General features: G+C 42.7%; 57 protein-coding genes, 1 tRNA gene, 1 other RNA gene and 1 pseudogene (2 of these 60 cut by a window edge). 19 read left to right on the top strand and 41 right to left on the bottom strand.

What is annotated here, in order from left to right; translation table 11 throughout:
- The 7 genes from HUU49_03705 to HUU49_03675 form a co-directional block, all read right to left on the bottom strand.
- On the bottom strand, positions 1 to 524 hold the 5' portion of the coding sequence (locus HUU49_03705; GenBank protein ID NUM25698.1) for a glycine--tRNA ligase. 862 nt of this gene lie to the left of the window's left edge; only the first 524 of its 1386 coding nucleotides appear in the window; its start codon is at positions 522 to 524; its stop codon lies off the left edge, out of view.
- Between the two features lie 51 nt (positions 525 to 575).
- Positions 576 to 1139 carry a hypothetical protein gene (locus HUU49_03700; protein NUM25697.1) on the bottom strand — a complete coding sequence of 188 codons (564 nt, stop codon included), beginning with the start codon at positions 1137 to 1139 and terminating at the stop codon, positions 576 to 578.
- Between the two features lie 2 nt (positions 1140 to 1141).
- Entirely contained in the window at positions 1142 to 4540 is a 3399-nt protein-coding gene (locus HUU49_03695; protein ID NUM25696.1) for a carboxypeptidase regulatory-like domain-containing protein, read from the bottom strand.
- Positions 4533 to 5504 (bottom strand): hypothetical protein, encoded by a 972-nt coding sequence (locus HUU49_03690; protein NUM25695.1) that lies wholly within the window; start codon positions 5502 to 5504, stop codon positions 4533 to 4535. Before HUU49_03690 ends, HUU49_03695 begins: the two co-directional genes overlap by 8 nt.
- A gap of 9 nt (positions 5505 to 5513) precedes the next feature.
- A complete protein-coding gene (locus tag HUU49_03685; GenBank protein ID NUM25694.1) occupies positions 5514 to 6248 on the bottom strand; it encodes a hypothetical protein in 735 nt (244 codons plus the stop codon).
- A 112-nt stretch (positions 6249 to 6360) separates the two neighbouring features.
- Positions 6361 to 6918, bottom strand: coding sequence for a hypothetical protein (locus HUU49_03680; protein ID NUM25693.1), 558 nt, complete (start codon positions 6916 to 6918; stop codon positions 6361 to 6363).
- Positions 6919 to 7004: 86 nt separating this feature from the next.
- Positions 7005 to 8087: an AI-2E family transporter gene (locus HUU49_03675; protein ID NUM25692.1), complete on the bottom strand. Its 1083-nt coding sequence runs from the start codon at positions 8085 to 8087 to the stop codon at positions 7005 to 7007.
- An 85-nt stretch (positions 8088 to 8172) separates the two neighbouring features.
- On the opposite strand from HUU49_03675, the gene smpB reads away from it, so the two are divergent.
- The 6 genes from smpB (at position 8173) to HUU49_03645 (ending at position 10314) form a co-directional block, all read left to right on the top strand.
- Positions 8173 to 8622, top strand: a complete 450-nt coding sequence (gene smpB / locus HUU49_03670) for an SsrA-binding protein SmpB (GenBank protein ID NUM25691.1) — start codon at positions 8173 to 8175, stop codon at positions 8620 to 8622.
- Positions 8623 to 9015: a transfer-messenger RNA gene (ssrA, locus tag HUU49_03665) on the top strand.
- A 22-nt stretch (positions 9016 to 9037) separates the two neighbouring features.
- Positions 9038 to 9589, top strand: a complete 552-nt coding sequence (locus HUU49_03660) for a translation initiation factor IF-3 (GenBank protein NUM25690.1) — start codon at positions 9038 to 9040, stop codon at positions 9587 to 9589.
- Positions 9590 to 9640: 51 nt separating this feature from the next.
- Positions 9641 to 9841 carry a 50S ribosomal protein L35 gene (locus tag HUU49_03655; GenBank protein ID NUM25689.1) on the top strand — a complete coding sequence of 67 codons (201 nt, stop codon included), beginning with the start codon at positions 9641 to 9643 and terminating at the stop codon, positions 9839 to 9841.
- Positions 9842 to 9858: 17 nt separating this feature from the next.
- A complete protein-coding gene (gene rplT, locus HUU49_03650; GenBank protein NUM25688.1) occupies positions 9859 to 10206 on the top strand; it encodes a 50S ribosomal protein L20 in 348 nt (115 codons plus the stop codon).
- Positions 10207 to 10237: 31 nt separating this feature from the next.
- Positions 10238 to 10314: transfer RNA gene (locus tag HUU49_03645), tRNA-Asp, on the top strand.
- Between the two features lie 1149 nt (positions 10315 to 11463).
- On the opposite strand, the pseudogene HUU49_03640 reads toward HUU49_03645, so the two are convergent.
- From HUU49_03640 to HUU49_03600, 9 genes and pseudogenes are all read right to left on the bottom strand, one after another.
- Positions 11464 to 11934: pseudogene (locus HUU49_03640) on the bottom strand (recombinase family protein).
- Between the two features lie 638 nt (positions 11935 to 12572).
- Complete coding sequence (locus HUU49_03635) at positions 12573 to 14462, bottom strand: ATP-binding protein (protein ID NUM25687.1); 1890 nt, start codon at positions 14460 to 14462, stop codon at positions 12573 to 12575.
- A 19-nt stretch (positions 14463 to 14481) separates the two neighbouring features.
- Complete coding sequence (locus HUU49_03630) at positions 14482 to 15687, bottom strand: DNA double-strand break repair nuclease NurA (protein ID NUM25686.1); 1206 nt, start codon at positions 15685 to 15687, stop codon at positions 14482 to 14484.
- A complete protein-coding gene (locus HUU49_03625; protein ID NUM25685.1) occupies positions 15680 to 16855 on the bottom strand; it encodes a DUF4338 domain-containing protein in 1176 nt (391 codons plus the stop codon). The genes HUU49_03630 and HUU49_03625 overlap by 8 nt, the downstream gene beginning before the upstream one ends.
- A 99-nt stretch (positions 16856 to 16954) precedes the next feature.
- Positions 16955 to 17863 (bottom strand): thermonuclease family protein, encoded by a 909-nt coding sequence (locus tag HUU49_03620; protein ID NUM25684.1) that lies wholly within the window; start codon positions 17861 to 17863, stop codon positions 16955 to 16957.
- Between the two features lie 187 nt (positions 17864 to 18050).
- Positions 18051 to 18398, bottom strand: coding sequence for a transposase (locus tag HUU49_03615; GenBank protein ID NUM25683.1), 348 nt, complete (start codon positions 18396 to 18398; stop codon positions 18051 to 18053).
- Positions 18399 to 18585: 187 nt separating this feature from the next.
- Positions 18586 to 18789, bottom strand: a complete 204-nt coding sequence (locus HUU49_03610; GenBank protein NUM25682.1) for a helix-turn-helix transcriptional regulator — start codon at positions 18787 to 18789, stop codon at positions 18586 to 18588.
- 10 nt (positions 18790 to 18799) lie between these two features.
- Positions 18800 to 19288, bottom strand: a complete 489-nt coding sequence (locus tag HUU49_03605) for a DUF2975 domain-containing protein (GenBank protein ID NUM25681.1) — start codon at positions 19286 to 19288, stop codon at positions 18800 to 18802.
- A 167-nt stretch (positions 19289 to 19455) separates the two neighbouring features.
- Positions 19456 to 19989: a hypothetical protein gene (locus tag HUU49_03600; protein NUM25680.1), complete on the bottom strand. Its 534-nt coding sequence runs from the start codon at positions 19987 to 19989 to the stop codon at positions 19456 to 19458.
- A 389-nt stretch (positions 19990 to 20378) separates the two neighbouring features.
- Between HUU49_03600 and HUU49_03595 the strand changes: the two genes are divergently transcribed.
- The 5 genes from HUU49_03595 (at position 20379) to HUU49_03575 (ending at position 23998) form a co-directional block, all read left to right on the top strand.
- A complete protein-coding gene (locus HUU49_03595; GenBank protein NUM25679.1) occupies positions 20379 to 21719 on the top strand; it encodes a sodium:proton antiporter in 1341 nt (446 codons plus the stop codon).
- Between the two features lie 171 nt (positions 21720 to 21890).
- Positions 21891 to 22394 (top strand): leucine-rich repeat domain-containing protein, encoded by a 504-nt coding sequence (locus tag HUU49_03590; protein NUM25678.1) that lies wholly within the window; start codon positions 21891 to 21893, stop codon positions 22392 to 22394.
- Between the two features lie 121 nt (positions 22395 to 22515).
- Complete coding sequence (locus HUU49_03585; GenBank protein NUM25677.1) at positions 22516 to 22809, top strand: winged helix-turn-helix transcriptional regulator; 294 nt, start codon at positions 22516 to 22518, stop codon at positions 22807 to 22809.
- Positions 22806 to 23042, top strand: a complete 237-nt coding sequence (locus HUU49_03580; protein NUM25676.1) for a TM0996/MTH895 family glutaredoxin-like protein — start codon at positions 22806 to 22808, stop codon at positions 23040 to 23042. Before HUU49_03585 ends, HUU49_03580 begins: the two co-directional genes overlap by 4 nt.
- Positions 23039 to 23998, top strand: a complete 960-nt coding sequence (locus HUU49_03575; GenBank protein NUM25675.1) for a permease — start codon at positions 23039 to 23041, stop codon at positions 23996 to 23998. Before HUU49_03580 ends, HUU49_03575 begins: the two co-directional genes overlap by 4 nt.
- A 72-nt stretch (positions 23999 to 24070) precedes the next feature.
- Here the strand turns inward: HUU49_03575 and HUU49_03570 are convergent, their stop codons facing one another.
- Positions 24071 to 24694: a DedA family protein gene (locus HUU49_03570; protein ID NUM25674.1), complete on the bottom strand. Its 624-nt coding sequence runs from the start codon at positions 24692 to 24694 to the stop codon at positions 24071 to 24073.
- A gap of 94 nt (positions 24695 to 24788) precedes the next feature.
- Entirely contained in the window at positions 24789 to 25382 is a 594-nt protein-coding gene (locus HUU49_03565; GenBank protein NUM25673.1) for an HD domain-containing protein, read from the bottom strand.
- A 129-nt stretch (positions 25383 to 25511) separates the two neighbouring features.
- On the opposite strand from HUU49_03565, the gene HUU49_03560 reads away from it, so the two are divergent.
- The 3 genes from HUU49_03560 to HUU49_03550 are packed head-to-tail and all read left to right on the top strand — an operon-like array spanning position 25512 to position 27841.
- Positions 25512 to 26171, top strand: coding sequence for a queuosine precursor transporter (locus tag HUU49_03560; GenBank protein ID NUM25672.1), 660 nt, complete (start codon positions 25512 to 25514; stop codon positions 26169 to 26171).
- 50 nt (positions 26172 to 26221) lie between these two features.
- Positions 26222 to 27151, top strand: coding sequence for a DUF475 domain-containing protein (locus HUU49_03555; protein NUM25671.1), 930 nt, complete (start codon positions 26222 to 26224; stop codon positions 27149 to 27151).
- A 12-nt stretch (positions 27152 to 27163) separates the two neighbouring features.
- Positions 27164 to 27841 carry a hypothetical protein gene (locus HUU49_03550; GenBank protein ID NUM25670.1) on the top strand — a complete coding sequence of 226 codons (678 nt, stop codon included), beginning with the start codon at positions 27164 to 27166 and terminating at the stop codon, positions 27839 to 27841.
- A gap of 53 nt (positions 27842 to 27894) precedes the next feature.
- Here the strand turns inward: HUU49_03550 and HUU49_03545 are convergent, their stop codons facing one another.
- Complete coding sequence (locus tag HUU49_03545; protein ID NUM25669.1) at positions 27895 to 28815, bottom strand: hypothetical protein; 921 nt, start codon at positions 28813 to 28815, stop codon at positions 27895 to 27897.
- A gap of 493 nt (positions 28816 to 29308) precedes the next feature.
- Between HUU49_03545 and HUU49_03540 the strand changes: the two genes are divergently transcribed.
- On the top strand, positions 29309 to 30148 hold the full coding sequence (locus tag HUU49_03540; protein NUM25668.1) for an alpha/beta fold hydrolase: 840 nt from the start codon (positions 29309 to 29311) through the stop codon (positions 30146 to 30148).
- Between the two features lie 49 nt (positions 30149 to 30197).
- On the opposite strand, the gene HUU49_03535 is transcribed toward HUU49_03540, so the two are convergent.
- A complete protein-coding gene (locus HUU49_03535; GenBank protein ID NUM25667.1) occupies positions 30198 to 30371 on the bottom strand; it encodes a hypothetical protein in 174 nt (57 codons plus the stop codon).
- Positions 30372 to 30553: 182 nt separating this feature from the next.
- On the opposite strand from HUU49_03535, the gene HUU49_03530 reads away from it, so the two are divergent.
- Positions 30554 to 31060 (top strand): hypothetical protein, encoded by a 507-nt coding sequence (locus HUU49_03530; protein NUM25666.1) that lies wholly within the window; start codon positions 30554 to 30556, stop codon positions 31058 to 31060.
- Positions 31061 to 31070: 10 nt separating this feature from the next.
- Positions 31071 to 32024, top strand: coding sequence for a bile acid:sodium symporter (locus HUU49_03525; protein ID NUM25665.1), 954 nt, complete (start codon positions 31071 to 31073; stop codon positions 32022 to 32024).
- On the opposite strand, the gene HUU49_03520 is transcribed toward HUU49_03525, so the two are convergent.
- From HUU49_03520 to HUU49_03500, 5 genes are all read right to left on the bottom strand, one after another.
- Positions 32021 to 33412, bottom strand: coding sequence for a putative Na+/H+ antiporter (locus tag HUU49_03520; GenBank protein ID NUM25664.1), 1392 nt, complete (start codon positions 33410 to 33412; stop codon positions 32021 to 32023). The two genes, HUU49_03525 and HUU49_03520, sit on opposite strands and share 4 nt — an antisense overlap.
- A gap of 173 nt (positions 33413 to 33585) precedes the next feature.
- Positions 33586 to 34596: a ribonucleotide-diphosphate reductase subunit beta gene (locus HUU49_03515; protein ID NUM25663.1), complete on the bottom strand. Its 1011-nt coding sequence runs from the start codon at positions 34594 to 34596 to the stop codon at positions 33586 to 33588.
- 33 nt (positions 34597 to 34629) lie between these two features.
- Positions 34630 to 37521 (bottom strand): ribonucleoside-diphosphate reductase subunit alpha, encoded by a 2892-nt coding sequence (locus tag HUU49_03510; protein NUM25662.1) that lies wholly within the window; start codon positions 37519 to 37521, stop codon positions 34630 to 34632.
- A 398-nt stretch (positions 37522 to 37919) separates the two neighbouring features.
- Positions 37920 to 38456 carry a cupredoxin domain-containing protein gene (locus HUU49_03505; protein NUM25661.1) on the bottom strand — a complete coding sequence of 179 codons (537 nt, stop codon included), beginning with the start codon at positions 38454 to 38456 and terminating at the stop codon, positions 37920 to 37922.
- A gap of 30 nt (positions 38457 to 38486) precedes the next feature.
- The gene (locus HUU49_03500) at positions 38487 to 38696 is read right to left on the bottom strand and encodes a helix-turn-helix transcriptional regulator (GenBank protein NUM25660.1); all 210 of its coding nucleotides are present in this window, start codon (positions 38694 to 38696) and stop codon (positions 38487 to 38489) included.
- Between the two features lie 119 nt (positions 38697 to 38815).
- On the opposite strand from HUU49_03500, the gene HUU49_03495 reads away from it, so the two are divergent.
- A complete protein-coding gene (locus HUU49_03495; protein NUM25659.1) occupies positions 38816 to 40852 on the top strand; it encodes a tetratricopeptide repeat protein in 2037 nt (678 codons plus the stop codon).
- Positions 40853 to 40910: 58 nt separating this feature from the next.
- Here the strand turns inward: HUU49_03495 and HUU49_03490 are convergent, their stop codons facing one another.
- From HUU49_03490 to HUU49_03415, 16 genes are all read right to left on the bottom strand, one after another.
- Positions 40911 to 41375 carry a hypothetical protein gene (locus HUU49_03490; GenBank protein ID NUM25658.1) on the bottom strand — a complete coding sequence of 155 codons (465 nt, stop codon included), beginning with the start codon at positions 41373 to 41375 and terminating at the stop codon, positions 40911 to 40913.
- Between the two features lie 215 nt (positions 41376 to 41590).
- Positions 41591 to 42058: a hypothetical protein gene (locus HUU49_03485; GenBank protein NUM25657.1), complete on the bottom strand. Its 468-nt coding sequence runs from the start codon at positions 42056 to 42058 to the stop codon at positions 41591 to 41593.
- 3 nt (positions 42059 to 42061) lie between these two features.
- Positions 42062 to 42985, bottom strand: a complete 924-nt coding sequence (locus tag HUU49_03480) for a hypothetical protein (GenBank protein NUM25656.1) — start codon at positions 42983 to 42985, stop codon at positions 42062 to 42064.
- Between the two features lie 627 nt (positions 42986 to 43612).
- Positions 43613 to 44128, bottom strand: a complete 516-nt coding sequence (locus tag HUU49_03475; protein ID NUM25655.1) for a hypothetical protein — start codon at positions 44126 to 44128, stop codon at positions 43613 to 43615.
- Between the two features lie 346 nt (positions 44129 to 44474).
- Positions 44475 to 44870: a hypothetical protein gene (locus tag HUU49_03470; protein ID NUM25654.1), complete on the bottom strand. Its 396-nt coding sequence runs from the start codon at positions 44868 to 44870 to the stop codon at positions 44475 to 44477.
- Positions 44871 to 44890: 20 nt separating this feature from the next.
- Complete coding sequence (lgt, locus tag HUU49_03465; GenBank protein ID NUM25653.1) at positions 44891 to 45700, bottom strand: prolipoprotein diacylglyceryl transferase; 810 nt, start codon at positions 45698 to 45700, stop codon at positions 44891 to 44893.
- 98 nt (positions 45701 to 45798) lie between these two features.
- A complete protein-coding gene (locus tag HUU49_03460; GenBank protein NUM25652.1) occupies positions 45799 to 46023 on the bottom strand; it encodes a hypothetical protein in 225 nt (74 codons plus the stop codon).
- Positions 46024 to 46222: 199 nt separating this feature from the next.
- Entirely contained in the window at positions 46223 to 48622 is a 2400-nt protein-coding gene (ppsA, locus tag HUU49_03455) for a phosphoenolpyruvate synthase (GenBank protein ID NUM25651.1), read from the bottom strand.
- A gap of 12 nt (positions 48623 to 48634) precedes the next feature.
- Positions 48635 to 50122 carry a pyruvate kinase gene (pyk, locus tag HUU49_03450; protein ID NUM25650.1) on the bottom strand — a complete coding sequence of 496 codons (1488 nt, stop codon included), beginning with the start codon at positions 50120 to 50122 and terminating at the stop codon, positions 48635 to 48637.
- A gap of 6 nt (positions 50123 to 50128) precedes the next feature.
- On the bottom strand, positions 50129 to 50461 hold the full coding sequence (locus HUU49_03445) for a hypothetical protein (GenBank protein NUM25649.1): 333 nt from the start codon (positions 50459 to 50461) through the stop codon (positions 50129 to 50131).
- 127 nt (positions 50462 to 50588) lie between these two features.
- Positions 50589 to 52244: a chaperonin GroEL gene (gene groL, locus HUU49_03440; GenBank protein NUM25648.1), complete on the bottom strand. Its 1656-nt coding sequence runs from the start codon at positions 52242 to 52244 to the stop codon at positions 50589 to 50591.
- A 27-nt stretch (positions 52245 to 52271) separates the two neighbouring features.
- Entirely contained in the window at positions 52272 to 52547 is a 276-nt protein-coding gene (locus HUU49_03435; protein NUM25647.1) for a co-chaperone GroES, read from the bottom strand.
- 100 nt (positions 52548 to 52647) lie between these two features.
- The gene (locus HUU49_03430; GenBank protein NUM25646.1) at positions 52648 to 53994 is read right to left on the bottom strand and encodes an O-antigen ligase family protein; all 1347 of its coding nucleotides are present in this window, start codon (positions 53992 to 53994) and stop codon (positions 52648 to 52650) included.
- A complete protein-coding gene (locus HUU49_03425) occupies positions 53978 to 54604 on the bottom strand; it encodes a hypothetical protein (protein NUM25645.1) in 627 nt (208 codons plus the stop codon). The genes HUU49_03430 and HUU49_03425 overlap by 17 nt, the downstream gene beginning before the upstream one ends.
- Positions 54601 to 55569: a hypothetical protein gene (locus tag HUU49_03420; GenBank protein ID NUM25644.1), complete on the bottom strand. Its 969-nt coding sequence runs from the start codon at positions 55567 to 55569 to the stop codon at positions 54601 to 54603. The genes HUU49_03425 and HUU49_03420 overlap by 4 nt, the downstream gene beginning before the upstream one ends.
- On the bottom strand, positions 55559 to 56614 hold the full coding sequence (locus HUU49_03415; GenBank protein ID NUM25643.1) for a DNA recombination protein RmuC: 1056 nt from the start codon (positions 56612 to 56614) through the stop codon (positions 55559 to 55561). Before HUU49_03415 ends, HUU49_03420 begins: the two co-directional genes overlap by 11 nt.
- A 233-nt stretch (positions 56615 to 56847) precedes the next feature.
- Here HUU49_03415 and HUU49_03410 point away from each other — a divergent pair, with 233 nt between their 5' ends.
- A protein-coding gene (locus HUU49_03410) for a peptidoglycan DD-metalloendopeptidase family protein (protein NUM25642.1) crosses the window boundary here: on the top strand, positions 56848 to 57671 show its 5' portion. The gene runs 418 nt beyond the window's last position; only the first 824 of its 1242 coding nucleotides appear in the window; it begins with the start codon at positions 56848 to 56850; its stop codon lies off the right edge, out of view.

Below are 57671 nucleotides of genomic sequence, written 5' to 3'. Positions count from 1 at the left end.
TCAACAAACATTGCCTGAGCGGTTTCCGGCCGCAAATATGCAACAGCACCGTCGTCTTCAACCGGACCAATATACGTTTTAAACATCAGGTTGAATTTTCGTACTTCGGTTAATTCTCCGCCACACTCCGGACAAATTTTTAACTCCTTAGGAACCTCTTTCATTGTTCCTAAATCAGGTTTAATGCCCTTAGCAGCCAGCAAATGATCGGCCCGGAAGCGTTTCTTACATTTTTTACAATCAACTAACGGATCGGTGAAATTTTTCAAGTGCCCGGAAGCTTCCCAAACCCGGGGATTCATAATCAATGAGGCGTCAATACCGACGACATCATCACGACCATGCACAAATCGGCGCCACCACTTTCGCTTGATGTTGTTTTTTAATTCAACCCCAAGCGGACCATAATCAAACGTATTGGCAAAGCCGCCGTAAATTTCTGAGGATGGGAAAATAAAGCCTCTTTGTTTGGTCAAAGAGACAATTTTATCCATCAATTCGTTTTTCATTTGCTTTTTTGACATAAAAATAGCTTAGCTGATTTTAGCATTTTTTTCAACCCCAAAACAGTCGAACTAAATAAGCCAGGACACAACGACAGCGCTAACTAAGGGCACGGAAATATTATCATCAATTTTCCAGGGCAGGCTTTCAACGATAGCCGATACCGTCGCGGCCTTGAAACTTACCCCTAACACAAACAAAGTTGTCAAATCAGGCGACATCCAGCGCAACAAAACATAAGCGCCGACTGTTCCAAACAGTATAAATGCCACACTACCGATATAGCTCTTATTCCTGTTCCAGGCCAGCTCTTGGGTTTTAAAATTTTTACCGACCAGTGTTGCCATGCCGTCACCCAATGCCAGAATCCCCCAACTCGCAGCCACTACCTCAAACGGAAAAACTAACACCAACACCAACAGCACCAAAAAATAATTTACCGCACCCTGGCTATATTTTTTATCTTCCCGGCGATAAAAATGATGTCGTCCACGCAATCGGGGAACAATAAACAGCACCACTAACAAAAATCCGAACAACAACAACGCCGCTGTGGTCCGATTTAAATATTTTAGACTAAAAGCAAAAACCAAAAGTAAGATATGAACGGCTTGACGTTTTTCCTCTTTAAACATACTTAACCAAAAATGTTAGGTTTTTCACCACCAGACTGAGGTTTTGGTGGTTCGGGCGCCTTTGGCGCTGATGTGGTAGTTGCCGGTTTAGGCGTATTATCTTTTGACTGATTTAATTTGGCGATTTTTTCTTCCAGATTTTCTTTAATATCATCAATTTTTTCTTCAAGCTGTTCTAAATTTTCTTGGCGATCCTCAACTTCCGCCTCAATTTGTTCAACCTCTTTTTTCGCCTTAATCAGCTCCTCAAGGGATTCCCTACCCACTTCCAAATGGCTCAACTTTTGGAAAATATCATCACTATCCAAAACCGGCTGATCAACCTCGTGTGTTGGCTGAGTAGCTGATACGGCGGGCAAACCAACCTTGTCGGCCGGTGGTTTAGCCGGTAACGGTGCGGCTGGTTTAATTTCTGGCGCCGGAGCTTCAGTAACGCCCTGACCCTTTTCCAAAGGAATATCCATTCCGACCACTGCATCTTTACCCTTTTCAGACAAATCAATGTCAGAGGTTTTAGCCTGCTTATAGCCTAATTTTTCAGCCGTCACATAATAGACATTGTTGTTTACTAAGAATGAGTAACGACCCTTGCTGTCAGTAACCCTGGTTTCCAGCAACTTATTATATTTCTTGTCATAAATTCTGGCGATTGCCCGGCCCACTGGCCTTTTATTAGTGCTATCATAGACAATTCCCCAATTCTTCGGCGGTTTTTGATAGCCCAAGCGACGGAATAACACATACAGCAAACAATGAAACCCAAACATCACAAACGTCAGCGTTCCAGGACTAATAATCATCGAAATTGCAGCCAATGGTATGGCTGAAAAAGCGGCAATGTACTGGACTTTGCGTAAATAGTACTGCAAAATAACCCGCGCCACTGGCTTTTCTTCCACAATCGGATCAATGGGAATATTGGCCGTAATGTCCGCTCGCTGTTCGGTGACGTCAACGTCTTCGCCGTGATACAAATCAAGGTAGCGCACATCTTCTTTTTCATCTTTCAAGTGCTGTGTTGGGAAATCGTACTTCGGCTTAGTGACCGTCATGTAATACTTTCCGGGATCAATCAAGAAACTATATCGCCCATCTTTGTCGGTAACCTGGGAACGAACCAGCTGACCGTTGTCTTTTCGATATAACCGGACAATCGCCAAATCAACGGGCTGTTTGGTTAATGAATTATAAACAACTCCCCACTTGCGACGCTTACGACGGAACAACACTGCAAACGGTTGGGTGACAAAAAACTGAACGTACGAGAAAAAGTTGAAGAAAGAAAAAGTAGCAAAGGTGTTAACCGCAACCGCCGTTACTAATACCGGCGCAATTGTCTCGTTGGCCGTCTCAACAACCGGGTTATTTAAAACCTGATCAACGACGACGTCGGAAATAACTTCTGAAACATTATTAAATACTTCCGTTAAATTAAGTTCACTGCTGTCAGATGGCTTGGTACACCCCGGATCGGCCGGATAATCAGTCAGACCGTCGCCATCATTGTCCAGTCCGTCAAGACATTTAGTAAGCGTCAAACGAAATTCCGGCGGCAATCCACAGTCAACAGGACACGACCAAACCGTTTCATTAGTTTCGCAACTGTTATTACCACAACAAGGAGTGGTTGCTAAACAGCTGCAACTGCCCAAATCAATCTGCTGACAAGTCGAACAGGCCACTTCACAATCACCGCCGCAAGCCCTAACCTCCGGCGGACGATCAAGGTTTAGATTGCAATTATTCAAATCATAACATTCACGGCTCTGGACACCATTAGCACACGCTCCCCAGCCGTTACAGGTCCAGTTCGGTTGACAAGCCTCAACACAATCCTGGGCGCAAGCAACATGATTTTCACCGCTTTCACAAATGCCATTGCCACAACAGGTGACTTGCTCAACGCAAGTACACGTTGCCGCATCAATCGCCTGACAGGTGCCGCAACTTAAGCCAACACAGACCCCGCCGCAAGTTTGGCTGGTGGCCGGTTTATTAATCGGCACTGGACAGGCATTTTTATCAAAACAATCGCGAGTTTGAATTCCGGTCGTAGGACAAACCGCCGGTGACCAATCGCTACACTCCCAATCAGACAGACAATCAGCCGGACAGTCAACTACACAACTATAGGGGTCTTCTCCTGGCGGCTCACAGTTGCCGTTGCCACAGCAATTTGGCCGCACGACACAAGAACAGCTGTTGGCGTCCAAATCCTGACACGGGCCGCAGGTAACGCCCGGACACACATCACAATCCTGCTCATAGCTATAATCGCTTTCGCACTTTGGAACAGTTTGGTCAACACAATCAACAGTTTGTTTACCAGTGGTATTATTGCAAGCCTGCGGCGTACAAATAAAATTAGGGCTACAGGAGCATTCCGGATCGCCCGGTGTTGAGCTGTCCGAACAATTTGAGGCCGGATAATCACAAAAACCGTCATTATCATCGTCCAAACCATTAGTACAATTTTCAACCCCGCCAGTCGTCAAAAAAGAACCGTTATGCACCGCTTGCAACGAGCCGCTAGTGGCGGTAATACGGTAAAAATAAACAGTATTTGGCGTTAATCCGTTGATGGCGTGACTATAGTTTCCTCCGGACAAACTAGCTGAACCCTCGCTGACGGCAACTGTCTTGCCCCACTCCAACAATGACCCGGTTGACTGACACGGCGTCGTCCAGCTAACCGCAGCGCTCGTATTGGTTGTTGAAACCGAAACGCCAGTAATTAAAATTTCACTCTGACACGAGCCCGAACAGCAATCACCGCCAACGACATTACCGTCATCACACTGCTCACCAGGATCAATCGAAGCATTGCCGCAACCAAACTCCAATTGACACGAAGCCGAACAGCCGTCGCCTGAAACCAAGTTTGTGTCATCACACTCTTCACCGGCCTCAATAACACCATTGCCGCAACCAGGCACTACGCACGGCTGGCTAACCGGCCAAGATGAACAGCCATTAGTGCAAAAGCCCGATTTGGTTCCGGCAACACAAGCACCATAACTACAGGTGGTTGCAACCGGAATACAGCTGGGACCGACAACCTGACAACCGCAACTGTCATTGCAAAATTCACCAGAGGCACAATCAGAATCAGCCTCACACTCTTCGCCGGCTTCAATCGCGTTATCACCACATACAGGACACGTACAATCAGAGTTACAACTGCCATTGTAACAACTGTCTGCATCATCTGTGCCATCACACGCTTCGCCGGCCTCAGCAACACCATTACCGCAGGAGACGCTCGTGCCGGAAACCGTAGCGTTGATATTAACGCTTGCCGCACGGACCGGTAAAAAAATTAATGATAATAAAGTAAAACCAAAAACAACCGTCAAGGCAAAACTTACAAATAAAATCTTTTTAGCTTGGCTGCTATTCATTGATTTTCTTGGTCAGTTTTTTCTTTAAACGGTTAATCTTATTATTCAGCCTGATTAAAAAGACAACGATTACAACAAGCACCACGCCGGTTAGCAGTAAACGCCAAGGCCAAATCGAAAAAGATATTGTTTCAGTCAGACGCTGTGGCGAGGTTGAGCCATACTCCAATTCAAGCGTGGCAGTATGCGGACCGATCGCCAAAAAATCAAACTCCTGGCTTAATTTTGTCAAAAATGTCGATACCAAATTGGTGTTATTGCCAACACTTCCCCAAACCACCTCAAACAGCCGGGTACTATTAGGCAACACGTTTCTTCGCTCCGGATTTATTTCCAAATAATGCTTTTGGCCGAAAATATTTTTCACCTCAACAGTCCCGGTCGGCCGCAAGTGAATATTTCCGGAATTAGTAAAGCGAACCGTAAAATCAACCGGTAATTCAAAAAAGGTGTCTGGCTGCTTCAATCCAAAATCAGATACTTCCCCGCTTTCCGTAACGGCGCCGGAAATTTTTAGAAAAACTAACGTACCCACCCGGCTATTAATCCCCACTGGTGCCTGGTTTTCTCCGGCCAAAGAAGTTTGCCAAAAAATCACAGCATAGTAGCCGCCCGGAACCGCATCAAACGGTACTTTAACGGTAAATGGCACCAACGCCACTTGGCGCGGCGTTAAAGTAATTTCTTTTTGCTCAACAGCAAACCAATTCAAATAATCATACTGCGCTTCCGGCGGCAAATATACCGGCTGGCCGGTTTCATCCCCGCTGGTAAATGCTTCTACCACAGACGATAAAACCACATTTTCAGCTGTTTCGTTAAACAGCTTCACCAAACCATTAACCGTTTCGCCGGGTGCGGCTTCAAGTTCAATAATCGGCGAAAATATGGTGGTGGCTGATGCCGCCGGAGAAAAAAACAGCACACCGACGGCAAAAATACAGATGAAAATAAAGCGCTTCATTGGGTAAATTTAAAAATTAGCAGTCGCCGAATACGTTAAGGTGGTAGTATATGTTCCCGATTCAGTTGAAGCAGAAATGTTAGCAAGGTATGAAACCGTAAAAGTCGTCTGATTAATTGCCGAGCCCGAGGAGGCTACGGTGTCACCGCTGGCAAAAGCAAAACTATTGGCAATGGCATACTGTCCTGCCGCCGAACCAATTGGCGCCGTACCGGACGGTGCCAAACCTATCGCCGGCGAAGTGTTAGCCACCAGATTAATTCCAAACTGTTCGCTTCCCACTGTCGATGCAGCGGCCGTACCACCGATGGCTGTAATAGTATTAGCACCGCTGGTCAATGTGGATCCGGAAACCGTGACGCTAAAACCGTTTGAGGCATTAGTATCAACCACCATGGTGTTGCTGTCAGTTTTAGCCGAACTTGAACTCAAAGCCCCCAACTCAATGGCGGTATCGGCAATACTCAAAGTGATATATTGGTCAGGATACATTTCCTGAAACCCGGCCTTTAATCCATATAAAGTTGAGGCAGACGTTGCCGATAAAATCATTGCCTCACCAATCGTGTCATACAATGAATACAGATCAGAACTTGACGTTGCTAAACCACCAGAACTAAAAACATCAGCATAGATGATATAGTTAGTGCTCTCGGTTCGGGCAAAAATGTTTGCCGGAACGCTTAAAACGCCTACAACCAAAATACAGGAAAACGCGAAAAATTTTTTTATTTTATTTTTCATGACAACAACAAAAAAATAGTCAAAATGTTAGTATTATTATACTAAAAAATCGACCAAGAATCAAAAGTGGCCCGGTTGAACCGAGCCACTGTCTGCTGTTTTATGTTTTCGTTTATTTATTTTCGCCCTGATTAGCGATATAATCATTGATGGCCTGAACCACTCGTGAATCTTCCTTAAGATCTTCCATTAAAATCACATGATCGCGATTGATAATCATTTCATCACGGGGGCCGTGCAATTCATTGCCCAGCTTAATTAAAGTCAGACGCTGCTGACCCTGCTGCTGTTCCTCTTCGGTTGGGGCTGGCTCATCTTGGCTGCGCTGCAATGGCTGGGTTACAACCTGCAAATAGTAGATGTCATGCAATACCACCGAGTCGGATCCAATCTTACTAACCTTACCAAAGTAGACCTGACCATTGGTCAAAAAGACCGCCTGCCATGTATTTTGAAAATATGAAGTTCCTGGAATCAAACCGGTGCCAACGCCCGTGTAACTGGCAATCAGATACACGCCGCCGCCGATAATTACCAAGACAATAATCAAAGTGATAAAACCCTTAAACCAGGAACCGCCGCCGGTTTTTGGACTGGCGACTAAACCAACTGGCCGTGATGAAGCCATGTCGGCTGGTTTAGAAACTTTTGGTGGCATTGGGTACGCCATGTTTACCTCCTTCAAAGGATGTTGGAAAAAAAATTTTCTTCCCTACGTTAATAAATTAATACGTCTATAGTATACAACGTTATCTATTAGTTGGAAATACCACCGTCATGATCAAGTCCGGCTTTGATTTCCGACAACTCCGATTTTTGAACAAAATCTTTCACAATAATACCAATCGCGGTTGCCACCGGAATTGCCAAAATCAATCCGACAATGCCGGCCAGGCGCGCACCAATCAACATCACAATAATAATCACCACCGGGTTTAAGCCGACTGATTTTTTCATCACCTGCGGCACCAACAAATTATTCTCCACCTGCTGAATTACCACATACAAAATCAAAACCGCCATACCGCGGCCAAAAGAAAACGGCGGCACGGTAAAACCCAAAAAGACTGCCGGCACCGCGCCAATAATCGGCCCGATATACGGAACCAGCTCCGTTAAGCCCGCCACCAATGCCAGCACCAACGCGTATTTGGGCAACAAAAAGATCAAACCGATAAACGATAAAATGCCAATCAATAATCCAAGAATCAACTGGCCGCGCGCCCAGTCCCCTGTCTTTTTCTGGATTGCAATAAATAAACTGCTGAAGTGTTGATGGTATTTTGCCGGCGCCACGGCCCGAAACAACCTAGCGACCGAATCTTTTTCCACAACTAAATAAAAGGTGATGACTAAAATCATCACGAAGTTAACAATATTTTCAAAAACCGTCACGATAAAACCATACGCGCTGCCCGCAGCCTGGCGCAAGGTGGTCTGCAGTCCCTGCAAGCCGCTTAAAATATTTTCCGTTAAACCCTGGTCCTGTGAATACTGCCGGACACTTTCAAAATTTTCCATTAAACGCGACCACAGGCTGGGAAAATTCTGAGTCAGCAGGCCGATTTGTTCAACAATCGGCGGGATCAACATTCGCACCGTCAAAAACAAAAATAATAACAGCGTGACATAAATCAAGCCAACCCCAAGTCCGCGCGGAACTTTTTTTTGTTCCAGCCAATTAACCAGTGGCTCAATCAGCGCCGCAAAAATAACCGAGATAAACAAAAGCAAAATAATGTCCCGGATAAAATAGATAAACAAAAACACCAACAAAATTCCTAAGATTTTTAAAATTGTTCCGGTGGAAATATTGATTGTTAAATTTTTATTTTCCATGGTTTTTACTTGCTTTATTTTTTAAATTATACTAAATTTCACCTCTGAGTGTCAATTTACATTTCATGGTATACTGCTAATATATATGCCCAGCATTACTGTCAATAAAAAAGGATTGCACGAGTATCAGGTCCTGGAAAAATTCGAGGCCGGTATTGTATTATCCGGGCCGGAAGTAAAATCAGTTAAGGGCGGGCAAATTAACTTAAAGGGTAGCCACGTGACGGTTGACCACAAAAACGAAGTATGGCTGTTAAATGCTCATATCTCCCCTTACAAGTTCGCCAGCCGGACTCAAATTGGCTATGATCCGACGCAAAGCCGCAAACTCCTTTTGACTAAAAAAGAGGTTGATTATTTACGCGGCAAAAGTAAAGAACAAGGCTTGACAATTATGCCTATTTCTGTATATACTAAAGGAAGTCTGATCAAGATTGAAATTGGTCTTGTAAAGGGGAAAAAGCAGCGAGACAAGCGCGAAGATATCAAAAAACGCGACCTTGAACGCCAACTCCGCAATAAAATCAGGCGTTAGGGGGATGACTAAAATCGATAGAATTTTGGTTTAAAGTACTCAAGTCGAGCGTTGGTACGGTTTAGCTCGTAAATATCAACCTGCCATCAAAGATAAGTGCCAAATCACTTGTCGCTAAAGTTCGAGGCGCTTTCAGCTCCTTGGCTTTAGCTCCAGCTTTGGCCTAAAACCCAAAGCCATCAGACCGGACCACGCCTAATAGCCGGACCCTGGTGCTATACATTAGGCTAGACTGCTTAGCTGCCTAACTAATCAGTTAAAACAACCCAGGCTGGATCGAACGCGGTTTCGTCAGTTTTAGACGCTTCGATCAAGATTAAAAGCTGAATAGACTTGTAAACCTACTTTATCTCTTCTTTCTAGACAGGGGTGCGATTCCCCTCATCTCCACCATTTATTATTAAACTAAACAGAATTGAGAATTTCCCGAAAAAAACCTAGATATAATCAGGTCCAGAACAAGCGTCATCGGACCAATCAATATATTCGTTCCGAACAGGTTCGGCTGATTGACGAGAATGGCGAAAACATTGGAATCGTCACCACCGCCAAGGCACTGGAAATGGCGCGAGACCTCGGACTTGATTTGGTTGAAGTATCCCCGCTGGCCAACCCACCGGTTGCAAAAATATTGAATTATAGTAAACTAAAATACCAGGAAGAAAAAGAACGCCGCAAAGAAAAAGCCAAACAGAAAAAGGTTGAAACCAAAGGTATTCGCCTATCGTTACGGATTTCCGAGCACGACACGGATGTGCGAATCAAACAAGCCCAAAAATTTTTGACCAATGAAGATAAAGTTAAGCTTGAAATCTTGCTTAAGGGACGAGAGCGACAGCATCAAGATTTGGCTAAAGAGATAATTGATAAGTTTATCCAAAAAGTCGGTGAAGCAGTTCCTGTTGTCATTGAACAGCCGTTAAATCGTCTGGGCAGCAAGCTGCAAGTCGTCATCGCTAAAAAATAATTAATCTGCACTCAGCAGCAAAAAGCTGTTTTTTAATTTTCACACCACATTATGAAATTAAAAACCCACAAATCAACTGCCAAAAAAGTTAAAGTAACTAAAGGCAAAAAAAAGAAGTTTTTGACCAAGCATGCCGGGCAAGATCATTTTAATGCTCGAGAAACCGGTAAAGTTTCACGACGCAAGCGTCGTTCACAAGACCTGTCGAAGTCTGATGTCAAAAACATCAAACGGTTAATTCCCTACTCATAACAAATTAAGTTACACGTATGCCGAGAGTTAAAAGAGGCACAAGCCACGCTGCCAGACGAAAACGACTGTTGAAAAAGACAAAGGGTTATCGCTGGAGCCGCCGCAATACTATTCGCGCCGCCAAAACGGCCGTGAATAAAGCCGGCACCCACGCGCTGCGCGACCGCCGCAAGAAAAAGCGAGATAATCGCTCAACCTGGACGATCCGCATCAACGCCGCTTGTCGCGCCAACGGTTTGACCTATTCTAAATTCATCAAACTGTTGAAAGACAACAAGATCGAAGCTGACCGCAAGGCGTTGTCACAGCTGGCCGAAAAGCAACCAAAGGCTTTTGCCAAAATTGTTGAACAAATCAAAAAATAATGTATAATGGGTCCTATGCGGACCCATTCACGGGGGCGTAGCTCAGTTGGTTAGAGCGTCTGCCTGTCACGCAGAAGGTCGAGGGTTCGAGCCCCTTCGCTCCCGCCATTCGGAAACAGAAGCCATATTGGCTGCTGTTTTTGTTTTACTTAAGTCATTATTTGCGGTTATAGTGGCGCTGTTTATGGAATTTGCCTGAATGATAAACTTATGCGGGTTATTCGCGCTATTCGTTAGTATTTGCGCGTTTATTTGCGGGTTATAGTAACAAAATTCAAATATCTCCCGACGTTTCTCCGGACCGGCTTCTCTAAACTTATTAACCAGCCTGGTTGTAAAATCAAAGTATTCTACACACAAATCAAACCAATTCTGACTTTGCCTGTCTGTGTCACCAATCCTTTCCTTGATAGATGACATCTCTTCGTCAATGATCTTTTTCTGTCTGACAAAATCAGCCTCACTTAAAAGTTCTCCGTTTTTATTTTCAGGTGAAATTTTAAGCCTTAGTAAATTATCAAATCTGATCTGACAATGTTTTAGCTCCCGATCCTGCTGGTCCTTGATTGCATCTCTGGTTTTGATTTCGTTCTCATTAGCATGATTTATTTCCTCGATTGCCAGCTTATAAAAATCTTCGTCTATGGTCATAGTTTCTAAAAAAGCCACTATCTGTTTTTCAAGCTCACCCTCTTTCACATAAGCGACGCCTCTGCACTTACAACAACGATAGTAGGTAATATCCTTGGCGGTAATCCCTGACATGTGGCCGCCGCAGATACCACAAGTCATAATATTAGAATATTTATAACATCGTTTGGGACTGACGTATTTTGTCCTTAAACCCAGGACTTCCTGAACTCTGTTAAATAACTCCCGACTGATAATTGCTTCATGGCGGCTTTGTGCTGGCAAATCCTCTGGTTCAATAATAGTCTCTTTCCAACGAATAGCCCCGTAATAGAAAGGGTTGGTTAAAATACGATAAACTGATGATTCGCTGAGCTTTTTGCCGCTTCTGTTGCCAATAATACCCCACTCCATAGCCATTTCAGCCAGTTCATCCAGTATGTATTGGTTGGTCGCTGATTTCTCAAATAATTTCGAAATTAGTTGTGCTAAAAATGGATCATGCTCTATCCGTCTCAATGGTCTTTTAATTTTGCTCAATGCAATTTGTTTTTCTAAACTATAATTTTTGCCAGCTATTTTTCCATTACTATCAAGATTCAAATAGCCTGTCGGCGCCATGCCGGGCCATTCTCCCTTTCGTAATTTTGCTTCAATGTCTCTTTTAACAAACTCTGAGGTATCGTCAGAGCTCTTCTTTGACATGGCAAAATTAAGGGCTAATATAAATTCCTGGCCGGAATCTTTTGTATATTGTTCGTGCGGTGTTCTTATTTCTTTAATAACTCCGTCCTTTAGCATATCAATAATCAAACCACCGTCTGTCATATTCCTCGCCAATCTGGAAATATGATAAACCAATATGGCATTAGCCTGACCTGATTCAATTAACTCAACCATTTCTAAAAATTTCGGGCGGCCACGACTATAGGCTGACTGAGATTCTGCAAAATCAAATTTAACCCTTAGCCCATATTTGTCGGCAAAAGCACTAAGCTCCTTTTTTTGGGAATCCAGGCTTAAAGTCTGCCGATCTTCAGACTCGCTTGATTTTCTCCTGTAGGAGACATAGATTAATTTTTCCTCTTGATTTTGCATATTTTTCTCCCAACCACAACGATACTACATTAAGTGTGGTCAGTAAATTGCTGGCTGTGAGCATCAAAATTGGCTATTTTTACCAGATTTATCAGCTTTAAAAACATATTATAAGCCTCCTGCCTGCCTAAGCGGACAGCATATTTCCTCTCGTAGAGGTCGATGAAGCGTTGTAGATTTTCCTCTCTAATATTCATCTTGGTTATAGCACCTTCCTAAGCCTGATTAAATTATCCCTTCAGCCTGCTGATTTGCTCTATTAAGCAAAATCCGCCCCGGGCTGAACAGGTACCCAGCTACGTGCACCTGTCCAACTCGGGACGGAATGTAGCTGGTGAAATACAAAAAGCCCCCAAATTTTTGGACGAATAGTTAATTCGTGAAAAAATTTGGAGGCTCCTAAGCTCAATCTTGCTTTTTCAAGACACAAGACCCGCCGATAGGCTGACCTAAATGTTACAAATGGTCAGTACGCCCAGTAAACAACCGTCTGCGTATAGAAGCTGTGCTCAAGTTTTTAGTCCTGAGTAGTGCGGATTTTTTGTGTCCGTCCCACCGGGTCAAAATGACCCAGTAACATACTTCCTACCTGCGTTTTGAATTGTAATAACTTAATTATATCAACTGCCTTATCTCTGTCAACTACTTTCAACATTTTTTGATTCCTCGGGCTTACCTCCAGCGTCTGTATTAGATGTGACACCATTTACGGTCTCAAACATACCATAGTCAGTAAAAACTTCTAAAAACAATGGCGACCCAGTAAATGAAAGTGGCGAAATTGGGCCAAAAAACATAAATGGGAACTTACCGTTACTACTGGGGTCAATAAAAGAGCGATATAGCTGAATGGCTGATGGGTTGTTAATAATTTCGCCAACCGTTCTAAGTTCTGATCCAGATGTAAGTCCATAGCCAAAACCAAAGATTCGCATTTGTCTCAAGATTTCCTCATCAAGAGACTCTATGGTCTGCGTTATAAACATATAGCCAATGCCAAACTTGCGGGTGGTTCTAACAGCATCAATAATATCTTTGGTTAATTCGACTATCTGGAGGTCCGATGACGCATGAGAAATGAAACGATGAGCTTCATCCATAACTACAAGACAATTCACTTTTTTATCTTTGGTGTAGAAGTCTTCCCCCTTTTCCATTAGACCCTCTTGAACCATCTTCACAAACAATGCTTGTAAGTTCTCACTGATTTCTGAACCACCCCTCTCGCTCATATCAAGGACTACAAAATTTCCTTTGTCGGTTTCAGATGAAACTAAATCTATTATCTCATTTACAGTAATCTTATTAGTCCCATCATTTTTAACCTGTGCAAATAACTTAGCTACAGGGCTCCAGCGTCTGTCAAATAAATTTTTAATATAAGTTTCATTACTTAAGACGGAATTTAATTTTCCAATAACTTGATCTTTTCTTCGACCATCGGAGTATATCATATCCAAATACCGGCTATAACTTTTTTTACCACTTGCATCTTCTGTAACCTCAGTAAATTTCTGAAGTGTTTTTTTCATTAAATCAAGGCTATAACCCTCGTCTGATAATTTTGTTAAGTTTGCCGACTTACCCTTACTTTTTTTATTATACGATTCTAAATATTCTGAGATTGCGTCAGCTGCATTCACCTCCCTGTCACTAAGGATATTGAATGACTTACTCACAAAACCACTCTTTAATAAAAGATTACCAAATAAGTCAAAGGCATTGCCTGGTAAATATAAATCTTCCAAAATTTTAAACTTTTTGTATTTCATCCCAATATCACCGACGGCTTGTTCAAGTTTTTTGTCGTTAGGTAATAGTTCGTTGTCAACATAAAACTGTCCCTGTGGGTCCAAAACCAGTATATTCATGTTATTTTTATTCTTAGCATACCCCAATAAAGCCATTGCAGCGGTGACAGTTTTGCCTGACCCGGTCTTTCCAAAAATTCCAATATGATAAGCGTCCTTTGCTCCTAACTCTCCGCTAAGAGTTTTGTCAAAATGTTTAAACCAGAATGGCAGGTTAACATCTGTACCGTAGACTTTACCAATATAAGTGACTGATTCGCCATGGTTTTCCATCAATTTTTTCATAACTTCATTATCCATCTTCTGCACTTTTTCACCAGTTGAAGGAGAGGTTCCAAGGATGTGCGTTCTTGGCTCTGAACCGCCTAAATCATAACATGCCTGGACGCTGATTTTAGCCAGTCTATTGTCGGCAGCTCCACTCAGATGAGGCAACTTCCCATGTCTTTTTATAACTCCCTTAAAGGCCATGTCTTCATGCCATCTGTTTTTTGTTTCAATCTTAATAATTTGTCCAATTACCAAGACTTTCCTATTGTCTTCCTCAACAACAACATAAACCATCTGCCCCAAAACACGGTCTGATTTACTTGTTTCAGTTATGTCTATTTCTATATCCAAGGTATTACTCGGTGATCCGGTGATACCAACGATTGCGCGCGACTGGTCATTTAGGACTTTAAGTAATTCTTCTGAAATTTTCTTTGATTCTGTCATTTTGAGTCTAATTTAATAATTATGTTCTATATGGAAAAAGTAAATCGAATTTGCCTTTATCAATATTAAGCTCCGGCGATAACCTAATGGCCTCTTGAATAGCAAATAACCCCCCAGCAACACTTTTAGCCATAAGATCAACTAAGTATTGAGGAAAAGGTTCTCGAATTTCTGGAAATACAATTTGCTTTTTAATACTCAATAGAACTTTTTCCAATCTATTGATATCATCCGCAAGAGATTTTTTTATCTCTATTCTGTAGGCAGGACCTTGGTTAAACGGTTTAAAATAAGTAAAAAATAATGAAGAGTCTTTATGAGGGAATTCCTGAGTTCTGATAGGCTTGATAATTTTTTTAAATAAAGTATCTAACTCATTATCATTAACATCACTAAATTTTAAATTACATTTTATGTGCAAGTCGTTCCAGACTTTTCCACGCTCTTCCTTGCTTTGGCCAACTGACAAAGGTTTTGTATACTCATTCTCCGAGAGCCCAAGAGTAAAAAAAGTTTTGTCATCCAGGCTTATATTTTTATCTTTCAAGTAGGCATCCAAGATATCCCTTGAGGAACTGTACTTTGCAATGGCTACTATCTTATCGTCAGTTAAAGCGGATGAAATAATGTTAGGTATATCAGGAATTATTTTATTATATGTTTCCTTTAAAAAATCTTTTAGTGCTTGCTTGTATTCAGCCCCAGCCTTTTCTTCGTTAGAAGATAGCAAACTATTAACTTTCAATATTGGAGTAAAGTGGGTCCCATCCATAATACGTATTTCATGTGAATCATTTGAAAGGACGGTCATTTCCATCAAAAACATAACTCCTTGGGCAAGTCGAGCATTCGCTCCGTCGTGTGGAAGAACAGTCTGCCACTGGACAAACTGATTTTTTCCCTTTTCCCAACCGCTTCCCTTATCTTCAGTCAAACCCTCAACTCCTACTGCAACGGCCAACAAAATGTCTGTACCTGACATTTTTTCAAGTACCATTCCACCGTCTACTGCAATTAATGAGGTTGAAAAAACATTACCAGAGAGACTCGTGATCATGTTTTTTTGTTTTAATGTTTCTATGCCTTGTTTAATCGGTTCGTCCTGAATATCAAACATTTTATTCATTTTTTCTACAGTTTGAGGAACATGTTCAAGAATATCTCCAAGTAATTCTTCGGGTAAGTGTCTATAAACCTGCGATTGTCCCTGGCTTGAATCAGGCATTGCGGATATTTTTATATGATTTTTTAAATCCCTCTAACTCTTTAATGGTTTGGGTGATAAATTTGTCCTTATTAAAATTAAGGTAAGTATTGTCGCGTTGACTACGAGGGATACCCCACCGATCCATCCAGTATTTACTCAGCGCCTTGACTGACCTGTGTACCCACTTTGGTTTTTCGCCTTTACTTATAACAGCCTCCAAGTTGGTTGTGAGTTCAAAAATATAAACACCTCTTTTAATGTCATGTTTGGTACCATGTTTAAATCCTAATAGTGACATTGACTGGTCAATCAAACGTAATTTACGTGATGGACCTGAACCGTAGCCCCTTGAGGTGTCGATGTCTTTAGAGGCTAAATATTTTATTAAATTATCATAAAGATAATTTGGGATGTGAAAAGAGCCAACTCCGTGACTATACCCAATAAATTTTACAATTTCACGACCACCAAATTTGAGCCGAGAATAAATGCTACTTTTTCCATAAGCCCCTGTAGTTGTTATAAATAACAATCTTGGTGGAATCTTACGGTTCTTCATTACAGTTTTAGCGTTGCGATATTTTCTTTCGAATTCATTGCGTACCACATTTGACGTAAGCAGAGAAGCAACAAGTTTGCCTCCCAAAACATCATTGTATGGGGGCAACGCTCCCAACCGCTGTGCACTTAAAGATTGGTTTACCCAGTAATCTCTTTTTTCCGGTTTGATTTTTAAAAACGAATCTCTAACCGACCAACTTAAAATAGGGCTTTGCAAACCGATTAAACCTATAGGTGCTTTATGGTATGAGTCCCAAACTATAAATCTCATTTGTCTTCCATAAGACCTTTCATTTGGCAGGCTCCACCAGACAAGGCTCCACCATCGGAAAATTTTTTCCCACTCACTGCGAGGTTCCACCAAGATCAATTTTGGCTTAATTTTACTCACATCCAAGTCACAACCATTAATCAAAGATTTTTCAATGAGTGATATGTTTTTTAAAATGAAATTCTCCTGAGCTATAATTCGTTCAGCTTTGGCAAGCAAATGAGCTTGACGTTTGGATTCTCGGTCATCTTTCCTCAACTGCAAAACACTATTTTTAACTCGGTATCCTTGCTTAAGAAGAACCTTTGCCAGATCCTCCTTTAATTCAATTTTTGTTAGTAATCGTGTAGACATTATTTGATGTAATTATAACATTTTTTACTTTATTATTTAAGCCCGCAACAGATTGTAGCGGGCCCAGATAAAATTTCCATCTAAGGTAAGGGGGTATAATCAAGGACAGTTTTTAGCCTTCCTCCAGCCAGCAGCTACTGCCTCGGCTTCGCTACAAAACCATTTCTCTCCTTGGCTTTCGTCAATTTTAGTTTGGTTGTAGCTACCACAACCTGGCACGTGATAAATTTTTTCACCGGCAGCGCTAATGTTGCCTTTAATATTACATTGCTGAGTTGGTGTCGTAGCTGGTTCTTGCGGAGCCGGGGTCGGCGTAGTTGGGGTTGGTTGTGGCGTGACTGTATTCGTGTTGGTGTTTGTCGAACCACTGTTTAGTTGGGGTGCTGCGTTGTTAGTTGATCCGGTATTGCAGGCTGACCATAGACCTCGTTTCTGCTCTCTGGCTTCAGTTTGCGCTGCTACGATCTGGTCTTGGTATTTAACATCTGGTGGGTATGAGTATGAACTGGCAAAGCCTTGCTTAACTAATTCCAGGTTTACAAAAGTGTCACCAACATAAACATACCGTAGCAACCGGCCGTAGCGGTCTTTGTCACTGATATCTTTTTCTAACCTGACTTGCTTGTTCAAAACTAACTCAGTATTCTTTTGAGAGGCTTCTTTGCCAAAACACTGGACTGGTTTTGAAGGGTCCACGGTCTCAGGAGTATCGATGCCGATATATCTGACGCGTGAACCGTCCTCCAACTCAACCGTGTCGCCGTCAATTACTCGGATGACTAAAAAGCTTTCATCTGCTTGTTGATCCGATTCAGTAATATCAGCAGGCTGCTGGTTAGTATCAGCTTCTGATTCTTGCGTAGTGTCAAGCTGAGCCTCTTGAGTTTGCTTCTGCCCATTATTGGCTGATGGTGTTTGAGGAGTGCAGGCAGCTAAAAGTGGTGTGGCTATGATAGCCAGGGCCACCAAAGTTAGCCACTTCTTTCCTCCATGCGCTATGTTGGTCATAAGTTTTAGGTTATTAATTTTTAGATACACAAAGCCCCACGCCAGCAGGGTTTTTAAGCCCCATACCAGTTTCCCGATATGACTCACGAAGAATCGCTGAACGTGGGGTTCAGTATCTTCGTGAGTTTTTAAACCATGCTGCTCAGAAGAGCAGTTTAGGTTAGAAATTGTCAATTACATTTTACGCCTAAGTGTCGGATTTATCCCGCGCCTTAAGACTTGCCTCCAACTCAGTCAAAAAAACATCTCGGCTGTTGTGGATCCTTTTTACAAACTCCGGATCGGCTCGCCGCCAGGCATAAAAGGTGTCGCGGTGTATTCCAACTTTTCTGCACATGGTAACAATACTTTTCACGGGACCTTTACAAGCTGCCACAAACGCGTCTTTCTTCTCTCGCGTGCGCTTCTGCTCTTTTTTTTGACCAACCCTTGAAGGATCGTCAAATTTTGCTTTAGGTGCTTGACTGGCAACCGATGTGTCCCGCAGAGTACCCAATTCTGTTGGGTTTGTTGGATTATGTAGGATTTCTGTCATATTGTTTTGACTAACTTAAAATTTTGGGACGTAATAATACCCTTTGTTGTTCTGAAAAAACTCTATAACTCGTTTTACTGCGTCCCGCCATTACAACTTCACTACAAAAACCTAAACGTCTTACAAAACGTACAAAAAAAAGAACGATCACAATCGCTCTTTTTTTGTTTAGTCCGTTATATTTTTACTACTTCCTATATTCCAAAATATCACCGGGCTGACATTCCAGGGCCTTACAAATTCCCTCTAAAGTTGAGAAGCGGACAGCTTTTGCCTTGCCATTCTTCAATACGGAAATATTAGCCATGGTAATGCCGACTTTCTCGGCAAGTTCGGTAACACTCATTTTCCGCTTTGCCAACATAACGTCAATGTTAATGATGATTGCCATAGTAATCTCCTTATACTGTTAAATCGTTCTCGGTTTTTATCTCTACGGCGGTTCGTAACGTTTTTTCAAACACGGCCGCGGCGGTCGCGACAACCATTGAAACAAAAATCAGAAAAAGACCCACCATGACGCCTCCCGCAATATCTTCCTCCACTCTGCGCTGAACAATATTGATATAAATTTCCGCGCCCACAAGAAAAGCAATAATGGTCAACGCGCAGTATTTTATAGTCCGTAGAGCTTTTACGGCCTGGTGCGAAAATACTTCACTTCGTCCTATGTACCCGAGCAGTTTGAACGCTTGATAGAGCGCAACAAAAAAAGCAATGGAGCCGATGTACACATACGCCAAAAAGGGATCATCAAAATATATCTCACGAAGCGTAGTGGCGTTCGCATTTACGCCCTCAACGCGAGGTTCCCAGAGCAAGAGAGCGAGAGCACCAATGCCCAGAACTACAATGACTATCTGAAGAAATGTTATTGAGCCTTTTTTCATAGATTAATTATTATAAATTGTTATATTTTCATCTTAATTTATTCTTTATCGTTTGTCAATATATATTTATCGTTAATAGTATTGAACATATTGGTTTTGTAAAAAATAAAAACCGGGCAGAGCATAACACTCTGTCCGGCAACTATATAGCACGGTCGACTGAGCCGCTAAAGTTGCGGCTTAAGGATCGCCCCCTCCGGGATATCGACGAAGTGACAGTCGGTTTGGTGGGCCTGATAGGGCAAGAACACCAGCCCCCGAGCGGTCCGGTTACTCCGCGGAAAAGCCAGGGCATGCAGGGTCCGGGGTTTCAACACCACGGCACAGTTCTTCTCGACGGCAAACGCCGCGAAGTCTTGCGGGGTGATACCGTCCATCGACCCCGATTCGGGCACTTGCGGCCCGACCACCAGGATAACGTTATCCAGGAACAAAAGCGTTTCATGGCAATGGTGGTACTCCATTTGCCCCCGGACAGTGCGCGGCCGGGAACACATCTCAAGCGGCGAACAAACCAGCTGTTCGCCACCGGGATTAAGCATCTTGCTTTCGTCCTGCGGGTAATAGGCAAACACCCCGTCTTTGGACAAAACCTCAGTGGCAGACCGCTGATCCTCTTGCGGATCAATCAGCGATCCAAAAGGAGAAAATTCTTCGGCCGTGGCGTCAGCCACCAACAAGGTACAGATTCTGCTTCGCATTGCACATTCCTCCTAAAGTTGACCCAATTGTCAGCTAGACCTTATCAGCCTGCATTAAAAATGTCAACCTAGCTAAATATTAAAAATTCATCCGCGGCAATCTATATTATTTGACCCCGCTGGTTATGCATTAAAAATAGAAAAAAATTATAAACCGTTAAAAATGGCTAAAATAAGCCTTTTTATTTTTAGTGACCCTTGACAAAATATATATATTTCATATAATGCGGCCATCCTGGGTTGCATAACTAGGTTGGTTCAACAAAAACAAGGAGGCGCGTAGCATGTTTAGGATGAACAAGATGAGAATGACAACAGTTGTGGCAATCGTGCTCTTTAGCAATTTAGCGTTTGCCGAAGCAACAGACTCAAGCGGCGTAAGCCCGGTCATGATGCTGCCTTTTGCAGCACTCTTGCTGGCGATCGCCCTGGGGCCATTCCTGAACCGGTGGTGGGAAAAATACTACTTCGTTGTCTCCTTTGGGCTGGCGGCCATTACTATCGGCTATTACCTGTCCCTGAATCAGTCCGAAAGATTAGTAGAGACAAGCTACGAATACATCAGCTTTATCTGCCTAATCGGTTCGCTCTATGTGGTAGCCGGAGGAATTCACATCAACGTGCCAGGCCAAGCAACTCCCCTAACCAACGTCATTATGCTGGCAATCGGAGCGGTGATTGCTAACATTGTTGGAACAACGGGTGCTTCAATGATTTTGATCAGACCATATCTGCGGCTCAACCGCGGTCGGGTCAGACCTCACCACATCGTGTTTTTCATCTTTGTGGTAAGTAACATTGGAGGAGCGCTTACTCCGATTGGTGACCCGCCGCTATTCCTTGGATACCTCCAGGGAATACCGTTTTTCTGGATAACCACCAGAGTTGTCTTGCCGTGGATCACGACGATCGCGATAGTGTTGACGGTGTTTTACATCATTGACTGGTGGCACATCCACAAATTCCCCATTAGATACCGTCACAAACCAGACGAAACCGTTTCAAGCGGCAGCGAAGGAGTGCAAAACATCCTTTTTGTCGGGGTTATTCTGGGAGCAGTCTTTCTTGATAGCCCCCTGCGCGAAATCGTGATGATGGGTAGCGCCCTAACTTCGTTGTTTTCCACTCGCCGCCGGGTGTACCAGAAAAACGATTTCAAATTCCGGCCGATCACTGAAGTGGCAATTCTCTTTTTTGGGATTTTTGCCACTATGATTCCGGCGCTGGAGTGGCTGGAGTGCAATGCCTGCGAGCTTGGCATCTGCACCCCCGGACAATTCTTTTGGGCTACTGGTAGCCTCTCGTCAGTACTAGACAATGCCCCGACGTACTTGAATTTTCTTGTCACGGCTACAGGCTTGCTAGTAAACCAAGAGACAATCACGCAGGTACAAACCATACTCAGCAGTGCCGCACCCCCAACCATCGTTTCCGGAGAGGTTCAGTTGATGCTTGCAACCATCAACAAATACTACGCCGGAGAATCGTTGTCGTTTGATCAACTACAGGTGATCTACCTGCTGGCACTCTACCCTGCCCACGTGATTGCAATATCAGTTGGCGCAGTATTCTTCGGCGCCATGACGTATATCGGCAATGGCCCTAACCTGATGGTAAAATCCATTGCGGAAGCTGCTGGTGTCAAATGTCCCAGCTTCCTAAGCTATATACTCAAGTACAGTCTGTTGATTCTCATACCAGTCTATCTCGTCGTATGGCTATGGTTTTAGCCCAGGAAACAATACAACCCCACGCTTACAATAAGTACGCTGGGGTTTTTTATAAGCAGTTTTAAACCAATATTTTTACCTTTAACACCAGCCAGAACACATTGCACCGTTTTACATTTATACCCCCTAAAAAATCGCTTTAAAATCAATTTTTTGGTATAATGCCAACATATGAAAAAAATATTTTTAACCTCAATCCTATTAATGAACTTAACGTTATTTGGCTGTATCTCTCCCGTACCCGCCATCAACAATGATGACCAAATCGTACCAGAAAAAACAACAAAACCTGCCGAAAATAACAATGTACTTGATCTAAGTGGTCAGGGGTTAACTGAAATCTCTCAGGAAATTTTTAAAAAAACAAATCTGGAAAAGCTGGACATCTCCAATAATAAACTAACCGGTGCACTACCAGCTGAAATCAGACAGCTACAAAACTTAAAAATCTTAGACGCTTCCAATAATACAATGACTGGAGTACCGGCAGAAATTGGCCAACTACAAAACCTCCAAACACTTGATTTATCAAACAATCAACTAACCGGGCTGCCCTACGAATTGGGTAACTTAAAAAACCTTAAAACGTTGAATTTGTCGGGAAATAATTACTCCTCCCAAGATTTGGAAATCATCCGCACAAACCTCCCGGCAAACGTTAATATCATCTTGTAGCCAAACAACATCAAAAAATAATGCCTTACTAAAAATCGGCCAAAAATCGGCCGATTTTTATTTTAAACCAAAGACCTTGACAACCAAAAAATTATCTAATAATATATCAATACATATTGATATGAAAAACTCCTGCATTAATAAAAATCTTGATACATTGGCCGAACAAGTAAAAGTGATTGGCGAACCAAACCGGCTAAAAATTATCTGCCTGCTAAAAACTGGCCCTAAATGCGTTTGTGAGATATTCGAATTTTTGAAGTTGCCACAAAACTTAGTGTCACATCACTTAAAAATTTTACTTGATGTTGCAATAGTTAATAATCAACGAGACGGCAAAAAAATCGTCTACTCGTTAAATCAAAAAACGATGACTACTCTACTAAAAGAATTAAAAAATATCCTAACCATATGATCATCAAAATATTAGGGTCTGGCTGCCCCAACTGCCAACGGCTTGAGGTAAACACCAGACTAGCAGTCAGTGAGTTAGGGCTTAATGCCACTGTTGAAAAAATCACTGATTTTGAAAAAATTGTCCAATATGGCGCTCTGAGCATGCCGGCATTAGTGATAGATGAACAACTGAAAATCGCTGGACGAATACCAAACGTTGAGGAAATAAAAGATTTACTCCAATATGTATGATTGAAATTATCACTGACTACTTAATTTATGACACTTTTGGATTGACAAAAGATTCAGCGCTCGGCCATAGTGTTGAGTTTTTTATCTATGACAGCATCAAAATTTTGTTGCTCCTGGTAGTTGTCACCTATTTAATGAGCCTGATTCGTTATTATTTACCAATTGAAAAAATCAGAAATTTTTTGGTTTCAAAAAAATTTTATGGCTTTGATTATTTCCTCGCCGCCTTCTTTGGAGCGATAACGCCGTTTTGTTCTTGTTCATCCATTCCTCTATTTATCGGGTTTCTAGGCGCAAAAATTCCGCTTGGTGTGACGTTGGCGTTTCTCATTACTTCTCCCCTCGTCAATGAAGTGGCACTAGTCCTTTTAGCTGGAGCATTTGGCTGGAAAATAACTATAATGTACGCCACATCAGGAATTTTAATCGGTATGATCGGCGGCTACACTTTGGAAAAACTTCGCTTAGAAAAATATGTCCAAAATTTTATTTGGCAAACTAACATCACACCCCACACTGCCAAAACCACTCAACTGACACCTCAAAAAATATTTACTCTCATTTCTCAAGAAACGTTTACTATCATCAGCAAGGTACTGCCCTATCTCATGGCCGGCATTGCGCTTGGTGCCGTTATTCATGGCTATGTTCCTGAAGGTTACTTTGAAAAATATATTACCAAAGAAAATATTTTTGCCGTGCCGTTGGCGGTAGTAATCGGCATTCCGCTATATTCAAACGCCAGCGGTATTATCCCAATCATTCAGGCGTTAGTGGCAAAAGGCATTCCGCTTGGAACTGCCCTGGCTTTTATGATGGCGACTGTCGGACTTTCATTACCCGAAGCATTAATTCTAAAAAAAGTAATGCGGTGGCAGTTATTGGCGTCATTTTTTGGAGTGGTTGGTCTTGGTATTATAGTCTTAGGTTATCTGTTTAATGCCATACTACCATAACCAATAAACATCAAGGTAATTTAAAAAGAGCCAGAAATTTTTCTGGTTCTTTTTAAATAATCAAAATCAATGTTACCCTTGCCTGCGGCTGTGTTTTACGTGCCGCCAAATATATAATGCTACTAAGACAATAATCAGTAGCAAAATTGCCAGGTCAAAATTATGGAGCGTCTGCCTAATTAATTCCCAGCGACTGCCAAGCTTAATTCCCAGCCAGGTGAAAAGCGCTGCCCACGGCAAAGCACCAAGAAATGTATACAGCGAAAACTTCTTTATGTTCATTTTTGACACGCCGGCCGGAAATGAAATATACGTACGAACCACCGGTAAAAGTCGGCCAAAAAAAACTGTTAATTCACCATACCGACTAAACCAGCGATCAGCTAAATCTAAATCGTGACGGGAAATCAAAAAATAACGTCCATACTTTTCAATCAGTGGCCTGCCACCGCGAACACCAACCCAATATGCTAATAATGACCCTCCTAGGTTAGCAAAGGCACCGACCAACACTAACGGCCAAAAAGACATCCGACCTTCAACCACTAAAAACCCGGAAAACGGCATGATCACTTCTGAGGGAATGGGAATGCCGCAACTTTCCAAAAACATCAAGATAAACACTCCAGTATAGCCTGAAAAATCAATAACACTAATGGTGAAGTGAACTAAAAAATCAATTAGGGTAGTAATCATATTGTTTTAGTATAACAAAAAAAATCTTTTTATCAAACCTTACATAAAAAGACCGCTACGCCAATCAAACCCTGGGGTTGGAAAAAGCAAGCGGTCAAGGATTGGCGTCATAACGATCACACAGCGCCTCAATCTCTCGCTTAAGATGCTGCCCAACGTGTTTTTGATCGGGTGGCAACAAAAGCAATAATTGTTCGGCCAGCGGGATATAGACTTCCCGAGTTTCAGTGATTTGGCGGCGGCACTTTTCTGGCGTACAGCCGTCAAGCGTTCGCAAATTATGAAGCCGGTCTGATAGCTTCAAAACCCACACCTGCCAAATTCGGCAACTTTGCAATCTGGCATGATAATCAACACCAGACTCTTTGGTTAGCAGCTTAATCCAGCCGGCAACCGTCGTGCCAAAATTGAGGGCGATGCGTTGCTCGGTCAGGATATACGAATCCTCACGAATGTCGTGCAGCAATGCCGCAACAATCATTTGCCAATCGGCAAGTTTGAGTTCTTCAAAGATGATCAGTGCCACGGAACGCGGGTGATCAAAATACCGTCCCCCGTCGTCCCGAAACTGATTGCGATGTCCATATTTGGAAAACTCATAGGCAGCACCGATTTGTTCAAGGTCGTCTGGCGACAGGCGCGTCGCTAACAGATCAAAAAAATCCTGGCGGTTAACTACAATCGTCATGACCAACACCCTCCCTCTGGTAAAAAGGACAGCTAATTAAATTAGCATCTTAACCCTACAGCTGTCAACTCGACTTTGGTTTGCAAAAACCCCTTGTTTTATAGGATTATTCTTGATATACTCTAAACCATGCCCTCACCAAACCAACCAAACCTAGCGATCGACAAAAAACTGGCCGGAGCGTTAACTCTCTACCTGACCTGCCAATTTGTGTCAAACACGATAGGAATCAAGCTGATGCCGTTTTTATTTGGTACTCATCTTTCAACGGCGATTTTCGCTTTTCCGGTAGTCTTTTTGATGACCGATGTCATCGGCGAAGTATATGGCAAGGCAACAGCAAGACTGTTTGTTCGTATGGGCATTATGAGCTTGATTGTTTTTTTAATATTTAATAGTATATCCAATTTGATGCCGGCGTCAGCTGACTTTTTTATGGCTGATGCCTATGGTCAAATTTTTGGGTTGTCCTGGCGTTTTACCTTGGCATCTTTGGTAGCTTTCATCATCGGTGAATATCAAGATGTCTTTTCCTTTTTTTATCTTCGGGCTAAATTTTCCGGCAAATACTTCTGGCTGCGCTCAAACCTTTCTAATCTGTGGGGACAATTTTTAGACACGGCAATCTGGACAACAATTGCTTTCGCCGGAGTGTACCCACCCAAAACCCTGATCATGATTATCTTGCCCTGGTGGCTATTTAAATTCGGCATGGGAGTTATTTATACCCCGCTTTCCTACCTGGGTATCAAATTGTTGCGAGGTAGCACTGACAATGGTCAGCAATAAAATTATTTGATATACTATACTTAAAAGTTTATCTTATTTATTAATCATCCATGTTCAGCGCTCTTATTGTCATTTTAGGCCTTATTTTGTTTGAAGTAATTTCAAGCGTTGACAATGCCATCATTAATGCTCATGTTTTAAAAACCATGCCGGAAAAATACCGGCGTATTTTTATGACCTGGGGCATCATCTTCGCCGTTTTTATTGTTCGCGGCATCCTGCCGTTTATCATTATCTGGCTGGCTAATTCAACGGCGTCATTCAGTGAAATTCTTGCGCTCGCCCTATCAACATCCGAAGAAGCAATTGAGGAATCGCTCCACCATTCTAAAGCCTTATTACTATTGGGCGGCGGCATGTACCTATTCTTTGTTTCTTTGGGCTGGCTATTTTTGGAAGAAAAAAAATATGCTTTCCGCAGTGAACGCTGGATTCATGCGAGGGGTTTTTGGTTTTATGCCATCGCCTCACTAGTTCTAACAACCGTAATCTACTACGCCGTTAAGGAGAACGCCTGGCTGGCGTTATCGGCATCAATTGGCGCTTCAGCTTTTTTTATTACTGACGGTTTCAAAAAAAATGCCGAGGAAAAAGAAAAAGCCCTGCTCGATCCGCACGTCAGCGCCTGGAGTAAAATCCTTTATTTGGAAATTCTAGATGCCTCCTTTTCAATTGACGGCGTTATCGGAGCATTTGCCTTCACCCTGTCTATTCCGCTCATCATTATTGGTAACGGTATCGGCGCGTTTGTTGTCCGGGAACTTACCGTTAAAGGTATTGATGTTGTTGCCAAACTTGCCTATCTTAAAAACGGTGCAATGTATTCAATCGGCGTCTTGGGCACATTAATGATTTTAGAAAGTTTCGGCCGAGAATATCCTTTCTGGCTAGCGCCGCTTAACACCATGTTACTATTAGTAATCTTTTTAGCTCTCTCGTATCGCGAATTAAAGCGACAGGAAAAAACTAATTCATTATAAACACTATCAGCTATGAATAAAAATATTATAATCGGAATTATCGCCTTACTTATTATTGCGCTCATTGCCGGCGGCGTTTACTGGATGATGTCTATTAAAAATCAAAGTGGCAATACCAACATGGTGCTTGACGAAACCATACCAGGCAAATCGCTACGCGAATTATTAACTAGTCCCACACCTCAGCGCTGTACCTTTGCCGAAACAAACGAAACTGCTAAAAATGAGGGTGTTGTTTTTATTGGCGGCGGCAAAATGCGGGGTGATTTTTCCTCAACCATCAACGGCCAAATGTTTAATAGTCACATGATTTCTACCAATAATAAAATCAATTTTTGGCTTAATGGTCAAACCCAGGGTTTTATGATGGGCCTTGATCAAACCGACTCTGCTCAAGCCACCGATGCCACACGCGTTGATATTGACAAAAAAATGACCGTTGACTGCGAGCCTTGGCAACTTGATGAAACTAAATTTGAGTTGCCGGCCGAAGTAACGTTCACCGATCTAGAAGCAACAATCCAAAAAATGATGCCGACTGTCCCAACGACTGACGGCGCTCTAAACGTCAACGCCGGTAGCAAAACACAAGCCACAACCGACAAAACCATCAGTGCAGAATGTTTAGCCTGCGATCAGGCACCGGTTGAAGCACAACAACGGTGCCGTCAGGCATTTAATTGCCAATAAATTAACATCAAAACCGGTCACCTTAGGCGACCGGTTTTTTTGATAATAAAAACTTATTTACTTTTAAAATTAATCAGATTGCCATAGACCGTATGGGGCAAAAATTTTTCCTGGGTTTTTAACAATGATTCTCGGAAAGTCTGATCAAGCGCCAGATTAGTCCCATCAAATCTAATATCGCTTTCTTTGACTGGCGGGATCGGACCGATATCTTCACGAACCACAATAAAATTTTTTGGCATCTCATCAGGCGGCACTGTCACATCACAATCAACATAGTCCTTAACTAACTCCTGGCTCAATTGTTGGACTTTAGCCTGTTGAGCTTCCGAACCAAGATTGCCGTACTCACCATCTTTAAAACCACAATAATAGCCAACATAGCCATGTTCCTTACCGACTTCCAGCCGATTTTTAATGGCTGCCGGCGTACTGGAACAGCCCAATATCGCATCATACTCGCCTGAACCAAAAACTTTATGATAAAGCTCCTTACCAATCCCCTTACCGCGTTCTTCACGCAACGCTACAGTTAAACCAACAACACATCCCCGTTCATTATCTGGTAATTCCCAATCGTTAGCGGCCAGAAAACCAAGAGCCCGTTCGCCTTCAGCAATAACATAAATATGATCAGCCAAGGCGACATCGCTGGTAAAAATTTCATCTTTAGCTTTAGCTCGCATCTCGGAATCATTAAGATCAAACTTTCTCTTCTCGTTGCGATCACTAAATGCCAGCCAGGCCAATTCGCCCAAATAAGGTGTTAACTTTTCCGCCGTTTCTTCGTTGTCCCATGCTTCTCGATCAGTAATATCAATACGAAATGATTTCTGATTTTTAGCCTCCGCCTCAGTAGACGAATCAAGCTCAATGATTTGCGCCGGCAACGCCAAACCCTCCAAAATCTCCTTAAGATTTCGAGGCTGCTCTTGCTCTAAGTGTGGAATAAATTGTTCTCGTTTCATCATCATAATGATAAATAAAATAATATCAATCGTCAACAAGCCTTTTCTTTGCTACAATAATAAAACTATGAAAAAAAATGTCTTTATCTACTTAGGTTTCCTGCTGCTCTTATTAACCAGCGGTTGTGTTAACCCAAAAAAAGCCCAACCAGTTGGAAATAATCAAGATCATAATGTCACTGTTGATTGTCGGACTGATGCCGATTGTTCACTGCCGATGGAATATGCCGTTAGGTCCAGCTGTCCGTTTCAGGCCTACTGCCAGCAGGGTAATTGTATTGTGGCATGTCCAATATGGGAACACTCCAATAACTCCGCAGAAAGCGTAAGCTATCAAGTAAGCTGCAAAGCTGACGCTGATTGTGACTGCAGCAAATGGGACGTGACCAGTCGGTTTCCTTGCGCCTGTTTGAGCGGACAATGTGCGGCCGTAGTTGATAGCCAGGTCGCAAACTCCGGTGAAGAAAAAACTCCTCGCCCGGTTAGTATCGATGCTATGATGGAAAGACAATATGACGGGCGCGAACTTACGCTGGGCAATATTCTGGCAGAAAATGAATCTTATACCCGCCACTATATCACATACCTCAGCGGCGACCTCAAGATTTCAGGCATCATGAATGTGCCAAAAGGGGCCGGGCCATTTCCTGTATTAATTTTAAACCACGGCTATATTGACCCGGCAATTTACACCAACGGACGCGGCTTAAAACGCGAACAAGATTACCTGGCACGACAAGGTTATATTGTTATTCATCCCGACTACCGTAACCACGCCCAATCAGACAAAGATCCTAACAGTGAACTTGATTTTCGTCTTGGCTACACGCAAGACGTTATCAATGCTGTTTATGCCGTCAAAAATTCCGAATTTACTTTTTTTGACAAAGACAATATCGGCATGCTTGGACATTCAATGGGCGGCGGCATTACCCTTAATACGCTTGTCATCAAGCCAACATTAATAAAAGCCGCCGTCCTGTTTGCGCCAGTCAGCGCTGACTATCAAAAAAATTATGATAAATGGACTAGGCAACGCCGCGAGATAGCCGTTAAAATTGAGATGTTGTATGGCAGCCCGACAACCAGTCCTGAATTTTGGGAGGGTATTTCAGCTATTAATTATTTTGACCGCGTCAATACTCCAATTCAAATCCACCACGGCACCGCTGACGAGTCAGTTCCCCTAGCCTGGTCAGACGAACTTGAAGCAGCCTTAAAGAATAAATCAAAAACGGTTGAATACTTTGTCTACCCTAACGAACCGCATGAGTTTATTCAGGCATGGCCAACTGTTATGAAACGAACGGTCGAATTCTTTGACCAATTTTTAAAATAATATTCCTGCAAAACAAAAACCCCTTAGCTAAGGGGTTTTTGTTTTCCTGTTAAAATCGTCTAGGTGGTTTACTGTCTCGTTTCTTTCGATGACAGTCGCGACAGAAAATTGGCCGGTCACCATCTGGTTCAAATGGCAGCTCGGTGATTTGAGCACCGCACTCTGAACACTGCCAGTTTCCCTGAACCATCTGACGAGGACCAAATTGGCCTCTGTTGTCCATTGGGATAATACCTTGGCGTATTTTGCAAACTTTGGTTAGTAAACTTGTTAGGGTTTTCTGACGTTAAGTCCCACAAAACACTTTATTTAATTAATAATTAAATAGTAGCATATTTTAAGCATTTTGTCAATTCCTCAAAACATTGTTAGCACAGCATGATGTAATTTTGATATAATATACATATGAAAAAAAAGATTGTTGTTAACGACAAAATGCAAAAACAGTATGTTTACTATTTAACCGAACCAGCGGGGAAAAATTTTAACCCTGATTTTAAACCTCAACTGACACCAAAACAAATGCTTGAACTGGGAGTCTTTGGAGGTAAATACCTTACTGACTGCCAAAAAGAATTTCCTAAAGACTGGTTTAAAAAGGCAAAACTGTCACCGAAGAAAAAAGATATCAACTTTAACTATTTTAAAGTGGATGCCAGTCAACCGCTGGTCGAATGGCGCCGTAAAGGCTGGATCAATTCTCATGACCCTCGTGGTTGGTTTCAATGGTATTGCCGGTACTATCTGGGCCGGCGCCTCCCCGAAGAAGATATCCGGCAAATTAAACGTTGGAAAATGATCAGGCGTCATATAGCACAAATTAAAAATAATTGTCTCCAGGGAGATATAACCTGCCGGCGCCGGCAGCGACAAGCATTACTTCACTGGGCATACGACTCAAGAAAAATATAACCCAATCATCATGATTAAACTACTCACTAAACTTTTTCAATCTTACTTGTTCATTGTTTGTCTATCACTAGCACTTGGCTTAGCATTACCGGAACAAACCAAAATTTTTTCACCACATATCAATTTACTGCTTGCGGCAATGTTTTTTTTCATCGCCATTGAGGTAAATTTAAAAGACGTTCTTACTCAGCTAAAAACCAGCATCGGCATTATTACTCTAGTAAATGTCATTATGCTGCTTATCTTTCCGCTGACGATTTACTACGCGATGAAAATAATTTACCCCGAACTAGCCATTTCATTTATGCTGATTGCGGCTATGCCAACAGCAATGGCATCGGCACTGCTGGCAGAAATTGTCGGCGGTAAACCTAGTTTAGCACTGGTATTAACGGTCACTACCGCCCTACTGGCGCCATTTACTATTCCGTTAGTCATCAAATTAACTGCCGCCACCGAAGTGCCAACTGATTTTATGGGAGTATTCTGGTCACTGGTTAAAATCATCATGGTTCCGTTTGCTCTAGCCAATATTGCGAAATATTTTTCGGGCTCCTGGCTAAAAAAAATTCAGCCGTCTTTCGGCCAAATCTCCCTGATCTTGTTAGGGCTACTGATGATGGGAGTCGTGTCTAAACAAGCAGCCGTAATTCTTGGTGGTCTAGATGGCAAAATACTTATCTATCTGATAGCCGTTTCGTTGCTATTTATTGGTTTTCAAGTATTCGGTTATTTCATTGTTTTTTGGCGCAGCCATCAAGATCGCGTAACCGTTGCAATCTGCCTAACGTATATGAATATCACCACGGCGATCTACCTGTCGTATGAATTTTTCAATCAGCCTCACATTGTCATCCCAACCATCTTGGCGGTTTTTCCGTGGAACTTAACGGTTATTCCGTTCAAACATATTATGAAGAAAATAAAAACCGCCACTACACCAATGGCGGACAAAACACTTTAAAGAACAAGAAACGCCAAAGCAGCAATTGCAGTCGGCGCTGTGGCGTACAAAAACAAACTCTTAAAACTCACCGCGTCAGAGCCAAAATAATCCTTGAGGATATTAATCCCAACCGGGTTTGGCGCATTTGCGATGATAGTCAATCCGCCTCCGGTAACCGCACCAGCAACGAGCATATATTTTGATTGATCGGTCAGACCATCAACAATTGACCCAAGATAGGTCAGGGCTGCATTATCAGTTATCGCCGTCAACCCAACCGTTCCGGCAAAAAGCGACACACTGTCCAAGCCTGTAATGAGCGGCTGGAGCCACCACTTTTGGCAACTACCAATCGTTACCAGGCCGGCCAGAAAGAGTCCGACCATAATACTTTGACGGAAAAACAGTTTCTCATCCTGGTATTGTTCATATGCCAGGGCGTTAAAGAAGTAGATGGCAAAAATCATCAAAAATACCTTTGGATGGTGGCTGAAGTATACAACCCCGCCCAACAACACCAGATGAAATCCAACTACCAGCCCAGGAACCTTCGCAACAAAAGCTTCGTCACTTGGCTCATCTAACTGTTGCAACTGTTTCCAGTTAAACCCAATCACCAAGACCGTATTGATCAAGACGGCCAAAACAGCTTTCCAACCGAAGTTGAAAAACATAAAAGACATGTCCCAGTTCCACGTATTGGCAACCATAACAACCGGCGGTGCAGCATAATGGGTCAGCACCCCACCAATTGAAACATTTACCAACAATACCGCCAGAATACTGTAACGCATCCGACGATAGCGTTTGCGGTGACTGATTTGCTGGTAGTAAAACTTTCCCAGCAACAACGCTGTAATGGTCATGGCCGCTGGTTCGGTAATCAAGCTGCCCAGCAAGGGTCCGACAAACAACAGCACAAACAGTAGGGTGATTTTATTTGAGCCGGGGCAATGCCAAGCCAAACACTTCATGCCGTTTTCGGCAAACTGCCGGACTGGCCGCGAGGCTGAAATCATCATAATCACCGCTACGAACATTGGTTCCGACAAATTGAGCGTTTCAACATAATGCACCATCTGTTCCTGGCCGAGGGCTAAAAACATATAGATGCATAGATTAATCGCCCAAAACGGAAATACCATTTCCGGCTCGCCGATCAGGCGCAAAGCACCACGGTGACGAAAGATGAACCTAGCCAGAGCTTCGTGTCTGGCCAAAAACAAATCAAGCTTTCCGGCTTCCGACAAAAAATCGTTTGCCACTGACCTTGATTGAAAGTGATAGTGTTCCAATTCAATGTGTCCAAGGTTTTCAAAAAACTTAGTGAAGAATGTGTGAACAATTGCAACACCAAACAATCCTAGGCCCACTGAATGAAACAAATCCGGGTTCAATCCTGACATACGAAACTCTCCTGTGTTGAACGATGTTTTCCTAACAATAGATTGTCAAAGAAATAGTGTCTTAGTAAACTAAGATTTTTATATTACACTAAGAATTAAGCTGCGTCAAGATAAATCTTAACCAGAACAAAAAAACAGCCCTGCCTATTCAGGGCTGTTTTTATACTTTGTTTTTACCATTCTAAATTACCGCTGGTTTGATATTCCGTGACACGTGTTTCAAAAAAGTTTTTTTCTTTACGCACGTCAATAATTTCACTCATCCACGGGAAAGGGTTAGCCGAACCATAGACTTTTTCCAAACCAATTCGCTCAAGCCGGCGGTCTGCAATATATTCCAAATACTCTCTAATGATATCTTCTCGCAGACCAAGGATGCCTCGAGGCAACGCATCTTTAGCATATAAGTGTTCAAGTTCAACGGCTTTTTTAATGTTATCGGTAGTCAGTTTTTTGAATTCTGGCGTCCAAATTTCCGGATTCTCAGCAACAATCGTATTAATCAAATCCGTACCAAACGCCAAGTGAACTGATTCATCACGCAAAATAAACTGAAATTGCTCACCAACACCAACCATTTTATTATTACGCAACAATGACAACATCATCGCAAATCCGGCATAAAAGAAAATCCCTTCCATGATAACATAAAAGCCAATCAAATCATGAACAAACCGCTGTGTATTCTCTACCCCCTTGGTATTAAAGTTAGGATCCAAAACTGACTTAGTCATGTTTACCACAAAATCATCTTTATCCTTAATACTTGGGATGGTCTCATACATCTTATAGACTTCGTCTGGATCAAGCCCCAAAGAATCACAACAATAAATAAAGGTGTCGGTGTGAATTGCCTCCTCGTATGCCTGACGCAACAGATACTGACGACATTCGGGATTAGTAACATGAGAATATACCGCTAAAACGATATTATTGGCGGTTAAACTTTCGGCTGTGGAAAAAAATCCCAAGTTCCATAAAATCATTCGTCGTTCATCTTCGGTCAATGCACCCGCACCTTGTTTTTTCCATAGCTCAATATCCTGCTGCATCGGAACTTCTTCCGGCACCCAGTTATTCGCAACACCATTTTTGTAGTGCTGCCGCGCCCAAGGGTAGGTTAACGGCAAAATTTTATTAGGATCAGTGGTAGAATTATTGATAATTCCTTTTTTGGTAGCCATAGTGATATAGTTGTAATCTTAATTTATTAACTTTTATTGACACGACTCACAGTCGGGGTCGTCAATCTTACACATCATCAACTGGGCGGCTGAAGGACCAATTGGCGCCACCGCGGTCAATGGTTTAATTATCGACTCCGGTTCTCTAACGGCCACTGGCTCAACCACCGGCTCTGTTTTAGCTTCAGAGATAACGGTTGGTGGTACTAATTCCGGCTCTTCAACTTTCTGAGCAGAATTGGACTTGACCGAAGACATGCTCTGCTGTTTACTCAGCTCAAGCGAACTTTGCTCAACCGTTGTCGCCGCCAGGCTGCGCAAATAATACGTAGTCTTTAAGCCCATCTTCCAAGCATACATGTAGGCGTCAGCAATCTTTTTGCCTGAATTTCCTTTGATAAACAAATTTAATGACTGGCTTTGGTCAATCCACTTGCCGCGATATGCTGCCGCGCGAATTAACCACTCCGGATCAATATCAAAAACTTCCTTATACTTATCGCGCAAAACTTCAGGGATTCTAGTAATGTTTAGAATATTACCATCATTACCTTTGATTTCTGCAAGCATATCTTCCGTCCATAATCCCCGCTTCTTCAAATCAGCGACCAAATAACTATTAACGATAATAAACTCACCACTCATGTTGGATTTAACATAAACGTTCTTATAGATTGGTTCAATCGACGGAAAACAGCCAGCAATGTTAGCAATCGTCGCAGTTGGGGCAACTGCCATACAATTGGAATTTCTCATGCCATACTTTTGGATTGATTGACGAACCACTGACCAGTCCAGTTTCGCCGAGCGAGAAACTTCAATTTTTTCGCCGCGATCTTTTTCAAGCACATCCAACGTATCAACCGGCAAAATGCCGCGATCCCATTTTGATCCGCGATAACTGCGGTAAGTGCCGCGTTCTTCAGCTAATTTTGATGAAGCTAAAATCGCATGATATGAAATTACTTCCTGGGAATAATCGGCGAAGTTGACACATTCATCAGAATCAAATGCAATATCCTGCAAGTAAAGGGCATCTTGAAAACCCATAATACCCAAACCAACCGGCCGGTGTTTGAGGTTAGAATTTTTTCCCTCAACCGTCGGATAAAAATTAACATCAATCACGTTATCCAACATCCGCATCGCCGTTGTAACCGTGTCACGAAGCACATCAACATCCAATTTCTTATCCTTAATATGCTTAGCCAAGTTGATGGAGCCAAGATTACACACCGCAGTCTCTTCGGCTGAAGTATTAAGAGTGATTTCCGTACAGAGGTTTGAACTATGCACCACGCCAACATGGTCTTGCGGCGATCGTAAATTGGATGGATCTTTCCAGGTCATCCAGGGATGTCCGGTTTCAAACAGCATCATAATCATTTTCTTCCACAAATCTTTGGCCCGAATTATTTTATGAATACGCAACTTACCCTCTTTAGCCAGTTTTTCATACTGCAGATAACGGCGCTCAAAATCTTTACCATATAAATGATGCAGGTCAGACGCTTCATCTGGAGACAACAAGGTCCACTCACCGTCCGCCTCAACTCGCTTCATGAACAAATCCGGAATCCAGTTAGCAGTGTTCATATCGTGGGTTCGTCGTCGTTCGTCACCGGTATTTTTCTTTAACTCCAAAAAGTCTTCAATATCATAGTGCCAGGTTTCCAGGTAAGCACAGGTCGCGCCGCGACGGCGGCCGCTGCGGTTAATCGCCACTGTGGTGTCGTTAGCAATCTTCAAAAATGGAATTACGCCCTGACTCTCAACACCCGTACCTTTAATCAAAGCGCCGGTACCGCGCAGATTGGTCCAGTCATTAGCAACCCCACCCGACCATTTAGACATCTGGGCATTATCAGCGACACACTTAAAAATATGGTCAAGCGAATCTTCAATCGTTGTTAAATAGCAAGAGCTTAACTGTGGATGGAACGTACCGGCATGAAACAAGGTTGGTGTTGATGGTACAAAACGCAATGAAGAAATTAGATCATAAAACTTTGCCGCCATCTCGGTTTTATGATCTTCGCGCAAACTTAAACCCATAGAAACGCGCATCCAAAATGCCTGCGGCGTTTCTAAAATCTGTTTAGTTTCCGGATTAGAAATGAAGTAACGGTCATAGAGTGTTTGACCACCAAGATACATAAACAAATCATCGCGTTCCGGTTTCAATTTTTTGGAAATTTCTTCCAGGTCGAAATTCAATAACTGAGGGTCAAGCCGGCCGATCTCAACACCCTTTTTGATATTGTTAATGAAAGCCTGCCGATACAGTTGATCAAAATTTTTATAGTCAAGCTTTTCATTGCCGATAACATTTTTGTACAGCAAATCAAACAATAGCCGAACTGCAACCTTTGAATAAGCCGGATCGCGTTCAATCAAACTTCTCGCTGCCAACACAAGAGCGCGGGAAATCTCTTTAGTCGCAATATTGTCATACAAATTGGCTTCACATTGTCGGACAATAAGATCAACGTCGATGTCGCCTTCTAATCCAGCGACTGCCCAGGTAAGCGATTTTTTTAATTTCTTTGATGAAAACTTTTCAGTCCGGCCGGAACGTTTAATAACCAATAAATCGTTACGGTTTAATTTTTCTAAAACGTCTTTTTTCTTTTCTTCTCGGACTTTAGTATGTTCATAACGATAAATAATGTAAGATTTGGCAACATCAAAATGTCCTCCGGCCATTAGAATTTTTTCAACGATGTTTTGCACATCTTCAACGCTTGGCGTTGTTTCACTAAACGTTTTACCAAGTTCCAACACCGCTTCATCAACAATCTCGCCAAGATGCTCCTCGGTAAACTTGGTACCGGTAGCCGAAAAAGCTTTACGAATCGCATTAGTAATTTTATTCGGACTGAATTCGACGATTTCGCCGCTTCTTTTTTTGATTTTGCCGTTCATATTTTTTTGACCTCCTTAAATAATTTGTTTTTAAGCTCGAAATGTAATAATGTTTTGAAGAAATATGGAAAAATATGGGATTTGAAGTCAATAAAAAATAAGACAGGCTAATAGAATTTGCTTCCATCTTATTTTAAGCTTCAGGCGAAAATTTTATTTTTGTTTTATAAGCTTTCCCTCCCTTCAAGAGTTTTGGTGGTTTAGTCATTATATACAATTTGCTATAACCGAACAAGCATTAAGAAAGTCCCAAAAAACAAGGGGGAAAGGCACCTATCGAAGACGGTGTTGATAACTTACCCCCATAGACAATAATCTTTAATAAAAAGCCTCGTTATTCATTTATAACGAGGCTTTTTCAGCGGCCTGACTGTGGTTTTTTATATTAAAAAACCAAACTATTCAACAATCAATTTTCCTACCATGCCCAAGTCACGGTGACGGCCGACGCTACAATAAAATTCAAAAATTCCTTGCTGATCAGCAGAAAACTCAACACTAGAACTGCCGCCGGTATTAACCTGGTCGGTTTTGGCATTAAATTCATCAATAACCCAGTCATGAAAGCCGTCAGTACTCTTAAAATTAATTTGCACCTTATCCCCTTTCTTCACTTTTATCTCCGTTTGAGAAAAGGCAAAATTTCTAGCCGTAATATCAAACGTCTTAACCTGCGGCGCTACCACACTGCTATCACTAGCCGGGGCATCCTGCAGTATTTTTTCCTCTTTTTCCACCATCGCGCTGTCTGTTGCCTCTTGTCCGGCCACATTATTAGCCTCAAGCATTACATTATCTTGTTCTTGAAACGCTTTATCCTGTGGAACTGTAGCGGTATTAGCGCTGTTTTGTTCAGCCGGCACACAGGCAGAAATTATGACTGTCAAAACCAATAAACAAAAAAAGGCTGCTACCTTTCGGGTTGTGATGTTCATAGTGCTGATCATTAATTTTATTTTTATATTTTAATTATTTCCATAAATAAATATCTTTTCAACCGGCTGGCCAAAAAAATTTGCAATCTTAAGCGCCAACAATACTGACGGCGTGTAATTTCCCCGCTCAATTGCAATAATCGTCTGACGAGTAACTCCTAAGGCCAACGCTAACTGTTCTTGGGTTACTCCCTGCTTAGTACGATATTGATAAACAAAATTTGATACCTGTTCACCCATAAAGTTAAAATAAAATGCTCTTTATAGTATAAACTAATTAAATCTGATGTCAAGTCCACTTTACATTAAATTTTTAACTAAAAATCGCCAGGTCAAACACTTTCTTGTATAATAAAGCTATGGAAAAAATCTTACACTTCTTGGAAACTAAAAAATGGCTAGCACTTAGTATTGTATTAGTTTTAACTTTTTTGAGTTATTCAAATATTTTAGCAAACGGCTTCGTCTGGGACGACCCGGATTTCTATGGCAACTGGCCAGCGCTTTATAGTCTTGATAGCGTCGGATCGCTTTTGGGCGGCGAACTACCAGCTCAACACCAAGGCGTTTATCGCCCCTTACGCAGCATTTTTCAGCTTTTTATCTTCCAACTTTTTGGCGGACAAAATCAACTGATCGAAACCGGCCATGTTGAAAATGCGTTTGGCTATCACTTGATATCACTACTAATTCATCTTGCAGCCGTTGTCGCCGTCTATCTCCTGATTGAACAATTAACCAAAAATCGTCATGTCGCTTTTTTAAGCAGCTTATTTTTTGGACTTCACCCAATTCACACTGAAGCGATCAGTTTTTTTACCACCAGTGTCGACATTATCGGCGCCGTTTTCTTTTTATACGCCGTTTATTTTTACCTGAAGAGTAACAGCGCCCGAATCCAAAATTTCTACCTAACGTCTATCATCTTTGGTTGGTTGGCATTTTTCAGTTATGAATTCACGCTCGTCTTACCATTAATGTTAATCCTCCTAGACCTTTATAAAAATAATTTTGAATATCGGGTGATGGCCAAAAAAATCAAAAACTATATCCCTTATTTTGTAGGGGTGGTGGTCTGGATCATCATCAGAGCCAGCCTGCCGATTGCCAGCCGCGCTTTTGATGCCGAACAGCAATCCGGTCTTATTACCAGAGTTTTTAACACCAGCAAAGCATTTATCAAATATATCTATTTATTGTTTATTCCCTACCCTCAGACGGTTTATCATGAAATTAAAATCAATCAAAATTTAGCTGATCCTAAAATAATAATATCAATTATTTTATTACTCGCTCTGTTTGGTCTGGCGATTTACCTCGCCAAAAGAAAGCCGCTAATTAGCTTAGTGATTGGTTGGTTTTTCTTAAGCTTAGCCGCCGTAACCAACGTTTTTCCCACTGGCATTATTATGGCTGAAAAATACACCTACCTGGCGTCAGTTGGTACCTGCTTGCTAATGGGGTGGTTAGTGTATAACCTATTAAAATCAACCAAAAAATATTTGGTGGTTGGTGGCGTTTTACTGATTATTACTATTACATTTAGCTATGCCGGCCTAACGTTTGCCCGAAACTTTGATTGGAAAAGCGACAAAACGCTTTGGCAAAAAACCTTGGCGTCACGACCGGATTACGGACGGGTCCACAACAATATCGGCTACCTTTATGCCAAAGAAAAAAACTACAACGAAGCTTTACCTCATCTAGAAAAAGCCAAGGCGTTAGAACCTAACCTGGCGATTGTCTATGAAAATTTGGCAACGGTTTATGACGAGCTTGGCGAATACAAGTTAGCCATTGAACATTACCAACAGGCAATCAAACTGCAACCCAATATTGCTGAAACCTACAACAACTTTGGCGTTACCTATCAAAAACTCGGCCAGCTGGAACAGGCTTTAGAACAATATGAAAAAGCAGTTACAGTTGAGCCGCGATACTATCTGGCCTATTCTAACGCCGGGGTGATTAACCTACTACAAAGTGATTTTGAAGCGGCTAAAGATAATTTTGAAGCGGCTTTAAAAATCAATCCGAATTTCGGTCGCGGTCATCATGGTTTGGCGGTTAGCTTAGTCAATCTGCAAAGTATTGATGAAGCCATTAAACATTATTACCAATCAATCGCTCTTTCCCCAACGCTGATTGATAATTACAGCCACCTGGCATCAATTTACAGCCGGCAAAATGAACCCCAGCAAGCTATTAGCATCTTGCGTCAAGGTATTGAAGCAGTACCCGATGACCCCGAACTGCGAACGAATTTAGCAGTAATGTTTGCTAACCAAGGAGACTTAGCGGCGGCAGTTGAGGAAATTAAAAAAGCTTTGGAACTTGATCCAAAGTTTGAACCGGCGCTTGAAGTTTTAGGGCAATTGCAAAAGGCCACTAAATAAAAACAGGCCAAATTGACATCTGGCCTGCTATCAGATAAAGGGTTTTTCGAGGAAACCACTAAGCTTCCTTGATATTTTTTATTGCCTGGCGGAAACGACCACCTAGCCGACCAATATTATCGGCAGCTGATTCATCCATCTTCCTTAATTCATCAAGAAGCGTTCCGTTTGAAGGTGCTGGTTCAAAGAATCTTAGATTTGAAGCCATGTTTGAAGCTTCTTCTAGCGACTCTAAACCCAAAATCGAAGTAACCAAATCGGCCGCGACTTCAACTCCAACTTCACCGGCCAATAATTCAAGATTTCTGACAAACCTGGTTGCTTTTTGATCGCCGATAATTTTTACAAAATCGGCAAACCGCTTCAGCCAATTCACATCATCCTGGCCTTTACATTTCTGTAAAATAACCCACAAAGAAACAGTTGGTCTGATCGTCGATGTAGCTGTCTGGGCAACAGCATAGCCAGCACCAGCCAGACCAAGGGCAAGAGCAGCCCCTTTTAAAACATCTCTGATACCCATAACTTAGCCCTCCAAAGGTTAAACTTGTTGTTAATGTTCAAACAAAAAACATAACACTCTTGGCGCTATGTTGATATAACTACACTACAAAAAAATACTAGATCTGTCAAGATAAAATAAAGAGGACCAGCTTGCTTGTTTGCACAAACTTACTGGTCCTTTGAAAATGCGTGATCATCGCCCGAAATTACTCTCAGTCGATGATACTAGCTTAGCTAGGTTTGACCGCCTTGGCCACTCCGACCGCCCTGCCCGCCGCCTTGACCACCACCGCCCTGTTGGCGTTGTTGCCCGCGACCTTGCTGCTGGTCAGGTTTCTTCTCTTCTTTCTTTTCCGGCTCATCGTTGCCCGGGACGTCATTGACCTTGACCAAAGTATCAATCACCTTGAACACCTTATTATCGGCATCTTCGGCGCACTGATTTTCGATCTCGTCCGTGACATCCACGGTAGCCGTGTACTGCACTTGCACATTGACGACTTTCGGCATCGGCTCGATGGTCACTTTCCGACGCCAAATCATGACATCATCGGTATCGACGATCTGAACGTCCTTGCCGAACTCGAACTTCCCAAGTAATGTCTGAAACGCCTTGGGTTTAATGTGTCCGAGTGTCCAAGTGATGAACACCGTCAAATCCGATCCGTCACGGATTGCAACCTTTCTGCCTTTCTTAGCCACTAGTCAGTCTCCTTTCCGCTTGAGGTATCTGGCATATTCGCCAGGTTCAACTTTCACTTTGAAGGTGATTGGCTCGCCATCGGTGACCCGAAAGCGCAACGGTGAATTACTGTCATTCTTGGTGACACCAGTCTTACCGACGAAACCACCGCCTGGGTAATCAAACACCACTGGTGTTGAGACATCGTCGGCGTTAAGTCCAACGATGAACTCTAACCGACGAAACTCCTTAGGATTGTCCAGCGGTCCCCAAACCAGCATGTCACCAGCCTGGGGTATTAAACTGGAAGGAGCAATGTCCTCCCACTCCCCAGTCTCGGCGGTGATTTCCGATTCCAACGGATTGGCAGACACCGGAGGAGTCAAGGCCGGAGGCGATGATAGTGTGACCGTCGTCGCCGGCGTTAGCGCTGGGGCAGGCGCAGGTTGTACAACTTTCGGTTCGGACGGTTTCTTCGCCGGCTTCAGAAGGCTTGAAGAAAAAAATCCCTTCATGCCGTCATTGGTACCGCCGTTTACCGTCACCTTGTAACGGGGCGGCAGACCATCCGGGTAATCAGGCTTCGCGCTCAGATCACGATAGACCTTAGTGCCCTTAGTGAGTTTAACCAAATTGCCATTAACATCGAGGTCGCCCTCTTGAGTAACGACATATTCAGCCAAGTACCCACTACGCAAGAAGTTTGTCAGCTGATACGCCCAGGCATCAACGGTTGCCTTGAATTCTTTCGCCACCATACCACGAGAGGTGTCTGATTGCGAAATCACGTCCAGAGTGTGGATGCTCAAGGCCGCCGAAGCCATCATGATAGTGCTGATAACCATGGCATGGAAAATGACGTTGCTCTTCGTCCCAACAAGCCGGGAATAAGCACAAACAATCATTCCTGCCAGGGCCAAACTCGTAACCACATAGAACCCATTCATCTCCTCGGGTAGAAACAACACGCCCGCGGCAATAAAGAATTCAACAATGGATACGATGGCGAACTGTCGGCTGAGTGCCAAAGACAGTCGCCGATTGTTGAGCAAGCTTCCTACCAGCACCTGAACCACCAAGGCCATCACATAAGGCATGACCGCCAAAACGATCAGGATGATATCGGCCGGCGTAGTCCAAGGTATCCAGATGGCCACGATGGTCATTATCACGGTACCAAGAATCCACAAGCCATACAGCCAAAGGATTTTCTGAATCTTCGGTCGCTGAGACTGAACCCACTTGGTGGTGCCGACTGCTCCGCTCAACATCATCTCAAGCAAAGTATAGGCACGACCCAAAAGTTGCTCACCACTCTTTGATCCGAACAGCGCCAGAAACACGCCGACAGCTGCCAAGATCGCGACTGAAACCATGGATGTAGTGTAAGCCACGCTTCCAAGTTTCGTCGGTTCTTCAATAGCATCGGCTACTGATCGAACCGCTCCAGCGATTTTCGTACGCATTACTGCGTCAGCGCCACCGTCACTGCTAGGAGTAACGGTTTTGTTCTTCTCGTTCTTCTCGTTTTCAGCCATGTCAGTATATCCTCATAGATGGTTTGTTGTTGACAGTTACCAGGGCCAGAGCCAGGACCAAAAGCCACGCTTCTGTTGCCTGAGTTTAGTGTCTTGAGATTCCTCCCAACGACGCACCTTTGCCGATACCTCTTCCAGTCCAGCGGCGCCGGCTTCAAGCCTACGAGCGGCATTCTCATCACCGCGAACCAAGGCACCAGCGACGTATACCGCTGCCGCGCCCATAATCAGCATGATAACCGCCAGTTCAATTTCAAACCGGCGATAGAACTCGCGCAATGACTTCAAGAGGTCACCAGAATTGGCAAACCCGGTGACGTCAACGAAGTCATGCCATTTGGAATCCGGCATATCGGCAATCATCTTCATTACTTCTACCCGCGACGCCAGGTCCGGGAGAGTAACGAAACTGAGACGAAAACTTCTCGCCTCAGGGGTGTCGGCGGCGTCGGGGTTGCCCAACGACTTCATTCTGGTCAAAACCTTAGCTTGCCCGACTGCGTCGAGCTGTGCCAGGGCCTGAGCAAACGCTGCCTCGTCGTCGCGTCCCAAACCGAAGAGCCGAGGACGCAACTCCTTGGCCAGCCCGGAACCAACTGCGACAGAACCCGTGTCGGAACCTTTGCCTATGGTCTTGCCATAAACCAGGTCCGCCAAAAACGCCGTTCCAAACTCACCGAACATTCGAAACTTTCCTTCTGCCATGTCACGATCTCCTGTGTTTTAGCGCATTAGCGCGTTTCATTTCAGTCAAAACTAGCTATATTGTAAAGACCACGCGGGTCATAATCTGCTAGGAAAACCCAGAAAATCATGACCTTTTATAATAGCATATTTTGAAGAATTTGTCAATAAAAAACAGCCTAAACTGTTTTTTAATATAAATCAAATTTTAATTTTAAATAGAAGAGTCGCCGCTACCAGGAATAGTTGGACTACCACCTGAACCACCAACAATCGCCCCGATCACAAAGGTCACTAGCGCATAACTTAAAAAGATTACCACCAACCCAAACGCCGCCCAGGTAATCATCTCTTTACCCTTTTTTACTTTTTCATCATTACCAGCCGAAGTTATCCAAGTAAAACCGCCAAAAATGAAAATTGCTAATGCCAAGGAACCAACAATACCTAAAATCGCCCGAATGACATTACCAATGATTTCGCGCGGGTCGTCAATACCTAATGGATTTTCAATCCCTTCAGCGGCTAAAACAGCGCTGGCTGCTCCTAAAAAAACAATGGCCAGCGCCAAGGAAAATATACTGATAAAAGTGAGAAATTTTAGTTTCATAAACTTGCTTTAATTATAGGTTACCGTCTTTTGAGTGTCAAACTTGAACGATACCGCCAACCAATCATGCCAATGGCCACGGCGGCAAGCGCTAACGCCGAAATCGTGGTTGCCCGCAGACCGAGTAAAAGCGGCACCGCATCAGTTCGCACGGTCTCTAGAGCAAGCCTAATCAAAGAATAATTAATTAAATAAAGCAGAACAATTAACCCTGGCTTTTTATTTTTTAATCGGTAATGCAAAAAAAACAAGAGCGCGAAATTTAAAATATTTAAAATTGATTCATACAAAAAGGTAGGATGAAAATAGTCATAACTCAGATATTCAATCGGCCGATTTTTAAACTCAATCGGAATCCCCCACGGCAGATTAGTGGGAGTGCCAAAAATTTCTTGATTGAAATAATTACCCCAGCGGCCAATCGCTTGGCCCAGTGCTAAGGCCGGCGCGATCATATCGGCCAGGCGCCAAAAATCAAGTGCTTGGCGATAAGCATAAAAACCCAACACCATCAAACCGGCGATGATTGCCCCGTGAATAGCTAGACCACCCTGCCAAATGGCAAAAATTTCTAGCGGGTGTTGACGGTAATATGACAGGTCTAAAAAAACCGAAAAAATTCTGGCACCAACTAAACCAAAAAGGATCATATAAAAACCTAGATCATAAATTTGATCAATAGCCAGTTGGTATTTTTTTGCCAGCCTAGAAACGACTTTAAAGCCGGCTAAAATACCGCTAACAACAAAAATACCATACCAATGCAGCGTTACTAGCCCATACTGAAAAATGATCGGCTGCGGATTAAACGTGTGAAGAAATTCAATCATAGGTTTATTGTAGCATGGTTTGAATAAAAAAATAGGCTCGCTTGAACCACTTGGTCAAGCGAGCACGACGAAATTACGATAAGAACTTGATTACCTGGTTAGACACAGGCGGGACGCTGGCAGGATTTGCGCCGGGTGGCGTTGGTGCGGATGTGGTGGTCGGTAGCGTGACCGTTGGAGACAATCTCCTTGGTGAAGATTCCCGCCTCCGCACGGGCTTGCCGCTCCGCTTTCCGCTGAGCCTGCTTGGTGGTGCAAACCACCGTCTTGGACTTGGTGCCGCCGTTGCCGTCTGAAACGTTCCAGATAATCCGTGTTGCCATGGTCATACTCTCCAGTTGAAGGTTTCTGTTTAGTCAGCTCACACAGTTTACTGCTTCGACTTCGAGATACGAAATCAACTACGGGGGGCTATGATTATGGCGATCTTTCAAAGGTCAGCCTCCTTTCCGAGTTTGGCTTGTTGAATGCCCAACCCTGAAAGTTAAACTGTACCATTATTATACTAATTTGTCAAATACATTACCTGTTTTTACGTTTCATTTTCTTTTCTTCAGCTAGAATATCAAGCGTTGTTTTAATGACCGTATCAGGATTTAACGATATGCTGTCAATTTTTTGTTTGACCAAAAATCGGGCGAAGTCTGGAAAGTCACTTGGTGCCTGGCCGCAAATACCGATCTTGCAGTTATTCTTTTTGGCGATTTTAATTACCTGACTGACCAGGCGTTTTACCGCTTCATTACGTTCATCATATACGTGTGCTACTAAAGCCGAATCGCGGTCTACCCCCAAAGCCAACTGAGTTAGGTCGTTTGAGCCGATGGAAAAACCGTCAAAAATTTTACTGAATTCTTCGGCCAAAATGACATTTGATGGAATCTCACACATCACGTAAACCTCAAGCCCGTCTTCGCCGCGTTTAAGGCCGTGTTTAGCCATAATCTCAATCACCTTTTTGCCTTCTTCCACCGTGCGGCAAAACGGCACCATTAATTTAATATTTTTCAAACCAAACACATCGCGCGCTTTCACAAACGCCTTACATTCAAGGATAAACGCTTCCTGATATTCCGGCGCATAATACCGGGAGGCACCGCGCCAGCCGATCATAGGGTTTGATTCAATTGGTTCAAACTCTTTGCCGCCGATCAGGTTGGCATATTCGTTTGATTTAAAATCCGACAATCTAAAAATCACTTCCTTGGGGTAAAACGCCGCAGCGATTTGGCCCACGCCTTCGGCAAGCTTATCAATAAAAAACTGTTCTTTCTTTTGATAGCCAACCGTTAAAGCCGCAATTTTTTTCTTGGCTTGCTTATCCTTTAGGGTATTAAAATGCAGCAACGCCAGCGGATGAACCTTGATATGATTAGCAATGATAAACTCTTCACGAGCCAAACCAACGCCGTCGTTAGGGATAAACGAACTGCTAAACGCAATATCGGGCTGGCCGATATTCATCATAATCTTGGTTTTGGGCCGCTTAATATTTTTCAAGTTGGTTTTTTTAATTTCAAACGGCAGCTTACCGTCATAAACATAACCAATTTCGCCTTCGCCGCAAGAAATCGTCACTTCTTGGCCGGACTTAATTTTCTTGGTGCCGTCGTCCGTTCCGACAATACAGGGAATACCAAGCTCGCGCGAAACGATTGCTGCATGGCATGTACGACCGCCTTTGTTAGTAATAATGCCGGCGGCAATTTTCATAATCGGTTCCCAGTCCGGATCGGTCATATCAGTCACTAAAATTTCACCGGCCTTAAACTGGTTAATTTGCTTGGCGTCCTTAATGATATTGGCCCGGCCACTAGCGATCTTACTACCGACCGGCGAACCGGAAACAATCACTTTACCGCGCTTCTTTAACTGATACTCTTCAAGCACCTGACTGTTCTTAGCCGCATGCACAGTTTCAGGCCTAGCTTGTAAAATATACAGCTTCTTGGTTTTACCGTCTTTTCCCCACTCAATATCCATTGGCCGATTGTAATGTTTCTCAATCATCAGCCCCCATTCGGCCAGCTTCAGGATTTCTTTATCGTTTAAAACAAACTTTTGCTGCTCGGCTTTGGTCGTACTGATATTCTTGACCACTTTATTGCCTTTAGCGGCGTAAATCATTTTAATTTTTTTACCGCCGAGTTTTCTTAAAATAATTGGCTTAAATCCCTGTTCTAAAGTTTCTTTAAAAACATAAAATTCGTCCGGCGTCACTTTGCCTTGAACAATATTTTCACCCAGCCCCCAGGACCCATTGATTAAAATGGCATTACGAAAACCACTTTCCGTATCAATCGTAAACATCACGCCGGAACTGGCTTTGTCGGCCCGAACCATGTGCTGCACGCCAACCGATAAGCCAACCTTGAAATGATCAAAGCCTTTGTCGGTACGGTATGAAATCGCCCGGTTGGTAAATAGCGACGCCATACAATGACGCGTTGCATCAATTACTCCCTGCGGGCCGCGAATATTTAAAAAAGTTTCCTGCTGGCCGGCAAACGAAGCATCCGGCAAATCTTCAGCTGTGGCCGATGACCGAACCGCCACGTCCACGCCTTTGCCATAATGCTGCTCTAAACTATGGTACGCCGTCACAATTTGCTGTTCCAAATCTTTGGGAAATTCCGCCCGCAAGATTAAATCACGAACTTTCTGACCGCGCTCCGTCAGATTTTTCATATCATGAGTATCAAGATCGCTTAAAACTTTTTGAATCTGATATCTTATACCGGTTTTCTTTAATAAATAAAAATAAGCCTGAGCCGTAACGGCAAAACCATTAGGAACGTTAATCCCTTGGGGAACTAATTTTTGGTACATCTCACCCAGCGACGCATTCTTACCGCCGACTTTTGGAACGTCTTTAATCGTTAATTCATCAAACCACAGGATGAACTTTTTTTTGAATAACATATTTTTATTTTATTAAATTGTTTCTACTTTGATTAAGTTAGTCTGACCTAAATAGCCAAAAGGATGGCCAGCAGCGATGACGACAACACCACCCTTTTTAACCAATCGTTTATTTTGACAAAGTTTCCTGGCTTGTCCCACTAGTTCGCTAAATGACGAGCCAAACTTTAAATAATACGGCTTAACGCCCCAGCTCAAACACAGCTGGTTTTTAGTTTTTTCGGAAGCCGCTAAGGCGGCCACACTAATCTGCGGCCGGTATTTAGAAATTGATCTGGCCGTAAAGCCGGAAGTGGTAGCACAAATAATTAATTTAGCGTTCACGTCGTCGGCAATAGTTTGCACCGCATAACTGACCGTCTCGGTAATACCCCCCAGCTTCTTTAGGCTGTCTTGAATTTCTTTATATTCAGCAATTTCCGTTTTTTCCACCTGATGGGCAATCCGACTCATTACTTGCACCGCCTTTAAAGGATATTTACCGGTAGCCGTCTCACCTGACAGCATAATGGCGTCAGTTCCGTCCAAAATAGCATTAGCGACGTCTGAAACTTCCGCCCTGGTTGGCACCGGATAGCGAATCATGGAATCCAACATCTGTGTTGCCACAATCACCGGCTTAGACTCTTCAACACAACGCCGGACAATCTTTTTTTGGATCAGTGGTAAATCTTCTAAAGGAATTTCCAGACCTAAATCGCCACGCGCAACCATAATGCCATCAGCGGCCGCTAAAATTTCTTCAAAATTTTTGACCGCTTCGGGACGTTCGATCTTAGCAATAATTTTAGTATGTGTTCCCGGCCAATTCCCGCTGCGTTTCGGCTTCTTAAAATCTTTTTGTTTTTGTCCCAATCTGGATTCTAGCTGGTGAATAGTGCGGCGCAAATCAATAATGTCTTTGGCATTTTTAACAAAAGACAACGCCACAAAATCAATACCCTGCCCCAAACCAAACGCCAGGTCCTGCCGATCTTTTTTGGTCACCGCCGGCGTTCTAATTTCAGTTTTAGGAAAATTCATCCCCTTGTGCGAATTAATCACGTCGCCAATCCTAACCCGGCAACGAATCGCCTTGTTTTTTATCTCAATTACTTCAAGCTCAATTTTGGCGTCATCGATTAAAATCGGATCTTTTGGTTTGACGTCTTTATACAAATCAGGGTACTGAATCGGAATGAAGGTTGAAATTTTTTTAAGCTCAATTTTAAAATTTTCTGGAACCAAAACAATTTCTTCACCAGCCTCAACCTTAATACCCTCTTTAGCCACGCCGCCAATGCGAATCCGCGGGCCCTGTAAATCCTGCAAGATAGCCACCGGCTCATTAAGCTTTGCCGAAACCGCTCTGATATTTTTTATCAGCATCGTGTGGTGCTTATAAGTGCCGTGAGAAAAATTAAGCCTCGCGACGTTAAGTCCGGACTTAATCATTTGCTCAATTTTAGTCTTACTTTCCGAAGCGGGTCCGATGGTACAAACAATTTTGGTTCGTTTCATAATCAATTATAATTTCAAGGTTTTAACCAACCAATCGGCAAATTTGGTGCTAAATTGACCAACCGCTGGCACTTCCCACTTTTCTCCCTGCAAAGCTTTAATAATCCCGATGATTGCCGCAATGCCGATCAAAATATTTAGCAACCAACCGATTCCCGGAATCAACATTAAGATAAGGGAGATTGCAAACAGCAGCGCGCCCTGACTGGCGTGAAACCTGACAAATTGATTATTTTTACGCGCGGCGAGTGCCACTAGGCTTAAAATCCAAAGATAGCTCACCGCTCCCCAAATTTTTTCTTCCGAAGTTACTGATTTTTGTGATTTAGTGTCAGTCATATTTTTTTAATTTAGGTTAATTAACAATTTTATTATACCAAAAAACCAGGCTTGCCGCAAAAATTTTTCAACCAAAAACAGGGCCTGCCCTTACTGGATAAGCCCTGTTTTTTAAATGATAACCTTATTACATCATCCCCATGCCACCCATGCCCGGCATTCCGGCGCCGTGACTATGATCATCTTTTTGTGGCAAATCAGTAACTACCGTTTCCATAGTAATCAGTGTTGAAGCAATAGATGCGGCATTCTGTAGCGCTGTTCTGGTTACTTTCATCGGGTCCACAATTCCCGCCTGGAGCATGTCGACTTTCTTATTATTTGCAAAGTCGTAGCCTGATTTATGATCTTTGATGTCGGTAATGTCATTAAGAATCAGCGAAATGTCTTTAATGCCGGCGTTGGCGGCAATCTGTCGCAAAGGCGAGGTCAACGCTTTTTGAACAATTTTAACGCCAATCTTTTCATCATCAGTCAGTTCTACCTTATGCTCTTTAAGCAGGCTGTCTAAGGCGTTGGCGACCTTGGCCAATGCCGCTCCGCCGCCAGGGACAATGCCTTCGGCAATCGCCGCCTTGGTGGCATTTAAGGCGTCTTCGATCTTAAATTTCTTTTCTTTCATTTCCGTTTCAGTTGCCGCACCGACTTTAATTACTCCGACGCCGCCGGTTAGTTTGGCTAAACGCTCCTGGAGTTTTTCCCGGTCGAAATCTGAATCAGTATTTTCAATCTCTCGCTTAATCTGAGCCACTCGGTCAGCAATAGCTTCTTTGTCACCTTGTCCGTCAACAATAGTGGTATAATCTTTACTGGCAATAATTTTTCGCGCCTCACCCAACTGATCAATACTTACGCCATCAAGCTTTAAGCCTACTTCTTCGGAAATCACCTGAGCACCGGTTAACACAGCAATATCTTCAAGTATTGCTTTGCGACGATCGCCAAAACCCGGGGCCTTTACGCCCAAAACACTAAAAGTGCCGCGCAATTTATTAACCACAAACGTAGCCAAGGCCTCGCCTTCAATTTCATCAGCAATAATTACCAGTTCTTTGCGACCAGATTGAGCAACCTTTTCAAGTAACGGCACAATATCGGCCGCCGCGGAAATTTTTTGATCAGTCAACAAGATATACGAATCTTCAAAAACTGCTTCCATGCGTTCAGCATTAGTTACCATATAGTGCGATACATATCCTTTATCAAACCGCATGCCCTGAACCACTTCTTTTTCCAAACCAAATGTCTGACCCTCTTCGACGGTAACAACGCCGTCATTGCCGACTTCCTGCATGACGTCAGCAATCATCTGACCGACTTTGGGGTCCAACGAAGAAATAGTTGCCACTTGAGCAATTTCTTTTTGATCCTGAACTTCTTTGGTGATTTTTTTCAACCCCTCAACAGCAACTTCAACCGCTTTTTGGATACCACTCTTTAACGCAATCGGATCAGTTCCGGCGGCTACATTTTTTAAACCTTCTTCAATCATCGCCTGAGCCAAAACCGTGGCAGTGGTTGTCCCATCACCGGCAACATCATTAGTTTTCTCCGATACTTCTTTAATCAATGAGGCTCCGACATTTTCGAACTTGTCTTCCAAATCAATTTCTTTGGCGATGGTGACGCCGTCGTTGGTTACTACCGGCGAACCAAAACCGCGATCAATAACTACGTGTCGGCCCTTGGGGCCAAGACTGACTTTAACGGCATCAGCTACCTTATCGATGCCTTTTTTTACCGCTCCGCGAGCGGCTTCATTAAAGAGTAATTGTTTAGCCATACTGTTTTACAAAAAATTAATTATTAATTATTCAATGACTGCCAAAACGTCCTCATCCGTCAAAATTTTATATTCAACGCCATCAACTTTCACTTCTTCACCGGCATATTTACCAAACAGCACCCGATCTCCGGTTTTTAATCCAAGCTTTTTAATGTCATCACCGTCGCCAATGGCAATAATTTTACCTTCAGCTTTTTTTTCTTTATCGATGGTAGCCGGCAACACAATGCCTGATTTAGTAGTTTCGGCCTCGGTCACAGGTTCAACCACGATACGATCTCCTAGTGGTTTTAATTTCATATGTTTTTTTACTGTTATGATTAATAATTAGGGGGTTAAATTAGCACTCTAATATTTAGAGTGCTAACATAGTATAGATTAAATTATTTTAAAAGCACTGTCAAGAATTGTCAAACCCCCCTTTTAAGGCCCGAAAATTCAAGGCCAGCACCACCCAAAAAACCATAACACCAAAATATAAAGTCCAAAAATAATGGTCAAATAAGCTAATAACCAAACATGAAGCCAGGCTTAAAATAATAATCATCTTTTCAAGTGATGGCCCTTGACGAAATGCCATATACCCAAGTAACCCCAGCAGCGCCGCAAACGTCAGCGCGCCAAAAATCCCCATTTCAGCCAAAATTAAAAGATACAAATTATGAACCGGCTGATAATAATACCCCGGCCAGCTGCTATTAATATCATGATAAACGCCCAGAGTATAATTGCCGACACCCGTTCCCTGCCACGGACGAGTTTGAATAATATTCCAGGCCTGTTCGGTAAACGTCATGCGCAAACTAATAGAGCTAATTTCCAATGGCTCGCGGCCGACCAACCGGGTAACCAGCGGATCGGTTAAATTCAATCCTAAAATCACCACCATAAGCACCAGTAATAAAAATATTTGATAAAAAGTACGGTTTAGTGCTTTATCGTGGCGACGGTATAGCCAAAATGACAGCACGATTAAACAGACAATCAGCGCAATCCAGGCTGAGCGGGAAAAACTAAAAAACAGCGCCGGCGTGATTACCAGTAAACTGCTTAAAATAAAAATTCGTAATAGAATCCGAGTGTTGGTCGAAAATGCCAAATACAACAGCAACAACAAAGCAACTACCAAAAACCCTGCCAAGATGTTTGGATGCGGCAGGCTGCCGTATGCCCGAAGCCAGCGCTCGCTATCGGTCTGCAAAATAATTGAACCGCCCTGGGTAGGAAACTGCCAAGCCAGCCCCAGCCACTTATTCGCAAACACATACTGATTAAAAAATTGCCAAATAGCAAATACTGACTGAATCGCCGCCGAACCAACCCAAGCTACCGCCAAGCGGCGCAATGAAAAATTAAAATTAACTATTAACGAAAAAAGTGCTACTGCTTCTATCAACCAAAACCAGTGATAATATGCTAACACGGCATCAATTGACCCGATTACCGAAAAACCAGCCAGCAATAAAAAAATCACTACCAGCCAATACGCTATAACACGTGGCTGACGCAAATAAGCAAGATATTCTCTAGCGGTCAGTTTTGCCGTCGGGCGATTAACAATTAGCCAAGCGGCATACAAAAATAAAATCACCCACAGCAAAATTTCGGTTCCATAAAGACTAAAACGACCATACTCCCACGTAAAGCCGTTTAGTGAAGCGTCGCGCCAAATTAATCTCGTCTGCCAGGGCAATAAAAAAATAAAAAGATAAAACAGATATTCAATTGTTTTAGTTAGTCTGGCCATCAATGCGACGAATAAATTTCGGTCGATAGTTATAGTAGTAAATTACCACTGTAGCGGCCGTTGCTCCCAAAGTATTAAACAACAAATCAAGCGCATTATTAAAATACCCGCCGACTTTTTCAGAGACATCAAACAACAATACGGCGAAAAGCTCAACTAGCTCATTAATTGTCCCTAAGCCGATGGCCATCAAAATCAAAACCAGGGCAAACGCGTAATATCGTTTCTTTAACGAAACATCAATAAACGGCTCAATTAAACTATATAACCCCAGAGTAGCAATAAAAGTTGCATAGGTATGGATGATATTATCGTACCGAATAACTCCAGCGATGATATAAAAATCGTACAGGCGCAGATGGCCAAAATACAAATTGCCACCAAGCAGGTGCAAAAAACCCAGAACCGATAGATTGATAATGATAAAAAATCCCAAATGAAGGCGGTGATGGATTGTTGTAATAATATAAATTAAGGCCACCAATAACACCGTATAATATAAAAATTCGTAGTTTTGGTGGAAGATAGCATTAATCGTAAAAGCGGCCAAATAAACAACGGTAAAAACAAAAATCAAATAATTTTTTCTTTCAACTAAATAGTCCATCATACGAGGCGAAGTTTAATGAGTCGGTCTAAGAAAGCCTGGCGGTACTGATCGCGGCGGTCAATTTTATGAAACTTCAGCATATCAGACGATATAATTACATGCGTATTATTTTGGTTCATGGCGTCCCCTAAATACCCTTTAACGTGCCGCGTTTCAATCAATTGAGCAAAACGCTCAGCCCAGCGGCCTAGCCAGCTGGTCACAAAAAACCGGTCAAGCTTGTGATAGGCCACAACCAATGGCGAATCAGTAATTTCCCGACGGCTAGTCAGATGCGTCTGGTAAAAGTTAGGCAAATCAGTCTTCAGCCAATCATTTGCCGCCATAAAATTTTGGTAGGTTTTTTGTTTGCTATAAATCGGCGCCAGCGTTGCAAACCAATACACCAAATAGGGGTCTAATGGTTTCAGTGAAATGTCAGTAAGGTTTAAGTGGTTAGTTGCCGTATAAAAACTAAGACATACTCGATCAACAATCCGAACACCGTGGCGCCGCACTCCAAGTATTGTCGTAATTAAGGTAATCATTAGTCTCCCCCACCACAACCGACCCTTGCTGATAATCATAAAAAAATCAATATCACTTTTTTCAGTCCCATTGTTGTACCCAACGTTATTGCAAACCGCCACCATCTCCACCACGCTCAGCCAGCGCAGAAACCGAACCGTTTTTAAAGCGATTTTAAATTTCTTTTCGGCAATTTGATACCGTTCCAGCCGAATTCGGATAATTGCTTGGCGGCCGGCAAAAAAATAAAAGCCGAACTGATGTTGGATTATCCCCTTCAAATTTTCAGACTGTACAACCGTAAGAATGTCCGATAAATTATGCTGCCGTGCCGGCTGATACAACCATTTATGCAGTTCAACCAGCGTCAGCGGATAATCAAAAATGTCAAAAAATGCCAAAGTACGTAACACTGACCTTTCTAAATCACTAAACTGTTGTTGGTTACTATTTGTCATTAGACGGTTTATCTAATTGCAGCGGATCAAACGTACTGCTGCCGCCAGAAATTTTTACCACATCCTTATCAATCTTTTTAAATTCTTTGGCGGCAGTGTTATACATATTAACCGAAGTAGTTATACTGTTACCAAGTTTATCTAAAAAAACGCCGTAGCTATTCATGTGTCGGCCCAACATTTCAACACGTTTAATAATTTCTTTAGTCTGCTGTTCCAGCTTCAAAGCATTTAACCCCTGCAACACTGTTTGCAAATATGCCGCAAACGTGGTCGGCGACACAATAATCACCCGTCGCTCTTTAAAAGCATAATCAATAAGATTACGAGTATTAATCTTTACGGCACCAATTTCGTTTACCAACAAATCATAAAAAATTGCTTCAGCCGGAATAAACATAAACGCAAAATCCAGCGTACCCAAACCCGGTTTAATATATTTACTGGTTTCATCAATGCGTTTTTGCAGATCCTTTTTAAATTCATTTTCCAGCTTAAGCCGCCGATCTTCGTTTACCTCGTCAATAATACGGTTATAGTTTTCCAAAGAAAACTTAGCATCAACCGGGATAATGCCGTCTTTGGTAAAAATGGCGGCATCAACCTGGTCACCGTCATCAAATTTATACTGCATTTTGTATGCGGTCGGCGGTAAGATATTTTCCAACACCAGCTGTAAACCCGCCTCACCAAGATTGCCTCGCAGTTTCTGACTGGTCAACACTTTTTCTAATTTTTGAATTTGGTCCTGCACTCCCAGAACCTGTCTGTTGGTTTCACGCAAACTGGTTAACTCCTGCGCCACACTACGAACAATACTCAAATTATCACTAAATTGCCGCTGTAATACTTCCGTTGACTGACCAAGTTTATTATCCAGCGTTTTAGTAATTTCGTTAATTTGATTTTGTAACATTAACAAAGACTGGTCTGACTTCTGAGAACCGGTCAAGTCGGCAATTTTACGGCTCAGCATAAAAAAGGCTATTAAAAATCCCAAAACTACTATTACTAAAATGATTACCAAAATTAAAACCGAACTCATAAATTTACTTTAATTTTTTTAATTTTAACACTCTCAATTTACCACAATTACCCCACTTTATCAATTGACATTGAGATGGTTAATATGGTATTTATATATATGTTATTTGTTTAAATTTTTGCTTAAAATTAACAACTAACTATATCGGCGATAAGTTAAAAATTATTGCAATCAAAGCCTTAGCCAGCAGCGTCCGAACCCTGGCGGCGATCAAAGAAAAATCTCCCCGATTTTTGCGCCGGCTTGCCAAACCGCTTGGAACCATTGGGCGGTTTTTCTTCTTAAAGCTGATTTTACCGGTTTACAAAATCTATTCCGTATTTAAAAAAATTTTTAATAAATTTTACGCTCCGCAAAAAATCAGACATCACCTCATTCATCCGTTTTCACGACGATATCTCACCCATACAATTATCATTGTCATTTCCATCTTAACGCTCGCCGCCAACCTTAATGCCTATGAAACCCGTCGGTCCGAATACGGCCAGACTAGCATCGTTGCTCAATTAGTCAGCGACCAGGACCTGGGCATTGTTGAAGAAGAAGGACCGCTAGTTACCAGCGGCAAAGTCACTCGCTATCTTGGTGAAACCGGCGTTGAAGCTTCACCAACCCTCGCAGATAACGGCTCAGCCGACGATGTATTGCCGCCGACTGTTGCCGGCGACAGCGCTGTCATCAGCCCAATTTTGTCTCCGCTCGAACAAGAACTTCGCCAACGTGATAAAATTGTCTATTACACTATTCAACAAGGAGATACTATTTCAGAAATTGCCGAAAAGTTCGGCATCACGGCCAGTACCATTTTGTGGGAAAATAATCTTACTGCCTACAGCCTAATCCGTCCTGGCGACAAATTAACCATTTTGCCGACCGCGGGCATTCGACACAAAGTCGCCAGAGGCGACACGCTGGCAAAAATTGCCAAAACGTACGGTGTAGAGTCCGACGATATTATTGAATTCAATAAATTAGCTTCCGCTGATGATCTAACAGTTGGCGAACAACTAATGATTCCTGGCGGCAAAAAAATTGAAACTGCTCCAACGTACACATT

The organism is Candidatus Buchananbacteria bacterium, assembly GCA_013359225.1.
In the GTDB taxonomy this organism is placed as follows: Bacteria; Patescibacteriota; Patescibacteriia; order Buchananbacterales; family UBA6539; genus JABWCG01.
This window is presented reverse-complemented; position numbering and strand designations above follow the sequence as displayed.

Excerpts from the sequence above, each read along its gene's own strand:
- HUU49_03700 (NUM25697.1), bottom strand. The coding sequence starts at position 1,139 with ATGTTTAAAGAGGAAAAACGTCAAGCCGTTCATATCTTACTTTTGGTT.
- HUU49_03695 (NUM25696.1), bottom strand. The coding sequence starts at position 4,540 with ATGAATAGCAGCCAAGCTAAAAAGATTTTATTTGTAAGTTTTGCCTTG.
- HUU49_03690 (NUM25695.1), bottom strand. The coding sequence starts at position 5,504 with ATGAAGCGCTTTATTTTCATCTGTATTTTTGCCGTCGGTGTGCTGTTT.
- HUU49_03685 (NUM25694.1), bottom strand. The coding sequence starts at position 6,248 with ATGAAAAATAAAATAAAAAAATTTTTCGCGTTTTCCTGTATTTTGGTT.
- HUU49_03680 (NUM25693.1), bottom strand. The coding sequence starts at position 6,918 with ATGGCGTACCCAATGCCACCAAAAGTTTCTAAACCAGCCGACATGGCT.
- HUU49_03675 (NUM25692.1), bottom strand. The coding sequence starts at position 8,087 with ATGGAAAATAAAAATTTAACAATCAATATTTCCACCGGAACAATTTTA.
- smpB (NUM25691.1), top strand. The coding sequence starts at position 8,173 with ATGCCCAGCATTACTGTCAATAAAAAAGGATTGCACGAGTATCAGGTC.
- HUU49_03655 (NUM25689.1), top strand. The coding sequence starts at position 9,641 with ATGAAATTAAAAACCCACAAATCAACTGCCAAAAAAGTTAAAGTAACT.
- rplT (NUM25688.1), top strand. The coding sequence starts at position 9,859 with ATGCCGAGAGTTAAAAGAGGCACAAGCCACGCTGCCAGACGAAAACGA.
- HUU49_03635 (NUM25687.1), bottom strand. The coding sequence starts at position 14,462 with ATGACAGAATCAAAGAAAATTTCAGAAGAATTACTTAAAGTCCTAAAT.
- HUU49_03630 (NUM25686.1), bottom strand. The coding sequence starts at position 15,687 with ATGCCTGATTCAAGCCAGGGACAATCGCAGGTTTATAGACACTTACCC.
- HUU49_03625 (NUM25685.1), bottom strand. The coding sequence starts at position 16,855 with ATGTCTACACGATTACTAACAAAAATTGAATTAAAGGAGGATCTGGCA.
- HUU49_03620 (NUM25684.1), bottom strand. The coding sequence starts at position 17,863 with ATGACCAACATAGCGCATGGAGGAAAGAAGTGGCTAACTTTGGTGGCC.
- HUU49_03615 (NUM25683.1), bottom strand. The coding sequence starts at position 18,398 with ATGACAGAAATCCTACATAATCCAACAAACCCAACAGAATTGGGTACT.
- HUU49_03610 (NUM25682.1), bottom strand. The coding sequence starts at position 18,789 with ATGGCAATCATCATTAACATTGACGTTATGTTGGCAAAGCGGAAAATG.
- HUU49_03605 (NUM25681.1), bottom strand. The coding sequence starts at position 19,288 with ATGAAAAAAGGCTCAATAACATTTCTTCAGATAGTCATTGTAGTTCTG.
- HUU49_03600 (NUM25680.1), bottom strand. The coding sequence starts at position 19,989 with ATGCGAAGCAGAATCTGTACCTTGTTGGTGGCTGACGCCACGGCCGAA.
- HUU49_03595 (NUM25679.1), top strand. The coding sequence starts at position 20,379 with ATGATGCTGCCTTTTGCAGCACTCTTGCTGGCGATCGCCCTGGGGCCA.
- HUU49_03590 (NUM25678.1), top strand. The coding sequence starts at position 21,891 with ATGAAAAAAATATTTTTAACCTCAATCCTATTAATGAACTTAACGTTA.
- HUU49_03585 (NUM25677.1), top strand. The coding sequence starts at position 22,516 with ATGAAAAACTCCTGCATTAATAAAAATCTTGATACATTGGCCGAACAA.
- HUU49_03580 (NUM25676.1), top strand. The coding sequence starts at position 22,806 with ATGATCATCAAAATATTAGGGTCTGGCTGCCCCAACTGCCAACGGCTT.
- HUU49_03575 (NUM25675.1), top strand. The coding sequence starts at position 23,039 with ATGATTGAAATTATCACTGACTACTTAATTTATGACACTTTTGGATTG.
- HUU49_03570 (NUM25674.1), bottom strand. The coding sequence starts at position 24,694 with ATGATTACTACCCTAATTGATTTTTTAGTTCACTTCACCATTAGTGTT.
- HUU49_03565 (NUM25673.1), bottom strand. The coding sequence starts at position 25,382 with ATGACGATTGTAGTTAACCGCCAGGATTTTTTTGATCTGTTAGCGACG.
- HUU49_03560 (NUM25672.1), top strand. The coding sequence starts at position 25,512 with ATGCCCTCACCAAACCAACCAAACCTAGCGATCGACAAAAAACTGGCC.
- HUU49_03555 (NUM25671.1), top strand. The coding sequence starts at position 26,222 with ATGTTCAGCGCTCTTATTGTCATTTTAGGCCTTATTTTGTTTGAAGTA.
- HUU49_03550 (NUM25670.1), top strand. The coding sequence starts at position 27,164 with ATGAATAAAAATATTATAATCGGAATTATCGCCTTACTTATTATTGCG.
- HUU49_03545 (NUM25669.1), bottom strand. The coding sequence starts at position 28,815 with ATGATGATGAAACGAGAACAATTTATTCCACACTTAGAGCAAGAGCAG.
- HUU49_03540 (NUM25668.1), top strand. The coding sequence starts at position 29,309 with ATGGAAAGACAATATGACGGGCGCGAACTTACGCTGGGCAATATTCTG.
- HUU49_03535 (NUM25667.1), bottom strand. The coding sequence starts at position 30,371 with ATGGACAACAGAGGCCAATTTGGTCCTCGTCAGATGGTTCAGGGAAAC.
- HUU49_03530 (NUM25666.1), top strand. The coding sequence starts at position 30,554 with ATGAAAAAAAAGATTGTTGTTAACGACAAAATGCAAAAACAGTATGTT.
- HUU49_03525 (NUM25665.1), top strand. The coding sequence starts at position 31,071 with ATGATTAAACTACTCACTAAACTTTTTCAATCTTACTTGTTCATTGTT.
- HUU49_03520 (NUM25664.1), bottom strand. The coding sequence starts at position 33,412 with ATGTCAGGATTGAACCCGGATTTGTTTCATTCAGTGGGCCTAGGATTG.
- HUU49_03515 (NUM25663.1), bottom strand. The coding sequence starts at position 34,596 with ATGGCTACCAAAAAAGGAATTATCAATAATTCTACCACTGATCCTAAT.
- HUU49_03510 (NUM25662.1), bottom strand. The coding sequence starts at position 37,521 with ATGAACGGCAAAATCAAAAAAAGAAGCGGCGAAATCGTCGAATTCAGT.
- HUU49_03505 (NUM25661.1), bottom strand. The coding sequence starts at position 38,456 with ATGAACATCACAACCCGAAAGGTAGCAGCCTTTTTTTGTTTATTGGTT.
- HUU49_03500 (NUM25660.1), bottom strand. The coding sequence starts at position 38,696 with ATGGGTGAACAGGTATCAAATTTTGTTTATCAATATCGTACTAAGCAG.
- HUU49_03495 (NUM25659.1), top strand. The coding sequence starts at position 38,816 with ATGGAAAAAATCTTACACTTCTTGGAAACTAAAAAATGGCTAGCACTT.
- HUU49_03490 (NUM25658.1), bottom strand. The coding sequence starts at position 41,375 with ATGGGTATCAGAGATGTTTTAAAAGGGGCTGCTCTTGCCCTTGGTCTG.
- HUU49_03480 (NUM25656.1), bottom strand. The coding sequence starts at position 42,985 with ATGAATGGGTTCTATGTGGTTACGAGTTTGGCCCTGGCAGGAATGATT.
- HUU49_03470 (NUM25654.1), bottom strand. The coding sequence starts at position 44,870 with ATGAAACTAAAATTTCTCACTTTTATCAGTATATTTTCCTTGGCGCTG.
- lgt (NUM25653.1), bottom strand. The coding sequence starts at position 45,700 with ATGATTGAATTTCTTCACACGTTTAATCCGCAGCCGATCATTTTTCAG.
- HUU49_03460 (NUM25652.1), bottom strand. The coding sequence starts at position 46,023 with ATGGCAACACGGATTATCTGGAACGTTTCAGACGGCAACGGCGGCACC.
- ppsA (NUM25651.1), bottom strand. The coding sequence starts at position 48,622 with ATGTTATTCAAAAAAAAGTTCATCCTGTGGTTTGATGAATTAACGATT.
- pyk (NUM25650.1), bottom strand. The coding sequence starts at position 50,122 with ATGAAACGAACCAAAATTGTTTGTACCATCGGACCCGCTTCGGAAAGT.
- HUU49_03445 (NUM25649.1), bottom strand. The coding sequence starts at position 50,461 with ATGACTGACACTAAATCACAAAAATCAGTAACTTCGGAAGAAAAAATT.
- groL (NUM25648.1), bottom strand. The coding sequence starts at position 52,244 with ATGGCTAAACAATTACTCTTTAATGAAGCCGCTCGCGGAGCGGTAAAA.
- HUU49_03435 (NUM25647.1), bottom strand. The coding sequence starts at position 52,547 with ATGAAATTAAAACCACTAGGAGATCGTATCGTGGTTGAACCTGTGACC.
- HUU49_03430 (NUM25646.1), bottom strand. The coding sequence starts at position 53,994 with ATGGCCAGACTAACTAAAACAATTGAATATCTGTTTTATCTTTTTATT.
- HUU49_03425 (NUM25645.1), bottom strand. The coding sequence starts at position 54,604 with ATGATGGACTATTTAGTTGAAAGAAAAAATTATTTGATTTTTGTTTTT.
- HUU49_03420 (NUM25644.1), bottom strand. The coding sequence starts at position 55,569 with ATGACAAATAGTAACCAACAACAGTTTAGTGATTTAGAAAGGTCAGTG.
- HUU49_03415 (NUM25643.1), bottom strand. The coding sequence starts at position 56,614 with ATGAGTTCGGTTTTAATTTTGGTAATCATTTTAGTAATAGTAGTTTTG.